This is a genomic window from Ruegeria sp. SCSIO 43209, from assembly GCF_019904295.1.
GTDB lineage: Bacteria > Pseudomonadota > Alphaproteobacteria > Rhodobacterales > Rhodobacteraceae > Ruegeria.
The window spans coordinates 461371-511666 of sequence record NZ_CP065362.1 but is presented as its reverse complement, the minus strand read 5'-3'; the positions used below and the strand labels follow the sequence as shown (position 1 = coordinate 511666).

At 55.1% G+C, this 50296-nt stretch carries 47 protein-coding genes and 1 riboswitch; of the genes, 20 read left to right on the top strand and 27 right to left on the bottom strand.

All coding sequences use genetic code 11. The features are described from left to right. Positions 1 to 234: 234 nt before the first annotated feature. The 3 genes from I5192_RS21680 (at position 235) to I5192_RS21670 (ending at position 3723) form a co-directional block, all read left to right on the top strand. On the top strand, positions 235 to 918 hold the full coding sequence (locus I5192_RS21680) for a DnaA N-terminal domain-containing protein (protein WP_170509357.1): 684 nt from the start codon (positions 235 to 237) through the stop codon (positions 916 to 918). A 104-nt stretch (positions 919 to 1022) separates the two neighbouring features. Further along, on the top strand, positions 1023 to 2804 hold the full coding sequence (locus I5192_RS21675) for an ABC transporter ATP-binding protein (protein WP_223118549.1): 1782 nt from the start codon (positions 1023 to 1025) through the stop codon (positions 2802 to 2804). Beyond that, complete coding sequence (locus I5192_RS21670) at positions 2767 to 3723, top strand: glycosyltransferase family 2 protein (protein WP_255612232.1); 957 nt, start codon at positions 2767 to 2769, stop codon at positions 3721 to 3723. The genes I5192_RS21675 and I5192_RS21670 overlap by 38 nt, the downstream gene beginning before the upstream one ends. Before the next feature lie 258 nt (positions 3724 to 3981). Here I5192_RS21670 and I5192_RS21665 read toward each other — a convergent pair whose 3' ends face one another. The 13 genes from I5192_RS21665 to I5192_RS21605 form a co-directional block, all read right to left on the bottom strand. Then, positions 3982 to 4725 (bottom strand): ABC transporter permease, encoded by a 744-nt coding sequence (locus tag I5192_RS21665; protein WP_223118548.1) that lies wholly within the window; start codon positions 4723 to 4725, stop codon positions 3982 to 3984. After that, complete coding sequence (locus I5192_RS21660; protein WP_223118547.1) at positions 4722 to 5375, bottom strand: TenA family protein; 654 nt, start codon at positions 5373 to 5375, stop codon at positions 4722 to 4724. The genes I5192_RS21665 and I5192_RS21660 overlap by 4 nt, the downstream gene beginning before the upstream one ends. Continuing rightward, positions 5372 to 6097, bottom strand: a complete 726-nt coding sequence (locus I5192_RS21655; protein WP_223118546.1) for an ABC transporter ATP-binding protein — start codon at positions 6095 to 6097, stop codon at positions 5372 to 5374. The genes I5192_RS21660 and I5192_RS21655 overlap by 4 nt, the downstream gene beginning before the upstream one ends. Further along, positions 6094 to 6765: a thiaminase II gene (tenA, locus tag I5192_RS21650; protein ID WP_223118545.1), complete on the bottom strand. Its 672-nt coding sequence runs from the start codon at positions 6763 to 6765 to the stop codon at positions 6094 to 6096. Before tenA ends, I5192_RS21655 begins: the two co-directional genes overlap by 4 nt. Then, entirely contained in the window at positions 6762 to 7670 is a 909-nt protein-coding gene (locus I5192_RS21645) for an ABC transporter substrate-binding protein (protein WP_370644481.1), read from the bottom strand. The genes tenA and I5192_RS21645 overlap by 4 nt, the downstream gene beginning before the upstream one ends. Before the next feature lie 42 nt (positions 7671 to 7712). Further along, positions 7713 to 8681: a HesA/MoeB/ThiF family protein gene (locus I5192_RS21640; protein ID WP_223118543.1), complete on the bottom strand. Its 969-nt coding sequence runs from the start codon at positions 8679 to 8681 to the stop codon at positions 7713 to 7715. After that, a complete protein-coding gene (locus tag I5192_RS21635; RefSeq protein ID WP_170407481.1) occupies positions 8678 to 9274 on the bottom strand; it encodes a thiamine phosphate synthase in 597 nt (198 codons plus the stop codon). The genes I5192_RS21640 and I5192_RS21635 overlap by 4 nt, the downstream gene beginning before the upstream one ends. Next, positions 9271 to 10041, bottom strand: coding sequence for a thiazole synthase (locus tag I5192_RS21630; RefSeq protein WP_170423085.1), 771 nt, complete (start codon positions 10039 to 10041; stop codon positions 9271 to 9273). The genes I5192_RS21635 and I5192_RS21630 overlap by 4 nt, the downstream gene beginning before the upstream one ends. Position 10042: 1 nt before the next feature. After that, the gene (thiS, locus tag I5192_RS21625; protein WP_170423083.1) at positions 10043 to 10240 is read right to left on the bottom strand and encodes a sulfur carrier protein ThiS; all 198 of its coding nucleotides are present in this window, start codon (positions 10238 to 10240) and stop codon (positions 10043 to 10045) included. Further along, positions 10237 to 11265, bottom strand: a complete 1029-nt coding sequence (locus tag I5192_RS21620) for an FAD-dependent oxidoreductase (RefSeq protein WP_223118542.1) — start codon at positions 11263 to 11265, stop codon at positions 10237 to 10239. Before I5192_RS21620 ends, thiS begins: the two co-directional genes overlap by 4 nt. Further along, on the bottom strand, positions 11262 to 12050 hold the full coding sequence (gene thiD, locus I5192_RS21615; protein WP_170647005.1) for a bifunctional hydroxymethylpyrimidine kinase/phosphomethylpyrimidine kinase: 789 nt from the start codon (positions 12048 to 12050) through the stop codon (positions 11262 to 11264). The genes I5192_RS21620 and thiD overlap by 4 nt, the downstream gene beginning before the upstream one ends. A 79-nt stretch (positions 12051 to 12129) precedes the next feature. Beyond that, a riboswitch (TPP riboswitch) is annotated at positions 12130 to 12230 on the bottom strand. 396 nt (positions 12231 to 12626) lie between these two features. Next, complete coding sequence (locus I5192_RS21610) at positions 12627 to 13322, bottom strand: FkbM family methyltransferase (RefSeq protein WP_170407497.1); 696 nt, start codon at positions 13320 to 13322, stop codon at positions 12627 to 12629. Between the two features lie 72 nt (positions 13323 to 13394). Next, positions 13395 to 14390 carry a glycosyltransferase family 2 protein gene (locus I5192_RS21605; protein ID WP_223118541.1) on the bottom strand — a complete coding sequence of 332 codons (996 nt, stop codon included), beginning with the start codon at positions 14388 to 14390 and terminating at the stop codon, positions 13395 to 13397. A 474-nt stretch (positions 14391 to 14864) separates the two neighbouring features. On the opposite strand from I5192_RS21605, the gene I5192_RS21600 reads away from it, so the two are divergent. The 3 genes from I5192_RS21600 (at position 14865) to I5192_RS21590 (ending at position 19000) form a co-directional block, all read left to right on the top strand. Further along, positions 14865 to 15737, top strand: a complete 873-nt coding sequence (locus tag I5192_RS21600; RefSeq protein ID WP_223118540.1) for a hypothetical protein — start codon at positions 14865 to 14867, stop codon at positions 15735 to 15737. A 522-nt stretch (positions 15738 to 16259) separates the two neighbouring features. Next, positions 16260 to 17390 carry a DUF563 domain-containing protein gene (locus tag I5192_RS21595; RefSeq protein ID WP_170625588.1) on the top strand — a complete coding sequence of 377 codons (1131 nt, stop codon included), beginning with the start codon at positions 16260 to 16262 and terminating at the stop codon, positions 17388 to 17390. Between the two features lie 221 nt (positions 17391 to 17611). Next, positions 17612 to 19000 carry a glycosyltransferase family 2 protein gene (locus tag I5192_RS21590; protein ID WP_255612229.1) on the top strand — a complete coding sequence of 463 codons (1389 nt, stop codon included), beginning with the start codon at positions 17612 to 17614 and terminating at the stop codon, positions 18998 to 19000. Between the two features lie 119 nt (positions 19001 to 19119). On the opposite strand, the gene I5192_RS21585 is transcribed toward I5192_RS21590, so the two are convergent. Genes I5192_RS21585 through I5192_RS21570 form a run of 4 tightly spaced genes read right to left on the bottom strand, consistent with a single transcriptional unit; the run spans position 19120 to position 23329 of the window. After that, entirely contained in the window at positions 19120 to 19902 is a 783-nt protein-coding gene (locus I5192_RS21585) for a dimethylarginine dimethylaminohydrolase family protein (protein ID WP_223118538.1), read from the bottom strand. A 3-nt stretch (positions 19903 to 19905) separates the two neighbouring features. After that, positions 19906 to 21510: a 5-guanidino-2-oxopentanoate decarboxylase gene (locus I5192_RS21580; protein WP_223118537.1), complete on the bottom strand. Its 1605-nt coding sequence runs from the start codon at positions 21508 to 21510 to the stop codon at positions 19906 to 19908. After that, on the bottom strand, positions 21507 to 22691 hold the full coding sequence (locus I5192_RS21575) for a pyridoxal phosphate-dependent aminotransferase (protein ID WP_223118536.1): 1185 nt from the start codon (positions 22689 to 22691) through the stop codon (positions 21507 to 21509). The genes I5192_RS21580 and I5192_RS21575 overlap by 4 nt, the downstream gene beginning before the upstream one ends. Further along, a complete protein-coding gene (locus I5192_RS21570) occupies positions 22688 to 23329 on the bottom strand; it encodes a TetR/AcrR family transcriptional regulator (protein WP_223118535.1) in 642 nt (213 codons plus the stop codon). Before I5192_RS21570 ends, I5192_RS21575 begins: the two co-directional genes overlap by 4 nt. Before the next feature lie 92 nt (positions 23330 to 23421). Between I5192_RS21570 and I5192_RS21565 the strand changes: the two genes are divergently transcribed. Genes I5192_RS21565 through I5192_RS21550 form a run of 4 tightly spaced genes read left to right on the top strand, consistent with a single transcriptional unit; the run spans position 23422 to position 26581 of the window. Then, a complete protein-coding gene (locus tag I5192_RS21565) occupies positions 23422 to 24219 on the top strand; it encodes an ABC transporter ATP-binding protein (RefSeq protein WP_223118534.1) in 798 nt (265 codons plus the stop codon). 41 nt (positions 24220 to 24260) lie between these two features. Then, the gene (locus I5192_RS21560; RefSeq protein WP_170394204.1) at positions 24261 to 25025 is read left to right on the top strand and encodes a transporter substrate-binding domain-containing protein; all 765 of its coding nucleotides are present in this window, start codon (positions 24261 to 24263) and stop codon (positions 25023 to 25025) included. A gap of 9 nt (positions 25026 to 25034) precedes the next feature. Then, positions 25035 to 25787 (top strand): ABC transporter permease, encoded by a 753-nt coding sequence (locus tag I5192_RS21555; RefSeq protein WP_223118533.1) that lies wholly within the window; start codon positions 25035 to 25037, stop codon positions 25785 to 25787. Continuing rightward, positions 25784 to 26581: an ABC transporter permease gene (locus tag I5192_RS21550; protein ID WP_223118532.1), complete on the top strand. Its 798-nt coding sequence runs from the start codon at positions 25784 to 25786 to the stop codon at positions 26579 to 26581. Before I5192_RS21555 ends, I5192_RS21550 begins: the two co-directional genes overlap by 4 nt. Before the next feature lie 185 nt (positions 26582 to 26766). Here the strand turns inward: I5192_RS21550 and I5192_RS21545 are convergent, their stop codons facing one another. From I5192_RS21545 to I5192_RS21525, 5 genes are all read right to left on the bottom strand, one after another. Continuing rightward, positions 26767 to 27753, bottom strand: a complete 987-nt coding sequence (locus I5192_RS21545) for a zinc-dependent alcohol dehydrogenase family protein (RefSeq protein ID WP_223118531.1) — start codon at positions 27751 to 27753, stop codon at positions 26767 to 26769. An 83-nt stretch (positions 27754 to 27836) separates the two neighbouring features. Continuing rightward, a complete protein-coding gene (locus tag I5192_RS21540) occupies positions 27837 to 28682 on the bottom strand; it encodes an enoyl-CoA hydratase/isomerase family protein (RefSeq protein ID WP_170394211.1) in 846 nt (281 codons plus the stop codon). Positions 28683 to 28773: 91 nt separating this feature from the next. Next, positions 28774 to 29562: an SDR family NAD(P)-dependent oxidoreductase gene (locus I5192_RS21535; RefSeq protein ID WP_223118530.1), complete on the bottom strand. Its 789-nt coding sequence runs from the start codon at positions 29560 to 29562 to the stop codon at positions 28774 to 28776. A 12-nt stretch (positions 29563 to 29574) separates the two neighbouring features. Then, positions 29575 to 30540, bottom strand: coding sequence for an LLM class oxidoreductase (locus tag I5192_RS21530; RefSeq protein WP_223118529.1), 966 nt, complete (start codon positions 30538 to 30540; stop codon positions 29575 to 29577). A gap of 13 nt (positions 30541 to 30553) precedes the next feature. Further along, the gene (locus I5192_RS21525; protein ID WP_223118528.1) at positions 30554 to 31330 is read right to left on the bottom strand and encodes a CmcJ/NvfI family oxidoreductase; all 777 of its coding nucleotides are present in this window, start codon (positions 31328 to 31330) and stop codon (positions 30554 to 30556) included. Between the two features lie 107 nt (positions 31331 to 31437). Between I5192_RS21525 and I5192_RS21520 the strand changes: the two genes are divergently transcribed. Next, positions 31438 to 32349 carry a LysR family transcriptional regulator gene (locus I5192_RS21520; protein ID WP_170625577.1) on the top strand — a complete coding sequence of 304 codons (912 nt, stop codon included), beginning with the start codon at positions 31438 to 31440 and terminating at the stop codon, positions 32347 to 32349. Between the two features lie 287 nt (positions 32350 to 32636). Here the strand turns inward: I5192_RS21520 and I5192_RS21515 are convergent, their stop codons facing one another. Then, a complete protein-coding gene (locus tag I5192_RS21515) occupies positions 32637 to 33521 on the bottom strand; it encodes a LysR family transcriptional regulator (protein ID WP_223118527.1) in 885 nt (294 codons plus the stop codon). Positions 33522 to 33616: 95 nt separating this feature from the next. On the opposite strand from I5192_RS21515, the gene acdA reads away from it, so the two are divergent. Together acdA and I5192_RS21505 are read left to right on the top strand one after the other, a co-directional pair. Continuing rightward, positions 33617 to 34834, top strand: a complete 1218-nt coding sequence (gene acdA, locus I5192_RS21510; RefSeq protein WP_223118526.1) for a 3-sulfinopropanoyl-CoA desulfinase — start codon at positions 33617 to 33619, stop codon at positions 34832 to 34834. Positions 34835 to 35175: 341 nt separating this feature from the next. Beyond that, positions 35176 to 35529 carry a hypothetical protein gene (locus tag I5192_RS21505; RefSeq protein ID WP_170394225.1) on the top strand — a complete coding sequence of 118 codons (354 nt, stop codon included), beginning with the start codon at positions 35176 to 35178 and terminating at the stop codon, positions 35527 to 35529. Positions 35530 to 36095: 566 nt separating this feature from the next. On the opposite strand, the gene I5192_RS21500 is transcribed toward I5192_RS21505, so the two are convergent. After that, complete coding sequence (locus tag I5192_RS21500; protein WP_223118525.1) at positions 36096 to 37793, bottom strand: hypothetical protein; 1698 nt, start codon at positions 37791 to 37793, stop codon at positions 36096 to 36098. Positions 37794 to 38086: 293 nt separating this feature from the next. On the opposite strand from I5192_RS21500, the gene I5192_RS21495 reads away from it, so the two are divergent. The 7 genes from I5192_RS21495 (at position 38087) to nadC (ending at position 46696) form a co-directional block, all read left to right on the top strand. Next, entirely contained in the window at positions 38087 to 38317 is a 231-nt protein-coding gene (locus I5192_RS21495) for a hypothetical protein (protein WP_223118524.1), read from the top strand. 13 nt (positions 38318 to 38330) lie between these two features. Next, on the top strand, positions 38331 to 39353 hold the full coding sequence (locus I5192_RS21490) for an IS110 family transposase (protein ID WP_223118424.1): 1023 nt from the start codon (positions 38331 to 38333) through the stop codon (positions 39351 to 39353). Positions 39354 to 39594: 241 nt separating this feature from the next. Continuing rightward, a complete protein-coding gene (locus tag I5192_RS21485) occupies positions 39595 to 41502 on the top strand; it encodes an alkyl/aryl-sulfatase (RefSeq protein WP_255612228.1) in 1908 nt (635 codons plus the stop codon). A gap of 864 nt (positions 41503 to 42366) precedes the next feature. Then, positions 42367 to 43248 (top strand): hypothetical protein, encoded by an 882-nt coding sequence (locus I5192_RS21480; RefSeq protein ID WP_170561666.1) that lies wholly within the window; start codon positions 42367 to 42369, stop codon positions 43246 to 43248. A 77-nt stretch (positions 43249 to 43325) separates the two neighbouring features. Beyond that, positions 43326 to 44297 (top strand): quinolinate synthase NadA, encoded by a 972-nt coding sequence (nadA, locus tag I5192_RS21475; RefSeq protein ID WP_223118522.1) that lies wholly within the window; start codon positions 43326 to 43328, stop codon positions 44295 to 44297. Beyond that, positions 44294 to 45832 carry an L-aspartate oxidase gene (locus I5192_RS21470; RefSeq protein ID WP_223118521.1) on the top strand — a complete coding sequence of 513 codons (1539 nt, stop codon included), beginning with the start codon at positions 44294 to 44296 and terminating at the stop codon, positions 45830 to 45832. Before nadA ends, I5192_RS21470 begins: the two co-directional genes overlap by 4 nt. 12 nt (positions 45833 to 45844) lie before the next feature. Beyond that, entirely contained in the window at positions 45845 to 46696 is an 852-nt protein-coding gene (gene nadC, locus I5192_RS21465) for a carboxylating nicotinate-nucleotide diphosphorylase (protein WP_223118520.1), read from the top strand. A gap of 289 nt (positions 46697 to 46985) precedes the next feature. Here the strand turns inward: nadC and I5192_RS21460 are convergent, their stop codons facing one another. From I5192_RS21460 to I5192_RS21450, 3 genes are all read right to left on the bottom strand, one after another. Next, complete coding sequence (locus I5192_RS21460; protein ID WP_170407560.1) at positions 46986 to 47645, bottom strand: sulfotransferase; 660 nt, start codon at positions 47643 to 47645, stop codon at positions 46986 to 46988. Positions 47646 to 47657: 12 nt separating this feature from the next. After that, positions 47658 to 48707, bottom strand: coding sequence for a glycosyltransferase family 2 protein (locus I5192_RS21455; RefSeq protein WP_223118674.1), 1050 nt, complete (start codon positions 48705 to 48707; stop codon positions 47658 to 47660). A gap of 223 nt (positions 48708 to 48930) precedes the next feature. Beyond that, a complete protein-coding gene (locus I5192_RS21450) occupies positions 48931 to 49878 on the bottom strand; it encodes a hypothetical protein (protein WP_223118519.1) in 948 nt (315 codons plus the stop codon). Between the last annotated feature and the right edge of the window lie 418 nt (positions 49879 to 50296).

The window sequence follows — 50296 nt, the reverse complement described above, 5'->3', positions numbered from 1 at the left end:
ACATTATTGCTCGATAAGGGGACACCCAGTATGTCCCCCATCACCATAAATTCACCTATTTCTTTTATTTTTTGATAGCGAATAGCAGCTACCAAATAGCGTGATCTCAACGAACTCTTGACAGAATCGAAGTATTGGACGCTAATCAGTGAACAATCACGAAAAGCGTTGGGAAACGGCGCGATTACGGCGGGATCAACCCGCATGAGGCAAAAAAGAGCGGTGAGGAAACGGATGCAGGTTGCGAAACCGGTCGGGCGAAATGCGCCTGCACTGAAGTACGATATCTTGTCGGCGCTCGCCGTTCACGCCTTATCAGGTGACAAGCATCGTCATCGCAGTGTTCTTCGCATCATGACATTAATTACCACGCGCTATAACTGGCGCTCCAATGAACTGTCGATTGGTCGGGAAGAGATCGCTCGGTTGTGGTCCGTGAACGAACGCACAGTTAAACGTGAGATGGCTAAGCTGCGCAGCGCAGGCTGGATTGCGGTCAAACGACCCGCCGCTCGGGGTCGGGTTGCGGTTTATGAACTCGACCTCAAGCAGATCATGCTGGACACAATGGAAACCTGGCCCGTCATCGGGACGGATTTCCAAGAACGAATGCAGCAGAAGCCAGAGCGCGATACCAATGTTGTGCCATTTCAGTCAAAGCCATCGATCCCGCCCCCACAGGGTGAAGACGTTTGGGCACAGGTTCAATCGATCCTACATGAGCGTGACCCAGAACTTTGGTCCAGTTGGTTCAAGCATCTAAACGAAGCCGAAAGGGCAGGGGGCCTGGCGACCCTGATTGCGCCATCGCGTTTTATGGCGGATTACATTGCACAGAAATGGTCGGGGAGGGTTTTGGCCGCTTATTCGCGTGTAGACCCTTCGGTTCGAACAATTCGCATTGAAGCGGCAGAATAGGGCGCGGGCTTGCTCAACTGGCAACAGGCGACTATCTAGCGGAAACTGTTTATGAGCGCGTCAGATGTGACTTAGCTCGATCCTGATCACAGTGGACATGTGCATTGCAAAAGATCAAATCAAAATTTGCGACCGTATTGAGTGATTCCGTCCTGTGGCGACTGCTCTCCGAGAATATGCGCGAGCAAGCGGTCCCTTATACGATCGCGATCATCGCGATGGTATTTGTTGCGGCAACCACTGCAGGTATCGCCTTTATCATGCGTGATGTGGTGGATTCGCTGTTTGACAGTGAAAACTCAGCCAAGATTTTCGGCGTTTCGATGGCTGTATTCTCGATCTTCCTGGTCAAAGGGATTGCGACTTACGTCCAGATTGTGGCTCTGACCCGTGCCGGTAACCGGATCGTCTCGAAACAGCAGATCAAGCTTTACGACAAACTTTTGCGGCAAGGGGTGTCATTCTTCAATTTGACCGAAAGCTCGGATCTGTTGTTGAAGGTGACACAAACCGCCCAGGCTGCGCGCACGGTGATCGAGATCATGGTGACCACTGCGGTGCGCGATATGCTTACATTGATTGGTCTTTTGGCCGTGATGTTCTACCAGCAACCGATCTTGTCTTTGTTTACGCTTATCGTCGGCCCTTTGGCAATCTTGGGTGTTCGCATGCTGCTTCGCAAAGTGCGAGAGATTGCGGATATGGAGCTGCAATCGATGGGCGCGATCATGAAGGTCATTCAAGAAACCTCGGCTGGTATACGTGTGGTCAAGTCCTTCGGATTGGAAGAGCGCATGGCCCTCGAAATGAATTCGGCGGTGAAAAGCGTTGAGAAGCGCCGCAACAAGCTTGCGCGTTTGCAAGCTGCGACGAGCCCGCTGACGGATATCCTGGCCGGGTTTGCAATTGCCTCGGTCATCGGGTTGAGCGCTGGTAAGCTGTTTGGCGCTGCAGCGTCCACTCCGGGTGAACTGATGTCGTTCGTGACCGCTGTGATGATGGCCTATGAGCCCGCGAAGCGCCTGACGAAGGTGCGGGTGAAGATGGAGCTGGGTCTGCGCCGGGTGCAGATGTTGTTCAATATGTTGGACGAGCCTGAAACTCTGCCGGAAGAGGCCAATCCCAAAAGCCTGCCTGATGGTCCGCGAGAGGTGGTGTTCGACGCCGTCACTTTCGGCTACCGTCGTCGCGATCCGATCCTGAAAGGGCTTTCGTTGACGTTCGAAGCTGGCAAGACCACCGCTCTGGTTGGTCTGTCCGGCGGCGGCAAGTCGACCATTTTGAATTTGGCCCTGCGCCTTTATGACCCGAGCAGTGGTTCGGTATCGATCGATGGTCAGGATATCAAGTACGCCTCGTTCAAATCACTGCGCCAGAACATGTCGTTCGTCGGGCAAGAGACGTTTCTGTTTTCGGCCTCAATCGCCGACAACATCCGTTTTGGCCGTGAGGGTGCCTCGCAAGACGACGTGATCGAGGCTGCCAAGGCCGCGAATGCCTATGACTTCATCATGTCGCTTGAGAAAGGCTTTGACACTCTGGTTGGTGAAAATGGTGCCTTCCTGTCCGGTGGTCAAAAACAGCGCCTTGCGATTGCGCGCGCGCTTCTGCGCGACAGCCCGATCCTGCTGCTGGACGAACCAACTAGTGCGCTGGACTCGCGGTCGGAACATCTGGTTCAGGAGGCATTGGGCCGCCTGACCGAGGGGCGCACGACAATCATTGTGGCTCACAGGCTTTCAACCATCATGCATGCGGACAAGATCGTCGTGATTGAGGCTGGTGAAGTTCTTGAGCAGGGCAGCGCCCAACAGTTGCTGAAGAAACCGGGACCATTCAAAACCCTGTATGACCATCAGTACTCGAACGCCGTCAATGCCGAATGATCCCGACGTGATCCAGCGGCCTGACATTACACCGGCGCGTTCGCCCCTGAGCGCGTCAGTGATCATCCCGACCTATCAAAGCTGGGACCAATTGCAGCTTTGTCTGGATGGGCTCGCCTCTCAGACATTGAACACAAACCAGTTCGAGATACTTGCAGTCAACAATGATCCGACCGACCCCATGCCAGACGGGTTTCGCCTGCCCGCCAACGCCCGCATCCTAAGTGAGGCAAAACCCGGCTCATACGCAGCGCGCAACCGGGGAATCGAAGAAGCCGCCTCGGAGCTACTGTTTTTCACCGACTCCGATTGTCAGCCTGACCCGCTCTATCTAGAGGCCGGGTTGAAAATAGCCGAAGACCACCCCGAGGTTAATCGCTTTGGTGGCAATGTTGTGCTGATCCCGAACGGGCAGGATTGGAAGACGACCGAACTCTATGATGTTCATTTGGGATTAGAGCAAAAAAAATGGGTGGAACGTGGGCGCGCGGTTACGGCCAATCTGATCGTTCGGCGGGAGCTTATGGATCGCATCGGTCGGTTCAACGACACGGTGTTGTCCGGCGGGGACATGGAATGGAATGATCGTGCACAATCTGCGGGCGAAGCGATTGTGTTTGCCGAAGACGCCATCGTCCGTCACCCGGCGCGCGACAGTCTTGGGGATCACATCACCAAAGCCCGTCGTATTGAGGGGGCTAGGCTGCGCCGCAATGCCAAGCGCGGCATCGTAAATTACATCCCGCCTTTGCAGAAATTGATCCCTTCCTTCAAGACGTTGAAAAACCTTCTGAGGAATCAGGATCTGTCAACCAAACAGGCTTTTGGTGTGTGGGGCGTTCACTATGTGATCCGCGTTGCAAAAATTACGGAAACCATTCGGCTTCTCTGGCTGCGGAGGCCTGACCAGCGGAAGTAGTGGCCACTGGCAATGATAAACCACTTTCAGACCATGACGCTACGCGTTCTGGTTCGGCTTAATTCAAGTTGATCCTTAAGGTAGGACTCTTGGACAAGTGACTGCGGCACACTCTGTGTTCGCCGCTCGACCAACTAGCTTTGTTTAACATGGCGCTCTGGAAATCAATGTACTCTAGCTTTGAGCTCTTTCATCACAGCTAGTGGCACGATTAAAGTCGATCTCCGCGTTCGCGTATACTTATGGTCAGTACTTTGTTCATATCTGATCACGCTGATCCAGGTACCGATTGCACAGGGCGTTGACCGTTGCGTGCAGGATGATGGTGAGTACCGCCAACACGATCAGCGCGGCGAACATCAGATCGGTTTTGGCACGGCCATTGGCCAGCAACATCAGATATCCCAGCCCACGCGACGCTCCGACCCATTCACCGATGACGGCACCGATCGGGGCATAGACGGCAGCCAGACGCAGGCCGCTGGCAAATCCGGGCAGAGCAGATGGAATACGGATGTGCAACATTACTCGGGCGGGTGACGCCCCCATGACCCGAGCCAGATCCAGCCAGTCGCGATTGCTGCGCATCAATGCATCAAAGAAAGACGAAGTAACCGGGAAATAAATGATCAGCAGCGCCATGGCGATTTTGGCCTCGAGCCCGAAGCCAAGCCACAGGGTCAGAATCGGTGCCAGGGCAAAGACGGGGATGGTCTGGGAAAACACCAAAATTGGTCGCACCAGCGCGCGTGCTAGCGGTGAGGCGGCAAGGCCGATGGCCGACAGCCCGCCCAGCACTGCGCCAAGGGCCAGCCCGATCAGCACTTCGGTCGCGGTGACCAGCCCATGCTCCAGCAGAAGGTTGCGGCTGTTCCAAATGGTTTCGGAAACCAGCGCTGGCGGGGGCAAGATAAAACGCGGCAAGCCGGTGGCCCAAACCACCAGTTGCCAAAGCGCTACTGCCATTGCGGTGGCGGCGATACCCGCACGCCAACCTGTCATCGGGCTACCGGGAAGCCTGCCCATGCGGCATCGAAAAAGGCACGCTCAAGGGCGACGGCCTTGCCGAAGGTTGCAGCGACCTCGGCCTGTGCCTGGTCCGAAAGGGTCGACCAGATCGCGTCCAATTGTCCACGTAGGTAGGCGACCACACTTTCGAACCCGTCGCCTGAGTGCAGAGTGATCCATTCCCCCAGCCAGAACGGCAGATCTTCGGCGCGGGCTTCGACCGGGCTGGCCCAATCCAGATAGACCCATTCCGCGACCACCAACACCGCCAGCATCCGCTCGTAGCGCCCGGATGTGCGGGCTTCGTCCATCAGGGCCTGAAACGCCAGAGTTTCGGGTGCGGCTTCGCTTGCCTGGGGCACGTCCAGCGCGTCTAATGCACGCAGGAAGTACGTGTTCTCTGGCCCGCAGATCTGGCCCAGAAAGCGCGCGCCCGGCACAGCATCGGCGAGGTTGGGTGCATGCGCCACTGCTGAGGCCAGCAGACGCACGAAGCCTTCCACGAAAAGGTAATCCTGCTGTAAATAGCCAGCCATTTTGCCATGATCGAGCATTCCGGTTGCCAGCGCATTGGTAAAGTCATGTGTCGTGGCCGCTGTCCAGTTGTCCTGGTTCAGCGCCCTGAGAGTTTCGCTTGTGCTCATCTGTCAGTCCTGAGTTGTTGAAGCAGCGCGGCCTGGATGCCCAGCACGCCCGGATCATCAACAGGGCGCGGGATGCTGCCCATTGGAGTTTCGACCGGGTGCAGCCCGTCGCGCGTCATGATCATGATGTTCTGCCCCAGCCGCGCCACTTCGGCCGGGTCATGGGTGATAAGCAGCACCGTACGTCCCTTCAGCAGCTGTGCGGTGAGGTCCTGCATATGCACCCGAGTCAGGGCATCAAGGGCGGAAAAAGGTTCGTCCAGCAGCACAATGGGGCGGTCTTCCATCAGGGTTCGGGCCAAGGCCACGCGCTGTCTCTGCCCACCGGAGAGCTCTCCCGGTTTCTTGTCTAGATGCGCGCCTAGCCCAACTTGCTCCAGCACGTGCTCGGCTCGATCCCGGTCAAGCGTCTCGCCGCGCAATCGTGCCCCTATTGCCACATTGTCGAGCGCTGATAGCCAAGGCAGCAACAAATCACTCTGCGCCATTAGGGCCACCCGCCCGGCCAGCGCGCCACCGTCCGAGGCCCAGATTTCACCGTCCAAAGAAACATGGTCTCCCAGTCCGGCCAGCAGCTTGAGCACTGTGGATTTGCCCACACCACTGGCCCCCAGAAGACAGGTCCACCGCCCTGCATCAAGTCGCAGATCAATGCCGTGCGCGATGGATGTGTCGCCAATCGACAGTGATCCGCGCAGATATAGGGCGGGGGCCGGGCTCATGGCTGCGATGCCATGCCCCAAAAGCCGACCTCAAGCTCGGTCGCCTTGTGGAAGCGGTCGCAAAGATTTGCCCAACGTGGGCAGTTTTGCGGGTCATCCCCGATGCGCCGCGCTACCACGCCATCGATCAGCGCGCCAACATCGCAGCAGACCTGTTGGTAATCTTCCCCGCCATAAGTGTTGATCCAATCGGCATAGGTTTCCGAGGTCTTTGTCGCCGAAAGCTCCGCCCCGATCACACCATAGCCCATGACGCAGGGGGCCAGTGTGGCCAGCAGATCAAGCATATCCCCTGAATGCCCGGCATCCAGCACATAGCGTGTATAGGCAAGATTAGCCTGACGCTCTTGCGTTGCAATAAGTTCTTCCTCGGAAATCCCAGCCTCGGCGCAGATGCCGATATGCAGGGCAAGCTCGTCATTGATCAGTGCATTCACTGTCCCCGCGGCGAGGCGCATATCCGCGACGGTCTCGGCCTTGGTCACCACCAGCGCCCAAGCGCGGGCGAAATGGATCAAAAAAACGTAGTCCTGTTTGAGATAATGCAAAAACGCCGCGCGCGGGAGGGTTCCATCACCCATGCCCCGCACGAATGCGTGGCGGGTATAGGCAGGCCAGGTTTCCCCGGCCGCCGCTCGCCACGCCTCAAATGAGGTGCCGTAGTTCATTGTGCCCCCAGATCGACCGCGATTTTCGATACTGGGCGGGTGCCCTCGACTAGGCCGCTTTTGGTCAGAAATTCCTCGAAGCGGATATAGCGGCCTTCGTCCAGCGCCTCAGGACGCAAGGCAAAGCGGGGTAGGGTGTCGACCCAAGCCTTTGCATTCAGCTCGTCGTCCAGCTCTTCCGCGTAGCTTTTGAAAACCTCCCAGCTTTCATCCGGGTTGTTGACGATGTATTGCGTGGCCAGCTCGGTGGCGCGCAGGAAGCGGCGCACCTTGTCCTTGTCCATCAGCTCGGGGTTGGCGACATAGATCAGCTCGTCATATGTCGGCACGCCTTCTTCTTCGACATAGAAGCATCGGCCTTCGACGCCTTCGATTTCCATCTGGTTCAGCTCAAAATTGCGATAGGCACCGATCACCGCATCGACCTGTCCGGACATGACCGACGGGCTGAGCGAGAAGTTGACGTTGATCATTTCGATCTCGTCCAGCGCGACACCGTGCTTGCCCAGCATGGCACTCAGCACCGCTTCTTCTACGCCGGCAACTGAGAACCCGATCTTGCCGCCCTTTAGCTGGCTGATCTCTTGAATCGGGCCGTCCTTTAGTGTCAGAAGACAGCTGAGCGGTGTCGCCACAAGTGTACCTACGCGCATCAGCGGCAGACCTTCGGCTACCTGTAGGTGCTGGTTTGGTTGGTAGCTCACGGCGATGTCACCCTGCCCAGCGGCCACCAGTTTGGGTGGGGCCGAGGGATCAGCAGGCGGCACAATCTCGACCTCAAGATTCTGGTCTGCGAAATAACCCTTTTGCTGCGCCACGATGATCGGACCGTGATCAGGGTTCACGAACCAATCCAGCAGCAGAGTCATCTTGTCTTGTGCCAGCGCCGGTGTAGCCATCAGCATCGCCGCTACGGTCAGAAAATGTTTCAATTCGGTTTCCTCGTTTCAGTTGTTGTCACCTAGGGCCAGAAGTTTGATTTCGGGCCCGTTTTTCGTGGAAATCCGCATCGCCACCTGCCAGGCCCGAAGACCGGAACGGCAGGCAAGGATGAGGCGTCTGTTGTTTTGCAAAAGGGGGTCACGCGGATCGATTTCATCGACACTGAGGCGCTGAGCCCCGGCCAGCTCCGGGCCAGTTTCATCTGCGGCGCGTAGGTCGATTACCAGATCGCCGGCCCGAAGCATCTCTTGCGCTATGAAGTCCGGCTCTGGTGCAGGATCCGGTGCGCCGTCAAAGCGAAAACCGCCAAAGCGCATGCTGGTGGCGTCATAGGTCACCAGACGCCCCATTGGCGTAAGGTCCCCGCTCAGCACCGCAACCGCGATCTGCGCTTGCAGACTGCCGATCACACCCACCGTCGGGCCAAGCACGCCATCGGCGTCGCAGGAACCCAGCCTTGCAGGCAGATCCGGGAACAGCGCGCGCAGACCCGGAGCCTTGTGGCAGAAGCCCCCAACATAGCCCTCCGAGCCCACAACGCTGGCGCTGATCAGCGGCAGATCGGCAGCAAGGCAAACATCCGAGGCCACATAGCTGGCGGCAAAACTGTCGGCGCAATCTAGCACCAGATCAACACCCTGACAAAGTTGCGGGGCATTGGCCGGATCAAAGCGGGTTTCGACCGGTTCGATCCGCACCTCATCATTCAGCGCCATCATTTCACGTGCTGCCACCTGCACTTTGGATTGCCCTATGTCGCGTTCACGGAACAGCGATTGGCGGTGCAGGTTCGACAGGCTGATCATATCATTATCAACCAAACGGATACGTCCCACACCGGCCCCGACCAGATATTGCAGCACTGGTGCGGCAAGCCCTCCTGCGCCAATCACCAGTACATGCCCGGTGCGCAGGTTTTCCTGCCCCGATGCGCCAAAGCCAGGTACAGCAATCTGGCGTGCATAGCGGCTCATGGGCAGATCCTTAGCCACTCGCGTACACGGGCTTCTGGGTCGTCCTTCAAGGTGATGTCGGTCACGGCGGACACGATGTCGGCCCCGGCGGCGAACGCACCCGGCGCGCGCTCGACCGACATGCCACCTATCGCCACAAGCGGAATAGGTCCGATCCGCGCCTTCCAGTCGGTCAGCTTTTCAACACCCTGCTGGTGCCACTTCATCTTCTTGAGGATGGTCGGATACACCGGCCCAAGCGCCACATAGTCAGGCCGCAAAGCCAGCGCACGCTTAAGCTCTGCTTCGTCATGGGTTGAGACGCCAAGTTTCAATCCAGCAGCCTGGATTGCATCAACATCAGCGGTATCCAGATCTTCCTGCCCCAGATGCACCCAGTCGCAGCCAAGCTCAATCGCCAGTTGCCAATAGTCATTGACCACCAACAGCGCGCTGTGGTCGCGGCACAAATCCCGCGCCTCCGCCAACTGCGCGCGCACCGCATCCAGGGGATGTTCCTTGATGCGCAGCTGCACCAACCGCACTCCGAGCGGCAGCATTCGGCGCAGCCATGAGATGTCATCGAATATCGGGTAGAACGACGGCAGCGTCACAGCATGGCCTTTCCGAAAACAGGTGTTGAGGGCGCGGCCATGTCGCGCGGTTCCATAGCATCGGCACCGAAGGCCAAGGCACCGGCTTCAACCGCGCGGGCAAACGCTTGGGCCATCGCCGCCGGATCACCTGCCTTAGCGACCGCCGTGTTCAGCAGCACCGCATCATAGCCGATTTCGATGGCCTGTGCCGCCTGTGATGGCAGGCCCAGCCCTGCATCAACCACAAGAGGCACCTCGGGAAAATGAGCCCGTACCGAGCGAAGGCCGTAAAGGTTGTTCAGCCCCAGTCCGGTGCCGATCGGCGCCCCCCAAGGCATCAACACACGACAGCCAGCCTCGATCAGTTTCTCACACAGCACCAAGTCTTCAGTGCAATAGGGGAAGACGTCGAACCCTTCGTCGGCGAGAATGCGCGCCGCCTCTGCAAGGCCGAACGGGTCGGGTTGCAGCGTGTCGGCATGGCCGATCACTTCCAGTTTGATCCAGTTGGTTTCAAACAACTCGCGCGCCATCTGCGCTGTGGTGACAGCTTCACGTACCGAGTGGCACCCGGCGGTGTTGGGCAACACCTCGACACCCAAATCACGGATCAGAGACCAGAAATCCTGCCCGGCCCTTTCACCACCCGCCTCGCGACGCAGCGACACCGTGGCAATGCCTGCGCCCGAACGTCGAAACGCATCGGCGAGCACTGCGGGCGACGGATACTGCGCGGTGCCCAACATCAGGCGCGACGCTATTTCCTTGCCGTAGAATTCCGGCATGTCAGCCCCCCTGCTGCGGCGAAACCAGCTCGATCCGGTCCCCATCGGAAAGCATGTGCGCCGCACGTGTTGATGCCGGAACGAACACCTCGTTCACCGCCGTGGCCAGTTTGTCATTGCCTTTGCCAAGTTCGATCAGAAGATCGGCAAGGCTGGGGCCCTTGGCCTCGGTGACCTCACCATTCACCATCAGTTTCATGTGGTTCTCCCCGGTGTTTCATACGCGCTTTTCGTGCCTTCGCAGTTCTCGTACCAAAGCGCGGGCTGCGTGCCGCAGGTCACCAGATCTGCCACCATCTCCGCCAACGCCGGAGCAAGCAGATAGCCATGCCGGAACAGCCCGTTCACCATGATGCGATCTTCGAAATGGCGGATGCGCGGCTGATTGTCCGCAAAGGCCGGGCGGGCATCGACGCCAATTTCCAGCAGCTCGGCCTCACCAAATGCCGGGTGCAGCGCATAGGCCGCATTCATTAGTTCCATCACGGATCGCAGGTTTGCGCGGGTGCGCTGCCCACTTTCGATCTGGGTTGCGCCCAACATGAATACGCCATCGCCGCGCGGTACGATGTAGAGCGGGAAACGAGGATGCAGCAGCCGCACGGGACGCGATAGCGACAGGTCCGGGCAGCGCACGATGAGCATCTCACCCTTTACCCCGCGCAAATCGCTCAGCCGATCCTGCGCGGCCAGACCACGGCAGTCGATGACCTGACCCAGCGTTTCGCTTGTGGTCAGAAACTCAACGCCCGAGGCCACCAGCTGCGCATGCAACCCGGTCAACATCGGGCGGGGATTGAGATGCGCTTCACTCGCGATGAACAACGCCTTGCCGAATTGCTCGGCCAGATGTGGCTCATGGAGGGCGATGCCCTCACGGTCCAGCCATTCCACACCTTCGGTGCGCCGTGCAAATGTCACCAGCTCGCTCTGATCCCGACCCAAAGCGACAACCATGGTACCGTTCCGGATCACATCCTGGCCGAACTGCGCCCCCTGCTTTTGCCACCAATCCGCTGCTTTGCGCCCGTGTTCCACAACGGGCTGTTCGGCGACTGCGCCCTCGCATTCCGGTGCCAACATGCCCCCGGCCCACCAGCTGCAGGAATGCGTATTCACGGGACCTGCCGGGTCGATCATCCGTACGGAAACACCGCGTGACACCAGCTCGGCTGCAACGCAAAGCCCGGCAACCCCGGCACCCAGTATGGTGACAGCGCTCATGCCCACATCTCGTGAAAATGATGTACCGGGCCATGGCCTTGTCCGATCTCCAACCCGTCGGCACGTTTTATTGCAGCGTGCAGCCAGCCATGCGCCCGCCGCACCGCAGTCTCAAGATCCATGCCCCGCGCAAGGCAGCCCGCAATTGCTGCGGAATAACTGCAGCCAGTACCATGCGTGTTGCGGGTCGCGATCCGCGGTGCCCCCAGCGTGACAACGAACCCTGACTTTGCCAGCACATCAAGGCACTCAATGCCATCGGCATGGCCGCCCTTGATTAGAACCGCCTTAGGACCTAGCGCTAGCAACGGCGCAACCAGTCCGGCACTGTCGCCCTTATGGGTTTGTCCCAGCAGCTTATCCGCCTCGGGCAGGTTCGGTGTCAGCAGGTCAGCGCGCGGCAGAAGATACCGCTTCAGCGCGGCAATCGCTTGATCTTCAAGCAGGGCGACCCCGGATTTCGCCACCATGACGGGGTCTAGGACGACAGGTCCGGAAAAACCTTCCGTTGCACGGGCCACTGTTTCAACCAATGATGGCGTGCCCAGCATTCCGATCTTGATGGCGTCTATGCGGATGTCGTCTAGGACCGCCTTGATCTGAGCCGCGACCACATTGTCGGGTACCGGATGTACTGCGGTCACGTCACAGGTATTCTGCGCGGTTATCGCGGTGACCACGCTGCAACCGAACACGCCCATTGCGCCGAATGATTTGAGATCCGCCTGAATTCCCGCGCCGCCCCCACTGTCGGAACCGGCAATCGTCAATGCAGTCGCAACCATGGCACATCCTTCGTTGTCATGGTCAGGATGTGCGTGGAAAGACCCAGAGCCTGCGAAGTGACACGAGTTGTGACACGGGGCGCCCGGTATGCCTGTTTCCTCCGCCGGTCCTAACCGGGTCAGGTTCAATGGGTTTGCATGTCTGCATCTCAGCCCCGAGGGGCACCCCAACAGATGGTTACCGATTATTGATGAGATCAGGTCTCGTCAACAGTTTTGTTGCACACCGTATGATGGGTGCGGCTTCGCTTTGAGCTTTGCAGTTAACTCGGGGTGTCGCCGGTGTCGCAAAATGGTGGTGTTTCCAGATGCTATGACCGGAAAACGGCACAATAAGACAGGGACATACAGCGCCGACATCGTGGTCGTTGACCCAGCCCCGCGATCCGAGATTGAAGGCAGAAACAGTTCTTTGAGGTCCTGTCACAAGTTCCCGTCCGCAGATGCACATAGTTGCAACGAATAAATTGCTATGGGCAAATTCAGGTCACAAGTCGGCTAAACGTTTCATTTCAGGGCGCTCAACTGCCTTGGCCAATTCGCACAGTTCGAAAATGCTCGTCTCAATGACGCGGTTCAGCCAAGATCTCGTGTGCAGGTCCAAACAACCCTCCAGGACAAATCGTCCAGCCGTAGAAAACCCGCGTTCGAAAGAATCCTTTTACAGGCCCGGACACCTTTGTGCCCATAAATGAGGCGATGGAATTCAATAACAATGGCTCGAATGCCCGACAGGTCCGCATTCCTCAAGAAATCCAGTTCCGCCCCCTCAATATCCATCACAAGAACCGTCGGAGCGAACTCTCGTTTCACCGCTTCGAAGTCCGCTTTAGCTACGCGCACTGATGTTGTTGATTCACCTTCATTATCAAAAACTGAAGACCCTAGATATGAAGCGTCAATATGAAACGGAATAGAGTCGGGATCCTTTGGATTGGCGCTTAGTATCGCATTCCGGACTTCGATCCGGTCTGAAAGCCCATTTAGGGCATGTAAACGACGGATGTGTGGAATTAGATTTGGATTGGCTTCAAAACTGAGAATAGCCTCTGGTTTGTTCTCGAGCGCGACAACACCACTCACGATACCCAGCCCGGCGCCCATTTCCAGAATACGATCCTCAGGTTGAACGACGCTCAAAGCGCCATCCATTTCCCAGCTTTCATAATTGTCCTGCTCGATCAGATTTATAATCGTTTCGTCCAGAAATGGCGATGAAGGTATCTTCAATCCACGGTACTGGATCGCAACATCAGGGTTCGTTTCGGTCATTCTTGCTCCATTCCAAGGATGAGCGGTCGGTAGAGCATGTTTTGCATAAGGTCAGACTATTTGCATCAAACATCATGTCGGTAATCTCGCATAGAGGTCCGACATATTCATCTTCAGAACATCGTTGAACCACTCAACCGACAAGTCAAACTCGTGGTCAGGATAATAGGAATCCAAACCCCGGAAAGGGCGGACCTGCACATCATCGAGAAGACCATGACCCCTTAGTCTTTCTTCGGTGTCCTTGTCGTATTTTCGGATAATGTCATGAAGCTCTTGAACAGCATTCAAAGAAGATGAATTTTTCAGGAATTGGACCTGTTCATAGCGGAAATCGTTGCTGCCCTTAGGTGATTCATATGTTCCCATATCATGATATCTCAGCAATTTGAGCATCCAGTGAATTTCGGTCAGTCCGTCAAAGTGACAAATGACCGATTGTTGAGAAACATGTCGCTTGATGTTGCCTCTCCACCGCTGTGGCGCATGAACACCTAACTTGATGTTCTTCCCCGTTCGGGTGGCGCTTTTTCCGAAACGATGCGCACAAAATCCTCTGTCGCTGTATTTGAGTCGTTCTTCTCCGAATAAGCTTCGGGCGACATAGCCGCGGGTGTGCTTAGGCTTCAGCATAAGACCACCAAAAAGTCCGGGTGTGGTGTCCTCGGTTGAAAACACACGCTCGCCATTAGGAATTGAAATCGTATCAACATCCGAGGGCAGGTCAGCAAGCTCTTGTGCAAAATCATCGGCTTGCAGATACTCGTCCGCATCGAGGAAAAGCATCCAATCGACTTTTGCTTCTCGATAGGCTTTTGTCGCTATCAGCCTTTGGCGTCTGAAACTGTTTTCTGGATAAGCACAGTCCCAGTTTCTTCGAAAAAACGTGTCATCCATCACTTCAACGCGACAGTTCGGTATCTGAGCCAGAAGTTGCCGCGCTTTCGGATCATTACCATCCAGAAAGATAAAGATCTCTTGCGCGCCGAGTGACGCATAATAGGAAGCAAATATAGCCACCAGCTCTGGCGGCTCTTTGACCATGGTAACGACACCCCAGGTGGCCATCTTCAAAGGAGTCCTGTGTTTGGGAAGAGCCAAATTCGCTGATTGCACGTCTTTAGAGTCACCGGCTTCCTCTATTGCCCAGTAAGTCTGGATTTGTGGCAACCTTGATCGGTGAATTTTCCGCCTTAAGCAAGAGCATCCTGAGGTCTTATTGGACGATCCGATTTAAGACAGTTTGGGTGATCTTGCGACCTTTGTCGGGGAGGACTGAGAAAACTGGACCAAAGTTGAGGTAACCAAACAATTACCGCTTATTGCGAGCCCCTAAAGTTTGATCGTTACCGCTCGTTCTTTTTCGCGAAACACAAAGGTGCGAGAATTCTGACTAACGGACCTGCGCTACAGACAGTTCATATTGGACGGTTGGGTCACTATCACAATTGCGCTTGTATCGGGATCATTAAACCAGTGGATCGAATACCGGAGCCATGCTAATGCGGAGCAAGCGAAAAATATAACGGGCATTGATCCAGCATGGAAATTTCTCCAGTAATTTCATCGTTTTGGCATGGATCCAGTCTGACTTTTTTCGAGCAACTCTGCCTCAAAAGCTTTGTGGATCACGGCCATAAGGTCAAGTTGTACTCTTTGAATGAAATCACGAATACGCCACCGGGCGTTGAAAATGCGGATGCACGTATTTTCTTACCTGACCACCTGAAAATATGGCGAAACGAAAAGCGAAACAGCGCTTATGCCCCGTTGTCGGATTTTTTCAGGATCAACATGCTTCGGGAATCCGACGAAATCTGGATGGATTGCGATATGTTGTGTATGCAGCCGATCCCCGACATTCCGTATATTTTCGCAAAAGAGAAACGCTATTATAACAATGCGGCTCTCCGGCTGCCGCACAGTTCTCCAACATTGCAGGGTATGCATGACTTTATGAACGGGTCTGAGATCGTGATCCCCAATGACTGGCCGTGGAAAAAAAATATTGATGTTTCCATCGGCAAGTCCAATGAAGACGGCTCTTTCTCGGTACCGTTGGAAAACCTGTCGCAGCTGCCATTTTATACGTTCGGGCCTCAGGCTATCTCTTATTTTTTGGGCAAAAACGGTGAAGTTAAACACGCCCTGCCACCCGAGTCATTCTATTCCCAAGAACCTACGGCCATGCGCTTGAATTATTTCCGGCCGCGGTTTTCCCGCATATCGCTCGATGAAAACGCGTTGGGGGTTCATCACATTGGCGGCTCAAGCATGCGCAAGAAATACAATATGGATGGTGGGTTTCCTTTGCCGCATCCCAACAGCCAGGTCGCCAAGCTATGCAAGAAACATGACATCGATCCCTCTAAGGCGATGCCACAGGATGTGCTGAAGTCTGTTGACCAAGATTAAAGTGTCTGGGCAAGTCAAAAGCGCCAGTCTGTGTCCAAGTTTCGGACGATCGCAATCAATAACACTAGGGTTCATCTGCTAACATCGTAGTGCCAAGTTGTATGGCGGACGGTTTCCCAACCGGCCATTGCATTGAGTACAACGGACAACAACTTGGCAATCAAAGTAATGGCGGTCGCTGCAGGCAAGGATGATAAACTGCGACACTGTCAACATATTCGATTGTCTTCCTACGGATAGAGCCTTTACTTTTTCTGGCGTAGAAATTTCACTACGATTACTTGCAGCGGCGCAGGTACGGCCATATCAGAATACTGGGGTGAATAAGGCCGAATGTTATGAAGCCCGAACACAGATCTTGGATTAATCTGGGGTCCAGTTTATGGGATAGGCGAATGTCAAAGAAGCTGGCTACAGATCACAAGGATATTCGCCGATCATCTATCCCGGCCTTTAACACCAGAAGACCGACTAAAAGCATGTCTTTGTCGACCCGGTCGCTCTGACCGGGTGTGAACAAAGATGTCTACGCTTAACGATAATGATCTGAACCAACCTCCTCAGCCTGATCAAGGATGGTCACGTGAACTTGTTGCACTTGAGCGGGCTATTGTGGTTCCGCCCGCAGTCTCCGATACGGTGCAGGAAGCCGGTGTTCTGACTGAAGACCGGGAATATTGCGCGCATGGGGCGCTTTGGCGGGGAAAGCGTGCCATGACCACCCAACCGGTATCGCCAACAGACCCTTTGCCGCAATTGTCGGGTCGCTGGCTTTATGCCGGGCTGTTATGGGTACACTTTGGTCATTTCCTTGCTGAAAGCACCGCACGTCTTTGGCCGCTGCCGGCAATCGCGAAGGATATTGATGGGGTCCTCTTTACCCCCAAGCGACCCGCCAATGGGGGTGAAACACGCCCTATGCAGCATAATTTTTTTGCGCTTCTGGGTATTGATCTGCCAATCAAAGTGGTGACCGAGCCAACTCAGGTAGAACATCTGCAGGTGCCCGGTCAGGGGTTTGGGCTGGGCCCGATTGTGGCGGGAACGCCTGAATATCGTGCCTTGATCCATCAAAATTTTGGCGCCGACGTTCCCCCTGATGGGCCGGAGCGGCTTTATATCTCGCGCGCGGGTCTTGGAATACGGCGGGGTGGCGTTATCGGAGAAGAGTTTCTCGAAGAGAATTTGCGCCAGAACGGTTACGAGATTTTCTATCCGGAACAACACCCGATGGAAAAGCAGATCGCGCGTTACAAAGCCGCCCGTCAGATCGTTGCACTAGACGGGTCGGCACTGCATCTTTTTGCTCTGGTAGGCCGTCCAGATCAGCAGGTTGCAATGATCCCGCGCCGCACTTCTTCGGTGCATCACAATATCTCGGCTCAGCTAGCGGCCTTTTGCGGGCAAGAGCCTTTAGTCGCCAATGCCATTCGCACTGATTGGGTATTGGCTTCGCGCGGTCGCCCCAACCGCCATTCACTTGGAGAGCTTGACATGTCCAGATTGCATAAAATGCTTGCCGATGCAGGATTTGTCTCACCTGATCTGGCCTGGGAAGAAATGTTCTGGCGGCAGCGGCGGCGAACCATCCGAAAACTGGAAAAAGCCCTTGGCGACCAGCTGGTTCCCATCCATCAAGAGCCCGCTGACTAATGCAGCTAATCCTGGATATACGCGACACAGCTCGGGATCAGGCGCACCAAGCCAATGGGGTTGCGTCTGTTTTGAGTATCGATAATGCGGATTTGCAGCAGCAACTGGTTACGTTTGCGCAGATTACACGGCGAAGACGTGCAAAGGCCGAGCCGCCCGATTTTTTGCCCGCACTCGCCAGTGCGATTGCTAATGAGCGACCGCGGTTCATGCTTTTGGCCATGCCAGGGCTAGCAGAAAACCTCACCACGGAAGTCTCTGTTGGTCGAGTCCACGAAGTTTTGGGGCAATTGGCGGCCGACATCCTGATTTTGACTGATCTTGATTCAGGATCTGATCGCGCCAGAATTTGGGCCACACAATTTGGTGCCGATGCGATAGTTAACCGGATTGAATGGCCAGATGATCTGACTGCGCAGCCTCCTGCATTCTCTACCCTGGCCTCCTCTGCAAAAGAAGAATCCACTCCAAAAGAAGTGCTGCCATTTGCCCGTCGCTTCTTGCCGCGCAATGACCTGACAAGTTTTGACGAAAGTCGACCCATGGGTGACACGGTGCCGGTGGACCTCAGGCCGCCAGAGGGTACCAGCGGCACGGTGCTGATCGGTTGCATGAAAAACGAAGGCCCTTTCCTATTGGAATGGATTGCATACCACCAATCGATCGGTGTGCATCACTTTGTTATCTATACCAATGGCTGCGAGGATGGCACGGATCTGATGCTGGATGCGCTGGCCAAAACCGGTCTGGTCACGCATGTCGACAACAACAAATGGAAGGGCAATTCCCCGCAACAGTGGGCTCTGAACCAGTCTGCAAAGCTCAAGGTGGTCAAACGTGCCGATTGGGTTATCCATATTGATGTGGATGAGTTTATCAACATCCGCTTTGGTAACGGGACACTGCCGGAACTTTATAAGCGCCTGCCCGAGGGGGTCAGCAATATTGCCATGACCTGGCGGCAATTTGGGTCGGCCGGGATAAAGACCTACGAGGACAGGCCGGTCATTGCGCAATTTGACCGATGCGCTCCGTCATATCTGCCCAAACCGCATACCGCTTGGGGCTTCAAGACCGCCACCAGGAATATTCGTGCCTATCGTAAACTAAGCTGTCACCGGCCAAATAAGCTGAAAGAAGCAAAAGCCGAACAGGTGCTATGGGTCAATGGATCGGGTCAGGATATCACGCACAAAGTGGCAAAGAATGGCTGGAGGTCCGATATCAAGACCATCGGCTATGAGCTGGTCCAGCTAAACCACTACGCACTAAGATCTGCGCAGTCTTTCTTGGTCAAGCGCCAGCGTGGACGGGCCCTGCATGTGGATCGCACTGTCGGGCGCAACTATTGGATACGGATGGATTGGAACCAGTATCAGGACGTCACTATCCAACGCAACCTGGCCAGATTGTCAGTGGCGATGGAAGCGTTGCTAGCCATTCCCCAGATTGCGCAGCTACACGAAAAAGCTGTTGCCTGGCACCAAGCTAAGATTGAGTTTTTGATGGATGAGCCCGAGTTTCGCGACCTTTATGACGAGATCACCGGCATCGAACTTGAGGATTTGCAACGGATCCGCGCCATCATAGATGCGGATATGCATAGCTGACTTGTCGTGCCGCGATGAACCGATTCTTAGAACGGCCCGGCTGTCGCAGATAGCGTGCGGCTTGATATTCATTCGCCAACTAAAAGACCGCCGATGACCAAAAGTTGGCGAATAACCCTTCAAAGTCTTAGCGAGAGACATGACATGCCGCCATCCAGCTTGGCGCAATCGGTGTTGTCAATTTCTACGATCTCAAACCCTTCACGATCCAACATGTCTGCTGTGCGCGAGAAGCCTGCGGCCATCAGCACCAGATTGTTGAAGCGGATCGCGTTGGCAGCAGCTTCTTCCCCATCAGCAACATGAAGCACTCGGTAGCCCTCAAAGCAGCCTGATGCATCAAGTCTTCGGGTAGACAGGATTGTTTCGGCATCCATCAGTGAACAATCTGTCTTAAAGTGCAATACGCCTTCCGGTGTAAACACTTCGCGCAGTTTGTGGCCCCACGCGGAGGTGATTTTAGACAGCTCGGCGACACCTTCAGCGTCAGTGCGGTCTGATCTGCCCACCAAAATTTCGCGACCGGTTACAAGAATATCTCCGCCCTCGATATGGCCGGGGCCGTTGATTTCCAGAACCGTCTCGTAGCAAGCGCGAAGATTTGGCGCCATTTCTGCCACCTCACCCATCCGCGATGGTGCGCCTGGCCGCATCAGCACAGCGCCTTGCGGCAGGCAAAGGGCCGTATCCTCGACAAACTGCGCGTCGGGGAACGCGTCGAGGGGATCAAGTTCGATTACTTCAGCCCCGGTGCTTTTCAGTGCAGCCACGTAATCCTTATGTGCCGCCATCATCCCTTCGAAATCGGGGTTTCCAATATCCTTTGCACGCAAACCGCCGGCAATGGTCGCAGCCGGGCGGCGGGTGATTGCGCGGGAGAACTCAAAGGTCGGGTCTGACATGTTTCAATCTTTCTGAGGTTCACATTTCGGAGCGATGACTTCGATCATTGCAGGCCCATCTAAAGCGACAGTTTCGCGCAACGCCTGCGCGACAGCCTGTGGTTCGGCCGGAACCTTGGTGAATGGAATGCCAAAAGACTTGGCTGATGCAGAAAAATTCGGGGGCGAAGGATCACAACCTATGACGGTCACACCCACATCCCGCATCGACGCGGCAATTTCCTGGTATCCATGATTGTTCCAGATCACGAAGGTGACCGGCAGGTTTTCATCTGCTGCGGCCATGATTTCAGGCAATGAAAACTGTGCACCTCCATCGCCGACAATGCAGATCGCCCTTGCAGTCGGATCGGCGATCGACGCGCCGATGGCAGCGGGTATCCCGTAGCCGAGCGCGCCATATCCCGTTGCAGCGTTGAACCAACCCCCGGCCCGGTCGTGGTCATAGAAAAGATTGCCGGCATAAATTGGTTGGGTAGAGTCTCCGACCATCAATGCATTCGGAACTTCTGAGCGAATGGCATTCAGGATTTCGACCTGATGGCGATAGTCCGGACCAATTTCCTCCCAGGCGGCGCGGCGTGTTTTGCTGGCGCGTTCGGCACCGTCGTCTTGCTTTGCCTCATTGGACAATGCCCCAAACAGCGCCGGTACAACCAAATTAACGTCACCTTGAATGGTTAGCGCTGCCTCATGTCGCGCCAGTTGATGGCTGCAGCGATCCACCCGGATCAGGCCTGACCTTCCTGCTATTTGCTCGGTGGCGTACATGTCATAGTCGGTTGGCCCCAATTCGGTTCCCAAAGCCAGAACGCAATCAGCGCTTTCTATCAGCTCGCGTACTGCTTTGAGGCTCGGGCTGGCAGGAACGGTCAGTGGATGTCCGTGCATCAGGCCCCGTGCGTTGACGGTTTGCACGACGGGGGCATCGAGGGTTTCAGCCAATGTCTGTAAATCGGTTTCCGCTTTTTTTGCGCCACCGCCCGCCAGAATGACAACTCGATTTGCTTGAGCCAGTTGCCTTGCCGCTTGTGAGATTAAATCTGGATTGGCCGGGGGTGCTGGATCGAGCGTCTCGACTGGTGTTTTTTGATATTTTTCTGCTGCTACATCCAACGGGACCTCTATATGCACCGGCCCTGGGCGACCGTTGGTAAGGTCGTGAAAAACACGGTCCAAGACCGGGTCCAGAGCGTTGGAGTCGGGAACTTGTTCTGACACCAACGCAACTGTTCTGGCCAGCCCCAGTTGGTCTGGCAATTCATGCAGATGTCCCAAGCCCTTGCCAAGTGAAGCGGTTTTATTGACACCAGAGACCACCAACATCGGAATTGAATCAGCGCGCGCCTGCGCCATCGGTGTCAAGGTGTTGGTCAATCCGGGGCCGGTGATCACAAAGGTCACACCCGGTTTCCCCGAAACACGCGCGTAGCCATCAGCCATGAAACCAGCACCCTGTTCATGCCTGGGCGTGATATGACGAATGCCCGAAGCCGCAAGACCGCGGTAAAGTTCTACCGTGTGAACGCCCGGAATTCCAAAGACGCAGGTCACATCTCTTTGGCGAAGCTTGGCAACCAAAGCTTCACCGATTGTCATTCCGCTCATGCAACCTCGCGTGATTTGCTGTTGGCGTGATCAATGATGCGAGAAACCGCTGTGGCAAAATCGGCGTCACTAATCGTCAGCGCGACCCGGACCCAGTCTTTCAGGCCGTCGCCAAAGGCGGACCCTGGCATGACAGCCACCCCGGCCTGTAACAGATCCCACGCATAAGCTTCACCATCAAACCCGGTGGCAGAAACGTTGATGAGGGCGAACATTCCCGCCTCTGGGCGATGAACCGTCAGATCCGTTTCTGCTTCAAGACGATCAGCCAGCAGGGTGGCGTGGCCAGAGAAGCGAGCGGCCATGCCGGGGGCAACCTCGGACCCGCCGCGGATTGCCTTTTCGGTCATGTCCGCGATGAAGGGCTGATTGCCAAAGAGCATTGTTTCGGAATACGGCAGCAGCGCTTCACAAAACGCTGCTGGTCCGACACACCAACCGCTACGAAACCCTGGGGCAGCATGTGATTTCGAGATGGATGATACACCTATGACCCGATCCGCCAGTTTCGGGTCTGCCAATGGTGAAGCAAATTCGGCCTCGTCAAAGATCAGTTCTTCATAGACCTCGTCCGAGATGATCCATAAATCGTGCGCCATGGCGAGCTGCCCGATTTCGGCAATTTCCGTGGTAGTCAGAATTGCACCTGTCGGGTTGTGTGGCGTTGTCAGAAGAATGGCGCGGCTGCGTGGAGTGATGCGTGCAGCAATATCTTCAGCTTGCATGCGAAACCCGTGCTCTGGCCGAAGCGGCACAGGCACCATATCCGCCCCGGATGCACGCACGACTCCTTCGTATGTCGCGTACATCGGATCACCAACCAAAACTTCGTCTCCGGCCTCTGCAATCCCGGACATCACTGCGAAAAGGGCGGTTTGCGTCCCGGGAAAGCACAAAAAGTTCTCGGGTCCGAAGGGCCGCCCACGAGAGGCTGAATAGCGAGCAGCAAGCGCGTCAAGCAGTCCGGCTTCACCGCGCCCGTTGGAATACCCTGTCCGTTGTGCCCGCAAGGAGGTTACGGTGGCTTCTACCAATGCGGCTGGCACGGGCACATCCGGTTCTCCAATCGTCATTTCGACGATATCCGCTCCGGCTTTGATAAGGTCACGTGCTTTCAGGTGTACACCCCATTTGGCACCACCCAACCCCGCTAAACGCTCAGTCACAGATGTTGTCTTCATGGCTGCTCCGCCTCTTTGTTTAATGGTATCCTCAGGATGGCGCTCACGGAGTCCAAGCCGATCCGCGCCAGTTGCCCTTCGGAAAACGCGTCCGGAAGCGCACCGCCTTCCAGCCAAAGGCCGTCGATTACCGCGTTGCAAGCAATGGCCAGTTGCGTTGCCTCCGTTGCAGTAACTGAACGTCCGGTTTCCAGCAATGCGGCGACGATCAGCTCCTCGAGGTGACCCCGGAAATAGTTATAGGTCTGCTGGTGAATGCGCTGCATTTTTGAATCATGTTGCACCTTGTTAAGAAAGCTGGCCCACAACGCCACGGCGCTTGGATCAACGATTGGTGGTCGTAGCGACGCGTCAACGAAGTTGGTCAACTGAGATACCGCGCTTCCCATTCCTGACGAAGCTGCTGTCTGATCGGTTAGCGTATTCATGTGGTGCTCATACGCCGCCTGAACCAACTCTTCTTTTGAAGAGAAATAATGACGGATCAACCCTTGGGTCACGTTCGCGCGGGCTGCAATCTCACGCACCGTGGCACCGCGGACGCCCATCTCGGCGATCAGGTCCAAAGTCGCCAATATCAGCGCCTCGCGCCGAAACTCAGCAGACTCACGTTTAAATTTGCGGCTGTCGTCCTGCACGTCAGTGTCATCCATGGCATGGAGTTATTATACACTTGCATAATTGCGAGATTCGAGGCTTACTGCAAGCTGAAATCAGAAGATTGTTGGATATGGACACAGCCGAAGCAGCATCACCCACACCCGAAGCCACTGCGTCCATTGAGGCGATAAAGATTGAGGACCTGCACAAATCCTTTGGTGCGCTAGAGGTCCTGAAGGGTGTTTCCCTGACTGCCAACAAGGGGGACGTTGTCGCAATCATCGGGGGGTCAGGCTCGGGCAAATCCACCATGCTACGCTGTATCAACTTCTTGGAAACGCCGAGCTCGGGAAAAATCACCATAGGCGGTGAATTGGTTGAAATGCACGCCGATGGTAACCCCGCGAACCGCCGCCAGATCGAGCGTATCCGAACGCGGCTGGCAATGGTTTTTCAGCAGTTCAATCTGTGGACGCATCGCACGCTTCTGGAGAACGTGATCGAAGTGCCGATACATGTCCTAAAGGTGCCAAAGGCAGAGGCTATCTCGCGGGCGCACGACCTGTTGAAAAGGGTAGGGCTTGGTGACAAGGCCGACACCTTTCCGGCCTATCTATCTGGCGGTCAGCAACAACGCGCCGCCATTGCCCGTGCGCTTGCCGTAGATCCTTCGGTGATGCTTTTCGATGAGCCCACATCGGCGCTGGACCCCGAGTTGGTCGGCGAAGTTTTGAACGTGATCCGTGATCTCGCTGGTGAAGGACGCACCATGCTGCTCGTCACCCATGAAATGAAATTTGCGCGCGAAGTTGCCAGCCACGTTGTCTATCTTTTCGAAGGCCGCATTGAAGAGCAGGGTCCACCTGCCGAGGTCTTCGGTAATCCAAAATCAGAGCGGTTGAGGCAGTTCCTCAGCTCGGTCGCCTGATTCAGTCAAAACAAACTAATGAACCAAAAGGGAGTAACAAAATGAACCTTAAGAAACTGCTTGCGTCCGGAGTTGCCGCCGCCATCCTTTCAGTTGGTGTCGCCAGTGCCGAAGAGGTCAAGATCGGTATCGCGGCTGAACCTTATCCACCATTCGCTTCGCTTGACAGCTCAGGCAACTGGGTTGGATGGGAGATCGATGTTATCAATGCTGTCTGTGCCGCTGCCGAACTGGACTGTGTTATAACGCCTGTAGCCTGGGATGGTATCATCCCATCGCTGACCGGGCAGCAAATCGACGCCATCATGGCCTCAATGTCGATCACCGAGGAGCGGCTGAAAACCATTGATTTCAGCGATCCTTACTACAACACACCCGCTGTAATCGTTGCGGACAAATCGATGGATATCGAAGCGACACCCGAGTCGCTGGCGGGTAAAGTTGTCGGCATCCAGGCTTCGACCATCCACCAGGCCTATGCGCAGGAATATTTCAAGGATGCTGAACTGCGGGTTTATCAGACACAGGATGAGGCCAATCAGGACCTGTTCGCAGGCCGTATTGATGCAACTCAAGCAGACAGCATCGCAATGGCCGACTTTGTAAACTCGGATGCGGGCGCCTGCTGCGAAATCAAAGGCGCCGTTGCTGATGATCCCGCTATTCTGGGACGCGGCGTTGGGGCTGGCGTGCGCAAAGGGCAAGATGACCTGCGTGAGGCGCTGAACAAAGGCATCGCCGCAATTCTTGCCGATGGCACGCACGAGAAGATCACATCGAACTATTTCTCGGCCAGCATTTACTAAGCCGCTGCCGTGAACGGACTGTTGGATTCACTTGGATTGGCGCAGAGCGCAGAGCTTTTGTCGCTCTCGCCGCCGGGATGGGGGGCCAATCTGCTGCGCGGATTGTCCCACTCATTGCAGATCGCTTTCGGCGCTTATGCCCTCGGTCTCGTGATCGGATTGTTCGGAGCTTATGGCAAACTCTATGGCGGGAAGGTCACGCGCGATCTTCTCGCCATCTACACGACGGTGATCCGGGCTGTGCCCGAGCTGGTCCTGATCCTGATCCTGTATTACGTGGGATCTGACATCATAAACAAAATCTCCGCCGCAATGGGCGGGGGTCGGGTTGAGGTCAGTGGTGTTGGCGCAGGCATATGGGTGCTGGGTGTGGTCCAGGGCGCTTACGCGACCGAGATTTTGCGCGGCGCTATTCAGGCGGTTCCGCCCGGTCAGATCGAAGCGGCCAAGTCCTACGGTATGCCCGCCTTAATGACCATGCGCCGCGTGACAATCCCGGCCATGATGAGCTTCGCCGTGCCAGGTCTTGCCAACCTGTGGTTGATTGCAACCAAAGATACCGCGTTGCTCGCTGTTGTGGGATTTAATGAACTGACACTGGAAACCCGCCAGGCTGCAAGCAGCACACGCGCCTATTTTACTTTCTTTCTGGCAGCGGGTTTTCTTTATCTCATGGTAACGCTGTGTTCGGGCGGCATCTTCGCTCGGATTGAGAAATGGGCGCGTCGCGGCCAACCCTCCCTTAAAGGAGGGGGCAGATGATTGATTTCAGATCGTTGATGCAACCACATCGCATTGTGATGATGCTGATATTCGCTGGAATCGTTGTCTGGTGCGCCGTCTCTCTTCAGTGGGACTGGATCCCGAATTATGCGCCGCTCGCCCTTCAGGGCATTTGGACGACAATCTGGCTGTTGGTGGTCACCGTAGTTTTGGGTTTCCTACTCGCCGTTCCTCTTGGATTGGCACAGGCGGTAGGGCCTTGGTATCTTGCCGCCCCGGCCAAGGCATTTTGCACTATCATCCGCGGCACACCGCTGCTGCTGCAACTCTGGTTATTGTATTATGGGCTTGGGTCTTTGTTTCCGCAGTTCCCCTGGATACGCTCTTCCGAGTTGTGGCCCTATTTGCGGCAGGCCTGGCCTTATGCAGTGCTGGCGCTGACGTTGTCCTATGCCGGCTACGAAGGAGAGGTGATGCGCGGTGCCTTCAAAGGGGTCGCCAAGGGTCAGCTTGAGGCAGCCAAGGCATTTGGCATGCCACGTTTCACCATGTTTCGCCGTATCTGGTTGCCGCAAGCTATCCGCAACGTCCTGCCGACATTGGGCGGTGAAACCATATTGCAACTCAAAGCAACTCCATTGGTTGCGACCATCACTGTCGTCGACATTTACGCAGTGTCTTCACGTGTGCGCTCCGACACTTTCATTATTTACGAGCCACTCATCCTTTTGGCCGTTTTTTATATTTTCGTTGCGGGCGTGATTGCATTTGGCTTCCACTGGCTGGAAGTAAAGGTTCTTGGGACTGGAAACCGCAATGGCGGTATCAGTTAGTATTGCCAGCAGCGGATGGGGATCCATGTGCTGAAAGTCGGCTCCGACAAATGCTTCGAGCTCAAAGCACTCTGTGCTGCAACTTGCGTTCAGGTTAGCTGAGTTCTGATGGCTGACATCAATATCGGGCCATACTGGAATGGTGCGCAATTATATCTCTGCGCACCAATCCCGGCCGGTTCCGTTCACAGCTCTACAACAACTTTTCCGACCGCCGCTCCGTTTGTCAGGTGCTCATAGGCTGCATCGACATTGGTCCACCCAAACCTCTGTTCGTCAACAATTGGTTTGAGTTGGCCCGCGTCCGCCATTTCCGCCAGAGTTTTCAGGATGTCACCATGGGATTGACGCCCGACATCATGCATCATCGGGATCAGCATGAAGACGACGTGCAGAGACAGACCTTTGAAATGCACAGGTGTCAGATCAATCTCGACCATCGCGACGGTTGAGGCGACTTGGCCATTGAGCTTGGCCGCTTCGAACGAGTTCGTCATGTTAGGCCCACCCACGCTATCAAACACCACATCGAAGCCCACGCCATCAGTGTGTTCGGCCACGTAGTCCTCGACCTTTTGGGTTGTGAAATCCAACGGGCGCGCACCGAGACCCTCGATGAGGGCTAACTGATCCGCTCCGCGACCTGTTGCCGACACGGTTGCGCCAAGGTGGCGCGCAACTTGAACGGCAACATGACCAACGCCACCGGCACCGCCTTGAACCAGAACGGTCTGCCCTTCGCCGACACCGGCGCGCGTCAATCCTTCGTAGGCGGTGATGCCTACGAGAGGCAGCGCCGCGGCTTCTCGCATGCTCAGCGTCTTGGGTTTGTGTGCAATCAGGCGGGCATCCGCATTGATGTACTCGGCTAGCGAACCAGGGAGGTCCATCATACCACCGGCGCAGCCATACACCTCATCGCCTATGGAAAAACCTGTAACACCTTCGCCAACGGCTGTGATTGTGCCAGCAAAATCCATGCCAAGGACCGCGGGCAAATTGGGGGACAGAGGTAGATCCGCGCCCATGCTTCGGATCATTGTATCGACGGTATTGACGCTGGTCGCGGCCACTTTGACGACTACATGCCCAGACGTTGCGACCGGTTCGGGCATTTCTACAAGCTCGAACGGAGCATCGGGTCCGTAGTCGTTCAGAACCATTGCTTTCATTGGGATATTCCTTTTTTTGACGAAGTGTCAGGCGCGGCTTTGAACAGCGCACGCCTGACGTGATCATTGTGTTGGAGGACGGATCAGTTGATATCCTGAACCTGCATAACCAGATCGCCCCACTTGCGCTGGTTTTCGATGTCGTGTTCCAGACCCTGTTCATCCGCGATGGTGAACCGTTTGACCGCCGGGGTTTTGCTTGTGGCCTGATACAGCCAATAGGCTTCGGCCTTCAGCGCTTCATCAATTGGTTTGTCAATGGATTCATAGACCATCTGCTTGCAGGCATTGATCGACTCTGCCGGGAATTTTGCGATCCGCTCGGCGAGCGCTGTCACATACGGGCCAATCTCATCTGGCTCCAAAGCCTTGTTTATGGTGCCCAGACGTTCTGCATCATCCGCATCGTAGTCTTGTGCGCTCAGGATGATCTCAAGCGCTTTTCCAAGGCCGGTTTGACGTGCCATGCGCGAAGCACCGCCGCCGCAAGGCAGGATGCCCATTCCAACTTCCATCTGCATGAACTTGTACTTACCCCGCGCCGCAAATCGCATGTCGAGCGCCAACGCCAACTCGTGTCCGCCACCACGTGCGAACCCTTCCAGCTTTGCGATGGTGGCTTGTGGCACCTTGCTGATCCGCTCGCAGACCGATTGAAGGTCCAAAAGCTGTGCGTCCTCGCGGGATACGGCCTCAGTCGACATATCCTTGAGCAGCTCGGTATCGTAGTGGCAGACCCAGATTTCCGGGTTGGCGGATTGAAAGATCACGACCTTGGTTTCGCGGTCTCGCTCTAGCCGCATGGCCAGACTGTTGAGGTCGGCCAGCATTTCCTGGCCTTGCACGTTTACGGTGCCAAAGTTGAATGTGACTGTTGCGATGCCGTTTTCAACAGCAACGTCAAAGGTTTGAAAGTTCTCATATTTCATCAGACAGTCCTTTCTTGGGCCTCGACGCGGCACGCGCGAGGGGTAAGGGAGGTTAAAGTTGGAAGCGCGTCTGGATTTAGTGCAGCGCGGGTCAGTTGGTCTGGTTAATCAAACCTCTGATCGAGTTCATGACGTCGGCAACATGTGCTTTGTCTAGTGCTGCGGCATGTGGATTCGCGAAGGCACCGCTGTCATTGTCAAAATAGGCACCTGACGCATCAGCGAACCGATCACCCAATGCTGCGTCAATCAGGATATCAGCGCCGATGTTCATATCGTTCCCGGCTAGGCCGAATCCTTCTTTCACCATCTTTGAGGCCAACAGCGATCCCGGATTTACCGCGACCATGACGGGTGCATCGGGCAGAGATTTGGCCCATTCCCGGGTCCAGATGGTGATCGCCAGCTTGCTTTGCGCATAAGCCTCCATATCAGCCAGCGGAACACTGCCCTCCAGTGCATTTATATTCACCGGGGCCTGCGCTGCCGATGACAGGTTCACGACGCGCCCGTCGGCGGGAATGATGGGCATCAGCAATTCTGTGAGCAAATAGGGTGCGAGTGTGTTGACGACAAAGCGGATGTCCTGCCCATTCGCAAGCACAGTTTGCGGAGCTTTCAGCACACCTGCATTGTTGATTAACACGTCCAGTTTGTCATGTTTGGCCTTTACGCTTTCAGCCAGTTCTCGCACTGCGGACAGATCGCTCAAATCAGCGGTATAAGTTTCGACATAGCCGCCGACGTCGGTGGCAGCGCTGTCCAATTTGGAGGTACTGCGTCCATGCAGAAGTACTTTGTGTCCATCGGCGGCCAGCTTCTTTGCCGTGAGCAAACCAATGCCGTCGGTTGAACCTGTAATGAGTATAGTCTTGGTCATTGATCTGATCCTTTAGGAAAAGTCGGGCAGTACGGTATCTGCCAAGTGTTCGAGGGTCGTATCGATGGGCGCTTGATTGAACCGTAGGTTCAGTGCAACGTGATTGACCCCAAGCGTTTCTATTTCACGTAGATAGCTACGCAGGAAATCGGTGCCAGACTGAAACCCAAGATGGATCGGGCGCGGTGGTGCGGCGTGATCGGCAACGACATCGATATACAGGGATTGCATGACAGGCTTGTCTGGCTGGCCCGCTTCCTTCCCGCGCCTCCGATAGTCCGCAATAACCTGCCTTTGAGCAGTCGCATTGCGCGGATAGGTCATCCAACCATCGCCGTTCTGCGCCACCCAATCGGGGGATTGCTGGCTACCACCCGTAATAATCATCGGCAGGCGGGTCCCATGCGGCTTTGGCAGCAGGTCAATCCCGCCAGACAGCGTACCCTGCGCACTTTCACGCTCGGGATAGTCCAATCCAACGGCGCGGATGTAGTCAAAGCTGTCGCGGAAACGTGCCCCGCGGTCATCATAGCTCTGGTTCATAGCCGGATACTCCTCAGGCCGGTCCCCGGAGGCTACACCCAAGAGCAACCGTCCGCCCGAGAGCACATCCGCGCTCGCCGCCGCCTTGGCTACATGAGCGGGGTGACGCAATGGCAGGATCACGCTCGCCGTTCCAAGGGCAATTCGGTCCGTCACCGCAGCAAGCGCACCCAGATAGACAAATGGATCGAAAATCTGTCCTGCATCACCAAAGCTTGGAACGTTAAATGGCACGTCGCGCAGCCAAAGTGATGCAAACCCGAGGTTCTCCGCTTTCCGAGCCGCTTCCAGATGATCCCGAAGCGTCGGCTCTGCACCGACTGCATATGCTTCGAGCGGCAACACAAGGCCAACGCTTAGCCGTCCCGGTCGAAATACCCGGTTATAGGCCACGTTGATTTGGGCAAAATCAGCAGGCTGCATTTTATCCAACATGTCCGGCTCTCCTTTAATAGCGCACCAAGGTGCGGCTCTCGATGCTTTTGCGAATGGTGTTGACGTTTGAATCTTCGACCATATCAAGCGCACTATGCGCGATCGACGGAGCACCTCGATTGTCATAGATGTTGAAGATCGCGACCTCATCCGGCGTCATCTTCGACTGATAAATCCACTCATGCCTGGGGTTTCCTACCAGCCCCATTATTTGCCCATTGCGGTCGGGATAGATCAGGTCCAGCAAAATCCAATCAGACGGTTCAACTGATGACGGGCGAACAAAGCCCAGGGGTGCTGAGTTGATAGGATGATCCACAGGGCGCCACACATTAACAAAAGCATAGTGACCGCGCGCCCACTCGGCTGCGGCCTCGGCACCCAAAAGATCGACAAGCCGCTGTTCGGCTCCGTCCTTGCTATAGTCACTGTGGACGTTGCGCGCGGGTTTGCGCGTCGCTCCTGGGTCATCCATCCGAATCGTGTGATCAAAAACCACAACCTCGCGCGCACCTAACTTGTTCGAGAGCATTGCCGTTAGTTCCGCATCGTATGTCGGTTTCCAGACCTCGCCGGTAAAATCTTGTACCTGCGTTTCCAGCAGCGCGAACTCAACAGCATCAGACGCAAATGTAACTGTGTTGCTCGTGGTGCGGGCATCTGTCAATGCAACAGCCGTGCTGGCCAGTTCGGGCGAAATCAAATTACCAGCAATCCCGCCTGCATCTAATTCAAAGGCTTGCCGCCAGGGCTTGTGAACGTGGTAGTTGACTGTGGCTGTTCGCGTCATCTGCGTCTCCTTCCCATGCCGAGTTGCATCCATGAAGGGGATTTAACGCTAATCTATTTGCGTATAAACTGCCCATTCATGGATTGATAATTCGGGTTTGCGATATAATGGGGCTTGATACAGACGCGCTGAGATTGTTTGTAGCGGCGGCAGAAAGGCTGAACATCAGTGCGGCGGGGCGCGCTTTGGGCATGGCTCCAGCTGTCTCGAGCGCAAAGCTTGCCAAGTTGGAGCAAAGCCTGGGTTCCGAACTGTTACATCGCACAACGCGCAAGGTGTCGCTGTCTGTTGAAGGTGCCGATTTCCTGCCCTTCGCCCGAGAGATTATTGCGCAGGAAGAGGCAGCACTTACGGCGTTGGGCAAACAAACAGCGACCATCCGCGGTACATTGCGCTTCGCTGCGCCCAGCACCTTTGCTCAGCTCTACATTGCTCCAATCCTGCCGAAATTTCTTCAACAGCACCCCGATCTGACGCTCGATTTGCGCCTGTCGGATATGCAGTTCGATCTTATCGAGGGGAGTTACGATCTTGCACTAAGAAATGCGCCGCTTGTCGACACCAGTCTGAAAGGCCGAAAATTGGCTGATGACCGACGCATACTGTGCGCCGCGCCGCACTATCTTGACACATACGGCACACCCAAAACACCTGCCGATCTGAAAAGCCACCACCTGATCGCTTTCCAAAATCGCCACTTGCGCACGCTAACGGGAAAGGCAGGTGAGAAAGCCACATTTGATCCAGCGATGGCCAAGGGTCAATTGATCATCGACGACGGCCAAAGCCAGGTCTGCGCCACTCTGGCCGGCGCCGGAATATCCCTGAACGCACTGTGGAGCGTGTATGATCACCTGAAATCGGGCCGGTTGATGCAAATTCTGCCAGATTTTGAGGCTACGGAAGACAATGTACTATGGCTTATCTATCCCAAGTCCAACGTATTATCCCCCAAAGTTCGGGTATTCATGGATTTTCTGATCGCAGAGATTGGCTCAAATCCACCTTGGGAAACATGATCCCAATATTGGTCAAGCGCGCCTTAAGACATCACGGCGCCAGTTTGGAGAAATGCACGAGGCGGACACGCCTATTACAATTGCAATAGCCTGATCTGTTCCGCGATTTATGAGTTCCCGTGAACGCGGCCATCGCTCCCGTAGCGAGTGGCTAGTTAGACAGGCTGCATCGCAGCATCTAAACGGTTTATCCAAGGCCGGTTCCGGTCGTTCTTGCGTGAACCCAAAAGAGGGTTTCAAGACCTTAGTCGATCCAGCCGAAGCCGCGAGTGCAGGAAAGGTGTTTCTTATTCGCCCGCAGCGACGGCCTCGCCTGTCGAGAATAGCGCGGCAAGCATCGCCTCACTTCCAGCCAGCGCGCCCTTGCGCACGGTCGCAAGAACAAGTTTCCGAGCCGACGATTGTGGGAGACAAATACTTTTGACGTCGTCAGACCGGTACCGCAAAACATCGGGGACAGGCAGAAGCGTAAATCCCAGGCCTGCCGAAACACATTCCATAATCGCTTCAAGGTTATCAAGGACAATGGTTTCGGAACCCTTCGGTCTTTTGTGCTTAAGCATCTCTCCAGCAATGAGTTTTCCAATCCCGGTGTCGGGCATAAAATGAAAGAAGGGCTGCGCATTCAATAAACCCGCGAGGCCATCTTTCAGCAATTTCTTATGGGCTGCAAAGGCAAAGGGTTCCTCTCGAAGCACCTTGTCCGCAAGCGTGTCAGGAACACCTTCTGCATCTGTAAGAAGGGCGGCATCAAGCTGACCGCTTACAACCTTTTCTTGTAGAACCTTGGACAGGCCGGTTTCGAATGAGAAGGTCGCTTGCGGTGCTTGACGTTTTGCGTTGTTCAGGAAGTTCGGCAGCAAGCGAACGGCAGCAGTTGTGACAAATCCTATTCGGAAATGCCCGACAAGCGTGTTCGTCGGGCGACAGATTTTGAGAAGGCTGTCTTCGTGCTGCAGGAGCGGGATCGATGCCTCGACGACGCTCCGGCCGATTGGCGTAAGTCGCGGTGGTCGTACGGTGCGGTCAAAGAGGTCAACGCCAAGCTCCGCCTCAAGCGCCTTCATCTGCATTGAAAGTGCAGACAATGTCATGTTTTGCTGCTCGGCCGCTTTCGCAAAGGAGCCGACATTCGAGACCCGTATGAGGGTTCTGAGAGAACGTGTCTGCATAAGTTAAGGTATATTGGATTAGATATCCAATTTTATTCGATTGTGTTGTATTACTGCAAGCGTATTCTGTTAAGAAACAGAGACGAGGGACACGCATGCCGCATCCGCTTGTGAACGTTGCGAAAGAACTGGCCCCAGAATTTGAGAAACGTGCCGCAGATTGGGACAGATCGCGCAGGTATTGCTGGCAGAATGTTGGCGAATTGGCCGATGCTGGCATCATGGGTATGACCATTGCAAAGAAATATGGTGGGCAGGGCGCGAGTTTTTTGGACGTCACCATGGTGGTCGAAGAGATCGCAAAAGCCTGCACCCTGACCGCCCGCATCGTTGTCGAGGGCAACATGGGTGGCATCAGTGCGGTCATGGGGTACGGCAATGACGAGCAGAAGGCTTTTTGTGCTCAGCATGTCCTGGCAGGAGATAAGCCTGCGATCTGCATAACCGAACCTGACTCGGGAAGTGCCGCGACCGATATGCAGACTACCGCGCGGAAACAGGGTCGCACATACATCCTCAACGGGTCCAAGCATTGGATCACTGGTGGAGGGGTCTCGAAGCTGTACCTGATCTTTGCCCGCGTGCTCGATGAGGCAGGCGCCGATCAGGGGATTGGCGGTTTCATTCTGTTTGCCGATCCGATGTCAGGAGATACGCCCAAGGGGTTCACCGTGGTGGGTCGCGAATACACGATGGGCCTTTGCGGTATGCCCGAAGCAGAATTGCGGTTCGAAAATGTCGAGATCAACGAGAAATGGCTGGTCAAACCGCCTTCAGGATTGAAGCGTGGCTTTGCCGACCTGATGAACGCTTACAATTCGCAACGCGTCGGTGCGGGAGCAGTTGCTATGGGTGTTGCGGCAGGGGCACTTGAACATGCAAAACGCTACCTCGTTCAACGTGAACAGTTCGGGCGCCCGCTTGCAGAATTCCAGGGGCTTCAATGGATGCTGGCCGATATGGACACGAAAGTTCATGCAGCTAGGCTGCTGCTCCATGAAGCGGCACGATCGCGTGGCCCAAACGGCAGTCAGTATCCCGATATGACCATGGCCGCCCGCGCCAAGCTTTTTGCGTCCGAGATGGCTATTAAGGTGGTCAGCGATGCGCTGCAGATGTTCGGCGCGCGCGGCTACAGCGATCGTGAACCTCTGGAGCGGATGTATCGCGATGTGCGCATGTTCACTATCGGCGGCGGGACCGCACAGATTCTCCGGACCCAAATCGCCGGAAATATTCTAGGCATTAAAACACCACAGACGCGGGACGGATATTCGCGCCTTGCCGACATGGAGCGTTACGCGGCTGAATAGAAGACCCTATAAAAATTGAAAAAGGACTTTCGGGCCGCCGACTTTCTTGTGCCGCAGCCCTACGCGTCTGCGTGCCGTCACGCCTTCGGCATGCTGGGCCGACGGTTTTTTCGCGTTAATCTAGTTGCCTAGTTAGCCAACTTAGCTGCGCAAGAAAGGCGCTGTATTCATGCGCCAGAGAAGTTTGCGACCGAGCCAGCGAAACAAATGCAATTTTACGCTGCGTAAAATGGCGGGGCTATTTTTCGACAATCGTAAACTTCCTAAATGAGATCTGCCTAGGCAGGCAAGTTTAGCGCGTACGCCAAGCAATTACTTCGATTCCCGAAAGGAAAGCTGCGATGAAAAAGTTCATTTTTGTTGCTCTCATCAGTCTTACCGCATGCACTCAGTACCCGATGCAGAAGCCACTGATGGTTGACGGAACCAGGAATGCGACCTTCTACACAGATGAGGCTGAATGCCGATTGATGGCCGCGAGTTTCAATCCTGGGCAGCGTAAAATGGATGCTACGTTCGGCGCTATTGATGGCGCGGTTACTGGTTGGGTTGTTGGCGAGAAGGAAGATGTCATCGGAGGTGCGATCGCAGGTGGCATAGTCGGATCTGTGCGCGGCCAGTACAATGACGAAATGGCGCGGCGTCATGTGCTTGTGAACTGCATGCAGGTGCGTGGTCACGGTGTGGTGGGCTAGTAATGGCTGCAGATTACTCAGTGGTTTATCGAACGGGGCCTTGGCCGTGACTCAGAAAAGGGTCCGAACAGAATTCGTAATTTGGGGTAAATTCTGACCAGAGAAGGAGTGCTCTAATGCCGAATAAACGTTTCAGTTGTAACAGTTAAAGAAACCGGCCTGATTGGGTGGGTGAACAGTGTCGCGCAGATCTTCCAAAGACGCGTTTCGATTGCCTTGCATGTTGGCGCATCGAATTGACATATCCCACCCAGAAGCGCGCTTCTTTCAGGCTACAGGTGATCAACTTCCGCATGTTTAGCACCGATGAGCAAAGTGTTTTGCAATGCCGAAACTACGTAAAAGGCCGTCCCAAAAAAAACGCCAACTCTGACAAACCATTCCAGACATGGACTGGCAAAGACCGTTGGCCCGCTTGCGTGAAAGCTAGAAAATCGAACGACGATCTGATGATATAAAGTCAGCCATCTGACGTGGTTTACTTATTGCTGCGTACAAGGGTGGTGCGATTCCAGATAACTGTGAAACCCACCGATGAATAGGTGTGCGGAAACTGGATAAGCCGGTCAAGAATCTGACAAACCAGCCTTCTGGAGGCTGGCCAACAGGTTCTCCTTAAAAGTGGCGTCAAGTTGCCAAATGGCAAGTATATCCGATGCAACAGATGAAAAATCTGGGCGTAGAACCAACAAGCTGCGTAGACCCGCCTGGGCCTGTTCCCCATTTCCCAGTTTGCTGTGTAGCGCGGCCTGCCATAGATGGGTCCAGAAGAAACCTGGCATATCGATTTGTTCCAATTGTGCCAGCGCCGCTTCATAGTCGCCCCGGTCGAACTCGTAAAAAACCCGCGGAAACAGATACCACTGAGGATGCACAGGGTTCAGAGCGATTGCCCGGTCTACAATAGCAAGTCCTTTGTCCCATTCGCCACTGAACGCCAGACGCATCCCGTAATGGGCCAGAATGTCGGTGTCATTCGGATTCAGGTCAATCGCCCGTTGCCCGGCCTCTCGGAACCCGGCAAAATCACCGAGCACGAACCGCATATTGGCCATCATCAGATGTCCCGCCGCCAGATTTGGGTCGATCTCGACCGCCCGGCGTGCTGCGGCATCGGCTGCGGCCAGAATCTGTTCGCGATTTCCGCCCAGCCCAAAACGTATCTGTTGCAGATACAGGTTCGACAGCACCGCCCAGGCCTCGGCATAATCCGGAGCCTTCTCAAGCGCGTTCAGGATGCAGGATTTGATTTCGGCATGGCGATCCAGATTGATGGTTACCTGATAGCTGTAATAACCAAGCACACAGTCATAAGCATCGCGATTGTTGGGTGGAATTCTATCGGCATCTCGCATCGCGCCAAGCGTCAGTAGCCCGTATTTCCCGGCCAGTTTACCCATTACATCTCGGATAATGCTGTCCTGTACCGCATAAATTTCCTCGGAGGTATTGCTGACCTCATAGCTTTGCGACCAGATATATCTTCGGTCTTTCAGATCAATGAGGCGTGCGGACAGGCGCAAGGTGTCGCCCCTGTCCATCACATTGCCTTCCAGCGCGAAATCGGCGTTGAATTCTGTACGCAAGCTCGTCGTATCAATCTCAGTTTCACCAGAATGCAGTGTGCTGCCAAGGGGCAAGACCCAGATGTCCCGGAACCGGATCAACTCGGTCGTCAACTGCCGGGTAAGACCATCGGCGAGGTACTCGGGGCCCTCTCCCAGAGTTTCAAAGGGCAGTACAGCCACGACGGGCCCTTTGGGCAAGCTGTGATTTGCCTGTTCCTCAGGCGTCCCTGAACGGGTCAATCCCCAGATTAGCCCAAACAATGCCAGGCCAACGGCGACAGCCAGTCCAATCCCAGCGCGTCGTCGTCCGCTGAACCCGGCATTTGGCCGGGCATCAGCAGGTGCCTGATCAGGGCTGGGCAGTGAAGATTTTTCGAACCGCGGCGCGTATCCTCCTTTGGGCATGGTGAGACGTATCGGATCGCCCCGACCGGGCCCGGCATAGTAGGTGTCAATCTCCTGCCTTAGTCGCCGCGCCTCAAGTCGGACAATCGGATCGACCTGCTGGTCGAAGCTTTCGTCGCGGTCAAAGACCGACATGGCAATCGACACGCCTTTGATCTGATCTGAACGACCGGCCAGATATTCCTCGATGATATAGTTCAGAAATGCGCGGCGTTTGGGGCTGGCGGTGAAATCCGGATGATCCAGGATACGTTGCATCTGTACCCGAATTTCGCGCTCGGTAGTATCCACTTCAATATCCCTCTGCCTCGGGAAAACCAAGGAAAACCATTATGTTGGCCTCGTTGATACATGTGTTTTTCGACAGGTGGCAACATGTTTGCACTTCTCGGGAAAAATTCTGCGGATAAGAGGGCCGCACTGCTGGTCGTACAGGCAGGCACCCGGCTTCCAAAAGATCGCGCATCTCGGCACTTCTGGACGTCAATGCACCGGCGGGACGAATTTCAACCTCGTGGTTCGTCCCGTCAGACCTCCTGCGCTGCGATCTCTTTTGAAGCGTTCATGATAGGAACCGATTATATATGCCCCGTCGAACCACCTTACTCTTGACCGTCACCCTTTTGACGCTGACCTCAGGCCTTGCCGTCGCGCAGGATGATAGTCCTCAGCACTTTGACCCGAAGGGCAAGCTGCCCTCGGATTACACGATCGAATTCCAGCAAACCCAACGCAATAACCTGATGGGGTGGATGGCTCCTGCTTCAACCGGCGTCGCAATGCGCCATAGTGCAGGTGTCAAAATCTGCTTATGAGAGGAGCCACCCCATGCAAGTTACCACAATCGGCGTTGATCTCGCCAAGAACGTTTTTCAAGTTCACGGAATCTCCGCAACCGAGGAAGTTGTTTTCAACAAACCGTTGCGGCGGACGCAGTTTCTGCCGTTCTTTGCCAAGTTGGAGCCCTGCCTAATTGGCATGGAATCCTGCAGCAGTGCACACCATTGGGCGCGCGAACTCGCGGCATTGGGCCATGATGTGCGATTGATCCCGCCGATGTACGTGAAGCCATACGTCAAACGCGGGAAGTCAGACGCCATTGATGCCGAGGCGATCTGCGAGGCTGTGACCCGTCCGACCATGCGCTTTGTTGCGATCAAGACAGTCGAGCAGCAATCATTGCTGTCCCTACATCGGGCGCGTGATCTTCTGGTGCGCCAGAGAACGCAACTCATCAACAATCTGCGTGGTCTGGTTGCCGAGTTTGGTATTTTTATCCCACGAGGGTTCGCCAGGGTAATTGGGTTTGCTGAAGACATAACTCTGGGTGAGGTTCTTGACCTACCTGACATTGCCAACGAAGTGATCCACAATCTGTGCGAGCAGCTCATGGCATTGCACAAGCGGATCCGCTGGTACGAAGAGCGCCTCAAGCAGGTGGCCAAAGAAGATGAACGCGTACGCCTATTGCGTACGATCCCTGGTGTTGGCGCTGTGACGGCCTCCGCGATCATTGCCAGCATCGGTGACGGGCACCAGTTCCGCAATGGTCGAGAGTTCGCAGCCTGGCTTGGTCTGACGCCCGCGAACAAATCCAGCGGCGGCAAGGAGAAGCTGGGACGGATCACCAAGATGGGCGACCAGTATCTGCGATCGTTGTTAGTTGTCGGCATGACATCATTGGTCCGACAAACTAGGTCACACCCCGAACGCGCCAGCAAGTGGCTGACATCACTACTCGAACGCAAACCCGCCCGCGTTGCGACCGTCGCCATGGCCAACAAAACAGCCCGGATCGTCTGGGCGGTGCTCACCCGCAACGAACCTTACAGCCCACGCGCTGTAGTCTGAGACGAAAGGAACATCGAGTTAGCAAGACCCGCGAGATGATGGTGCATAAGTCAGCCGCCAAAACCAGGACACCCCGCCGAATGGCCCGGGCGTTACAGCCCGCTAACCTGTAAGGGACCTGGTTTGCGGAACCCATCAAGGCCAGCGGTCAAAACCGCGCAAACAGGCCGGACACATGACTGCTTCTGACAAACGCACAAATCAGATCAAAAATGTCTTGCTATGCAGGAGCCATCCACACATGCCGTTCGATGACGAGCGTGACTTTGAAGAAAGCCGCAAGGGGCTAATTGCGGTTCCAGAATACCGCCAGATCAAAACCGAGGATGGCACCGTCGCCTGGGACATCGGCAGCTATGACTATCTGCTCGAGGGCAAAGAGTTCGACTCGATCCACCCGTCGTTGCAGCGTCAGGCGATCCTGAACATGAATTTCGGCCTGTACGAGATTCTCGACGACAGCATCTATCAGGTGCGTGGCTTCGATCTGTCCAACATCACTTTTATTCGTGGCGATACCGGCTGGATCATCTTTGACCCGCTGGCCTCCAAGGAAACTGCCGCAGCAGCGCTGAAGCTGCTGAACGACACCGTGGGCGAACTGCCGGTCAAGGCGGTTGTCTATTCGCATTCCCACGCCGACCATTATGGCGGTGTGCGCGGAGTGATCACCGATGAGGACGTGGCCAACGGTGTGGAGGTGATCGCGCCCGAAGGTTTCATGGAACATGCGGTTTCCGAAAACGTCTATGCGGGCAACGTGATGAACCGCCGTCTGTTTTTCCAATACGGCGTATTGCTGCCGCGCAGCCCGTTCGGCCATGTGGATCAGTCCATCGGCAAGAACATCTCGGCTGGCACCACGGGCCTGATCGAACCGACCCGCTATGTCTCGGACGCGTATGAAGAGATCATCGTAGACGGCGTGCGTATGATCTTCCAAAATACACCGGGTACTGAAGCACCTGCTGAGATGAATACTTATTTCCCCGACCTCAAGGCATTCTGGGCGGCGGAAAACATCACTGGCACAATTCACAACATCTATACCTTGCGTGGCGCACTGGTGCGCGATGCGCTGAGCTGGTCCAAGCATGTCAATGACGCGCTGTACAAGTTTGGGCAGGATGCCGAGTTGATGTTCGCCTCTCACTCTTGGCCCCGTTACGGAAATGAGCGCATTCAAGAAGTGATGCGTGCGCAGCGTGACACTTACGCCAATCTTAACAACGGGGTGCTGAATCTGGCCAACAAGGGCGTGACCATCAATCAGATTCACAACGTCTATGACGTGCCGGAAAGCCTGCAGCAGCAATGGGCCGCGCGCAGCTATCATGGCTCGGTCGAGCATAACAGCCGGGCGGTGATAAACCGTTATCTGGGCTACTGGGATGCCAACCCCACCACGCTCACACCTCTGTCGCCAGAAGACAGCGCGCCGCTGTTTGTCGAGATGATGGGCGGCGCCGAGCCAATCCTGTCGAAAGGGCAGGAATTGGTGGACACCGGTAAATATCTTGAAGCGACCGAGATTCTAAACAAACTGGTCTACGCCGAACCACAGAACCAGGCCGCCAAGGACCTGTTGGCCGACGCGTTCGAGCAGATCGGGTATCAGAAGGAAAGCCCTTCGGTCCGCAACTCGTTCCTTGGTGCGGCGTTCGAACTGCGCAACGGTATTCCGCAGGGCGCTACTATCGAGACCACCGGTCCCGATACGATCAAGGCCATGCAGACCACGATGTGGCTCGACTTTCTGGCCATTCGTGTCAATAGCGCCAAAGCCGCCGATATGGAGTTCACCATCAACCTGTCGATCCCCGACCGGGACGAGAACATCGTTGTCGAGATGAGCAATGCCACTCTGACTCATATCGTCGATCAGGTGGCGGAAGACGCCGATCTTTCGATCAGTCTGAGCCGCACGGACTTGGAAAAGGTCATGACCGGTGAGCGCAGATTGACCGAGATGCTCGCTGATGGCACCGCGCAGTCTGAGGGCAACGCCGAGATCGTAGCGCAACTGGCTTCGACCCTGGATCAATTCGATTTGGGTTTCGAGTTGATGCCCGGCACCGGTGCGCAGGATTTGACACCACCCGCCAATGATTTTGCCCAGCCCGGGTTAGCAAACTCGAGTGGCGGCTGAGGCGGGACCGTCCGATTGAAAGCTGGCTCAGGGTTTTGCTGCCCTGGGCCTCTCTCTTTCTGACTATTGGACCGGGAGAAGTTTTCGACCAGTAGTGCTGGTATCGGAGCAGCAGAATGCCCCGCCCGAACGACTGCTGGATTGTTACCGCCGTGCGCGGACACTCTCATCCGTGGTGTCAATGCGGGATCAGAATCTTCAGCCTAAGAAAGTCAAAGCGCATGACGCAAAAATCAAACTGGGTTGTTCTGAAACTTGCAATTTGTGAACATCAGCCAAGATATCAAACTACCTAGAGGTCCCGATCCGTAGATTTCAATTCACTCCTGGACCCCGTCCCGTACAACGATTCAAAGAACTGGCCGCTTAGCGCCGCGGGTCGGATGGGTATCTTCGAGTTGGAGGAAGCTTCACAACCCAACTGTCGAGTGTGACGTGGTCAGACTTTAGCTGCGACATGCTATGATCGCTTCCAAATTTCGATAAGACACTGTGTGTCGCAAATCGAAGTATTTAGTGTAATCAATAATGTCTTTGCGGAAACGGCAGCCTCTAGAAGATCATATGTAAGACCGGTTCGAGAACTACTTTAGCGAAACGAACACCTCAACGGGCTGTTTGGTCAGCCCGAACCCATATCTTGCGACACTTCTCAAGTCGTGAGACGAAACTGTATTTCAGGTTCATTGGACCGAAAGTAGTAACCTGATGTTAGAACAGTGGGACGATTAACTGGGCCAGAAATGCTTGTTCTCTGAAGAAGCACCCGTCACACCGTATTTTTCTTCAAGCCAAGGTACTAAATTTGGGTTAGAACGCACATTCTAACCAACGCTTCGCGACATTCTACAAACAGGAAATTCCTTGCCAAGTGGACTAGCCCCTGCCGAACTGATCGCTATCCTAATCGCCGTGACTGATGATCAGCCGCGTGTCATGACCTTGCGTGGCGGTAACGCGCTACCTTCGGGACCGTTCGAATCTTCACACCGCAGCTTGCAAAGCGGCTTGCGGGCCTGGATTGAGGCGCAGACCGGCCATCCGGTGGGATATCTTGAACAGCTTTACACCTTTGCAGACAAGGATCGCGATCCACGCTCGGGTTATGCCGACAACTCTCAGCGTATCTCGATCAGCTATCTCGGTCTGGTGCGGGAGCAGGATACTACTGGTGCTGGACGTCCGGCATGGCGTAGCTGGTATCAATACTTCCCATGGGAGGATCATCGCGATCGCAGCCCCGAAGAACTACCACAAATTATCAAACGTATCTCAGCTTGGGCAGGGAGTGATCCGCTAAAACTGCAGCGTGTGGACTATCTGTTTGGTCTGAATGGGAAGACCTGGAACGAAGAGCTGGTTTTGCAACGTTATGAGCTTATGTACGAAGCAGGGCTTGTTGACACTCCTGAATTCGGTCGTCACATGGAAGCGGACAACCGTCGCATTCTCGCCACCGGCATATCTCGCTTGCGGGCCAAGATAAAATACTCTCCGGTTGTGTTCGAGCTCATGCCCGAAAGCTTCACCTTGCTGCAGTTACAGCGCACAGTTGAAGCGCTGTCTGGTCTACACCTGCACAAACCCAATTTTCGCCGCCAGATTGATCAGCAGGAATTGATTGAAGATACCGGCGAAATGTCCAGCGGCACCGGTGGTCGTCCGGCACGCCTGTTCCGATATCGGCCGGCCATTCTAGAGGCTCGCATGCTGTCGGGCGTCAGATTACCTCTCTCCCGGTCCTGAACCTCGCTTGACATAATCTCGAATCGAGAATAAGCATGACCTCAATATACTCGATTCGAGTATAAATGGAGAAGCCAATGAAAGATTTTCGCCTTCCAGACCTCTACGACCGGGTAAAGCAGATCATCCCGCAACCCGAATGGATGCTGTTTGAAGATGATCTGGAAGCCATCCTTGATCTCAAGCGTGAGAGGAATGCGGTCATCCTCGCCCACAATTACCAAACGCCGGAGATCTTCCATGGAGTTGCCGATATCGTGGGCGACAGCCTTGCGCTTGCGCGAGAAGCTGTCGAGGTTAATGCCGATGTAATTGTGTTGGCTGGTGTGCATTTTATGGCGGAAACTGCCAAGCTGCTGAATCCGGATAAGACAGTGCTGATCCCAGATTTGGGGGCGGGGTGTTCACTGGCGGATTCCATCACACCCGAGGATATTGCGCTTTTGCGCGAAGCCCATCCCGACGTTCCGGTGATCACATATGTAAACACTTCGGCAGCGGTGAAGGCGGCATCGGATATCTGCTGCACGTCGGGCAACGCAGTAAAGGTGGTGGAATCCCTCGGGGTGTCGCGCGTGTTGATGATCCCGGACGAGTATCTCGCCAAGAACGTCGCCAAAGAGACCGATGTCGAATTGATCGCATGGCATGGACATTGCGAGGTGCACGAACTGTTTACTCCAGCCGATATACGTGAAATGCGCGAAGCGTGGCCGGGTGTTACGGTGCTGGCCCATCCTGAGTGCCCGCCCGAAGTGGTTGCCGAAGCAGATTTTTCTGGCTCTACCGCAGTCATGTCGGATTTCGTCGGCGACAAAAAACCGACGCGGGTTTGCCTGCTGACCGAATGCTCGATGAGCGACAACGTGGCGCTGAACCATCCTGAGGTGGAATTCGTGCGCCCCTGTAACCTGTGTCCACATATGAAGCGCATTAGTCTGCGCAACATTCGCGACGCATTGGAACTGGGCCATCACGAAGTCACCGTCGATCCGGCCATCGCCGAAGATGCGCGCCGCGCGGTAGAACGGATGCTGGCAGTGAAATGATCTGGCTCGAAGGGCTTCATGGTCGAACTGCCATCATCGGTGGCGGCATCGCCGGGCTGACGGCAGCGCTGGAACTAGCTCCACAACCCGTAGTACTAATCACCCGTGCAGGGCTGGGCCAGGAATGTTCCAGCGCTTGGGCTCAAGGAGGGATTGCCGCCGAACTAGGCACGGATGGTGATCCTGCGCAACACTTGGCCGATACTTTGCGGGCGGGCGACGGGCTGTGCGACGAAACCCTGGCGTCGGCCATTCTCTGCGAAGCGCAAAAGGCGATCACTGGTTTAGAGAAACATGGCGTTCGTTTCGATAGAACCGCCGACGGCACATATGCCTTGGGGCGCGAGGCCGCGCATTCCCGCCGCCGCATACTGCATGCAGGCGGCGACCGCACCGGAGCCGAAATCACATCGGCCCTTGCGAGTGCCGTGTTGCAATGCCAGTCGATCACTTGCTTGACCGGAGTCGAAGCCCGACGGGTGTTGACGCTAGACGGACACGTCACAGGCGTTCATCTGCAAAAAGATGCCCAAGCAGAGGTATTGCGCACATCTCAGGTCGTTATGGCGACAGGCGGTTGCGGCGGTCTGTTTGGTGTCAGCACCAACCCTTCAGGTAATTTCGGCCAGGGTGTCATGATGGCCGCCCGCGCCGGGGCAGCGTTGCGCGATATGGAATTTGTCCAGTTTCATCCCACAGCGCTGGATGCCAAGCAGACACCACTGGCATTGGTCAGTGAAGCCGTCCGGGGCGAAGGCGCAATTCTGATTGACCAAACCGGCAAGCGCTTCATGTCGCATATTCCGGGGGCTGAACTGGCCCCGCGTGACGTGGTGGCTCGTGCCGTGCATCAGGTCATATTGGAAGGTGGGCGAGTGTTTCTTGATGCTCGTGCCGCGCTTGGTGCCGAATTTGTCCAGCGGTTCCCTGGCATCCATGCATTGTGCGCAGCAACCGGAATTGATCCGGCGCGCGATCCCATACCGATACTTCCGGCTGCGCATTACCACATGGGCGGTATCGCCGTTGATGAGTATGGAAGAAGCACTCTGTCAGGCCTTTGGGCCATAGGTGAATGCGCGGCCACTGGCCTGCATGGTGCCAATCGCCTTGCTAGCAATTCACTGCTAGAGGCGGTGGTGATGGGATGCCGCGCCGCAAATGATGTTGCCAAGGCAGAAATGAGAAACCTGTCATTTGTTCCTACAGTTACCGCTCTGCCTCGTTCTGACCCTAGCTCTGTCCGGCCTTTGGCTACAAAATTTCTGGGTTTGATCCGCGACGAGGTGGGATTGCGTCAAGTCATTTCAAAGTTGTCTCCGTTGGTCGAAACCGCTGCCTGCGCTTCTGACCCGGCACTAGTCGCGCTTTCGATCGCGGTCTTTGCCGATCTGCGCCGAGAATCGCGTGGCGGACATTACCGAAGTGACTTCCCTAATCCTGAGGCGAACGCGCAATCTCTTTTGATGACTCTGACCGAAGTACTTGCTCATGCGAGTTTGACCAGTCAGGAACCCTTTTTGAGGACTGCTTGAGAAATGACTATCATGCCCCTAGCCCCGTTGCCCCGAACGATGCTGGAGCCGGTGATCCGCCGCGCACTTGATGAAGATTTGGGCCTCGCCGGAGATGTCACCTCTTCGGCTGTTATTCCTTCGGATCATGTTTCCGAAGTTGTGGCTTGCGCGCGTCAATCCGGATGTATTTCCGGTCTGGATTGTGCTGAATTGGCTTGTGAGCTGATAGATCCGGCGATCAAAGTAATCCGTCATGTCGAGGATGGTGGGACAGTCGCGCCCGGCACAGTGATCGCTACCTTCAAAGGGCCGTCGCGCAGTCTGCTGATTGCCGAACGTACGGCGCTCAACTTCTTGGGTCATCTATCGGGTATTGCAAGTGTGACTGCCGATATGGTTCGCCGCGTCGAAGGCACGCGTGCTGCCATCGTCTGTACCCGAAAAACAACGCCCGGTTTGCGGGCTTTAGAGAAATACGCTGTGCGATCAGGCGGCGGCATGAACCATCGCTACTCCCTAAGTGACGCGGTGCTGATCAAGGACAACCACATCGCCATAGCCGGGGGTGTCCGCCCGGCCTTGACGCGGGCCAAAGAGACAGTCGGTCATATGGTCAAGATCGAGATCGAGGTCGACACGCTGGAGCAGCTGGCCGAAGTTCTGAAAATCGGTGTTGATGCGGTGCTACTGGATAACATGGATCCAAGAACCTTAAGCGAAGCTATAGGCATGATTGATGGTCAAGCCATTGCCGAAGCTTCAGGCGGGATAACCCCAGATAATGTGCGGGCTGTGGCGAACACCGGTGTTAATTTGATTTCTATGGGCTGGATCACCCACAGTGCACACTGCCTCGATATTGGTCTGGATTTTGTGCTCTAACAGCACCAAGAGTAAACCAACAGTTACGACGCTCATTGCCCAAATTGTCGAAATCAACGGCCTTTCCAAAAGATTGCCAACGGCAAGAGCATCGCGCGCACCATAGGAATCAAGGCAATCAAAAGGTGCGCGGCGGCGCAGCCTGCCTGTTCAATCTTGTCACTCCGTTAGCCAGCTAAGCTGGGCAAGTTTTAAGTCGCATTCATTCGTCAGAGAGTTGGCGACCGAACCTTTCGTTCTCGCCCACACTCGATTTCTTATGCTGCTTAAATAAGTAGGCCATGACATCTCAATTCGGAGAAACCGCATCGTCGGCGTCATTGCCTCCGGACGTTTTACCCTCATGGCCGAAGAAAGTCGGATCAGTCTCAAAATCAGGCGCAAGGAACTCGGACATCTGGTCAGGGCTGTCTGTTTCTATATTATATATCAATAATTTATCCGGTTGGTCCTTAAAAAATTCGGGCACCTCCTGATGATGCCGGTCCCATTCTTCTGACCAATGATCAATTACCTGATCAACCGACTCGAAATTCATACCCTTACGATAACGCTCGGCATAAAACCCATTGCCATGGTTTCGGCGACTTGCGATCCACCTGTCTTTGTCTCGAGTGTTCAATATGAAATAGGAATTGGGATAATATGCCGCGAGTTGACGAAAATAACGGCAACCTTCAATCACGCGCGAGCCGCTTACCATCTGCATGTCGGTGTAGCCGACCCAACGGTCAATGCCATTGAGCGGCGCATAGCCATACTTAAGATTGTTAGCGAGCGCGCGGGCCAGATTGCCACGCTTGAAGTGAACCGTCGGAATGCCGTTGTTATCTAGAAAGGCGGAAATCGACCTTGTGCCGCACTTGTTGAAACCGACCTGAAATATCCGCCGCGTACGGCCTGCACGAGTAGACAGATATTCAGGATGGGTTTTTGATGATTGCGGCACGAAGGAAGGCTCCTACTCGGACTCTGCGGCGGCTTTCTGGTTCGCGCGCATGGCAACTGAAATAAGCTGACGGGCCGTATGCTCCGTCAGAGGTGTGGATTGGCCAGCCATCATCAGGCGAGCAAAAAACGCGCGTTCAGGTTCTGACTCCAAAAGTTCCTTAAATCGCTTGTGCCGCCATTCGCAGGCCTTGTCATGTAGCTTCTTCAGTGTGGCATCTGATTTTAGCTCGGTAACCCGAGCAGCCCGTGCCGATTGGTAGCGGGAAATAGAGACGTCCTGATCGCTGTTAAAGTTGTAATCGACCCAATAATCCATGCCGATTTTCTCTTTGAAATGCACCCCACGTCCACGCGCACGTTTGAGCAGAAAGGAGTCCATCGCGCCCAAAGCATAATGGTTAAGCTGAACCCTCATGGTCGTATCTTGGGTATAGTTGGAAAATACCCGCTGGCGGCGATAATCGCCGCCAAGCAAACGGCCTGATCCATCATACCAGCACGCCTCATCCACGCGGGTCTGATCAGGCGAAATTGGCCGATGAATGCCTGGTTTACGGTAAATCCCGTTGTTGCGATAAAGCGTTTTGAACATCGAGGCGCGCCACGGCCAAAGGATGGGTTTGGGGGCGCACGAAGTGAACTGTTGGGTCACCGGCGCATCTTCAAAATAAACGATCCCTGCATTTCCGAATAGCCGCCAGGTGAGCGTGATCGCATCCGCCTCGGGGAGGCTATGGATGAGCGCGTTTAATGAGCCGTCGCCAATATGGATATTTACAAACTCATCAATATCGAGCGCCAGTATCCAGTCTGCTTCTTTCAATAGAGGATGTTTGGCGGCTTGTTTCATAGCCTGCCACTGTACGCTCTTATCGGGCTTGGCTTCATGGCTGACATGAGTGATTTGCCCCATCTCTTCGAGTCGGTGCAACATCAGATCGGTGCCATCCGCGCAATCATTCGAGAAGATCAGAAAATCAGTGAAACCAACCATCTGATGATGGGCGAGCCATTCCAACAGGAACGCGCCTTCATCTTTGACCGTCAGGATCGCTAGCATTCGTGTCATTCTATTCCTTTGATCCGACGCTTCAGTCTGGTGATCCGCCAGACCGCATGTCATGTGGTGCTCATTGAGAATAACGGTTTTGCAGATGTTCTGAACTGCGAATTTCGCGTAGGAACGAAAAAAGTACGGCGCGACATCATGTTGCCAACTTGGGCGATTTCCAACTCAAGGTTAGGTGGATCTAAAAGGCTGAGAGTGTACCGAATAGATGCACTTATTGTTCAATTAGCCGTCTTAGCCCGACAGCTCCGTTTGAAAGTGCAGATCGGCGGTAAGACTTCAGCGCTGCCTGCAGATCGCTGAGTTCTGCATCACTCGCCTCTGAAATGCGGGTCAGGCTTGCCTCCAACCCATTGTCAGCAATCAGCATTGGTGGTCGGTAACAGGCCTCTGACCAGCGGTCCATGACGATCGGCACACAGAATCCACCCGATGAGGACAGGGCAGATGTGATCTTGATCCGTTGATATTGTTCATAGTCAAATGGCATGAGCGGATGTATCACCTGAGCGCCTGCCAGTGCGTCAAAATACGCGGCATGCCCGACCTGCCCGCTGTTGTCCAAAGGCACGCACGTAAAACGCGCGTCAAGCTTTCGGTCCTGGATCTCACTTTCAACCTTGGCGCGATCTCCGCCTCCTGACGGCAGGATGAAATGCAGATTCTGAAAGGCGTCCGGTCGATTGCCAAGAAGATTCAGCAGGCCAGGGTAATCACGTGTCCGCATGTTAACGTTGCCGGGGATCACGACCTGACGCGGCTGGCCCAATTTTGGTTCCGGATCATCGATCCAATAAAACGGCTCCAACGTCGCGATCCTGTCCATATGGGCTTTGCCCACCCGGCTGATCCATTCAGCCGTGACATGTGCACTCAGGCTGATGTAGCGCGCATTTGGCATCTGAAGCGTCTCGCGCAGGGGTGCCATCTGGCTGAACTGATCCAGATTATGCAGGACCATGATCAATGGCTTCTTCACTCCACGCGCCCAGCTTGCCGCTTTTGGACGACTCAAAGAGGCCATGAGGACGAAGTCATGTTCGGCCGCTTCAATTGCAGCCATAGTAGACTTGATATGTTTTGGTGCATCCGCAGCCCGGTAATCCGGCGTGCTTAAAGGCACATACTCAACATCAAATTCCAATCCCGGGACCAAGGCCATGATATCTCCGCGCAGCTTTAAGATCCGGCGATGCAGAAAGATTCGTGGTCGGTACCCGTTGGCATTACAGGCGGCCACCAAGCTGGGGATGACTTCTTCATGGCGCGGTTCAAATTGTACAATTGCACAGCGCTTCATAGTTTCTTCCTGTTGCCTGGGTTGCCTCGGGCCCTCGTTTTCGGTTTGACCCTTTGGAAGTTGTCTATCGATAGCTACACTTGCCGTCTACATCCAACGCCGAACAGGCCGGATCTCAGACCAGTTTGTTTGAGCGGAGGTATCCGGTGTGATGGTATTTCCCAGCGTTGCGGTTTCGTTCACTATTCCGATAAAAAGCGGGTTTTAGCAGATCATCACAATCTGGGTCTGTAACTCCGCGGGTCTCGCGTAGATGACTGGCGTGTGATTTGGGGAATAA

Bases quoted from the DNA above. Each gene is read 5' to 3' on its own strand.
- I5192_RS21680 (WP_170509357.1), top strand. From the start codon at position 235: ATGCAGGTTGCGAAACCGGTCGGGCGAAATGCGCCTGCACTGAAGTAC.
- I5192_RS21670 (WP_255612232.1), top strand. From the start codon at position 2,767: ATGACCATCAGTACTCGAACGCCGTCAATGCCGAATGATCCCGACGTG.
- I5192_RS21665 (WP_223118548.1), bottom strand. From the start codon at position 4,725: ATGACAGGTTGGCGTGCGGGTATCGCCGCCACCGCAATGGCAGTAGCG.
- I5192_RS21660 (WP_223118547.1), bottom strand. From the start codon at position 5,375: ATGAGCACAAGCGAAACTCTCAGGGCGCTGAACCAGGACAACTGGACA.
- I5192_RS21655 (WP_223118546.1), bottom strand. From the start codon at position 6,097: ATGAGCCCGGCCCCCGCCCTATATCTGCGCGGATCACTGTCGATTGGC.
- tenA (WP_223118545.1), bottom strand. From the start codon at position 6,765: ATGAACTACGGCACCTCATTTGAGGCGTGGCGAGCGGCGGCCGGGGAA.
- I5192_RS21645 (WP_370644481.1), bottom strand. From the start codon at position 7,670: ATGCTGATGGCTACACCGGCGCTGGCACAAGACAAGATGACTCTGCTG.
- I5192_RS21640 (WP_223118543.1), bottom strand. From the start codon at position 8,681: ATGAGCCGCTATGCACGCCAGATTGCTGTACCTGGCTTTGGCGCATCG.
- I5192_RS21630 (WP_170423085.1), bottom strand. From the start codon at position 10,041: ATGCCGGAATTCTACGGCAAGGAAATAGCGTCGCGCCTGATGTTGGGC.
- thiS (WP_170423083.1), bottom strand. From the start codon at position 10,240: ATGAAACTGATGGTGAATGGTGAGGTCACCGAGGCCAAGGGCCCCAGC.
- I5192_RS21620 (WP_223118542.1), bottom strand. From the start codon at position 11,265: ATGAGCGCTGTCACCATACTGGGTGCCGGGGTTGCCGGGCTTTGCGTT.
- thiD (WP_170647005.1), bottom strand. From the start codon at position 12,050: ATGGTTGCGACTGCATTGACGATTGCCGGTTCCGACAGTGGGGGCGGC.
- I5192_RS21610 (WP_170407497.1), bottom strand. From the start codon at position 13,322: ATGACCGAAACGAACCCTGATGTTGCGATCCAGTACCGTGGATTGAAG.
- I5192_RS21605 (WP_223118541.1), bottom strand. From the start codon at position 14,390: ATGGCCACCTGGGGTGTCGTTACCATGGTCAAAGAGCCGCCAGAGCTG.
- I5192_RS21600 (WP_223118540.1), top strand. From the start codon at position 14,865: ATGGAAATTTCTCCAGTAATTTCATCGTTTTGGCATGGATCCAGTCTG.
- I5192_RS21595 (WP_170625588.1), top strand. From the start codon at position 16,260: ATGTCTACGCTTAACGATAATGATCTGAACCAACCTCCTCAGCCTGAT.
- I5192_RS21590 (WP_255612229.1), top strand. From the start codon at position 17,612: ATGCCAGGGCTAGCAGAAAACCTCACCACGGAAGTCTCTGTTGGTCGA.
- I5192_RS21585 (WP_223118538.1), bottom strand. From the start codon at position 19,902: ATGTCAGACCCGACCTTTGAGTTCTCCCGCGCAATCACCCGCCGCCCG.
- I5192_RS21580 (WP_223118537.1), bottom strand. From the start codon at position 21,510: ATGAGCGGAATGACAATCGGTGAAGCTTTGGTTGCCAAGCTTCGCCAA.
- I5192_RS21575 (WP_223118536.1), bottom strand. From the start codon at position 22,691: ATGAAGACAACATCTGTGACTGAGCGTTTAGCGGGGTTGGGTGGTGCC.
- I5192_RS21565 (WP_223118534.1), top strand. From the start codon at position 23,422: ATGGACACAGCCGAAGCAGCATCACCCACACCCGAAGCCACTGCGTCC.
- I5192_RS21560 (WP_170394204.1), top strand. From the start codon at position 24,261: ATGAACCTTAAGAAACTGCTTGCGTCCGGAGTTGCCGCCGCCATCCTT.
- I5192_RS21550 (WP_223118532.1), top strand. From the start codon at position 25,784: ATGATTGATTTCAGATCGTTGATGCAACCACATCGCATTGTGATGATG.
- I5192_RS21545 (WP_223118531.1), bottom strand. From the start codon at position 27,753: ATGAAAGCAATGGTTCTGAACGACTACGGACCCGATGCTCCGTTCGAG.
- I5192_RS21540 (WP_170394211.1), bottom strand. From the start codon at position 28,682: ATGAAATATGAGAACTTTCAAACCTTTGACGTTGCTGTTGAAAACGGC.
- I5192_RS21535 (WP_223118530.1), bottom strand. From the start codon at position 29,562: ATGACCAAGACTATACTCATTACAGGTTCAACCGACGGCATTGGTTTG.
- I5192_RS21530 (WP_223118529.1), bottom strand. From the start codon at position 30,540: ATGTTGGATAAAATGCAGCCTGCTGATTTTGCCCAAATCAACGTGGCC.
- I5192_RS21525 (WP_223118528.1), bottom strand. From the start codon at position 31,330: ATGACGCGAACAGCCACAGTCAACTACCACGTTCACAAGCCCTGGCGG.
- I5192_RS21520 (WP_170625577.1), top strand. From the start codon at position 31,438: ATGGGGCTTGATACAGACGCGCTGAGATTGTTTGTAGCGGCGGCAGAA.
- I5192_RS21515 (WP_223118527.1), bottom strand. From the start codon at position 33,521: ATGCAGACACGTTCTCTCAGAACCCTCATACGGGTCTCGAATGTCGGC.
- acdA (WP_223118526.1), top strand. From the start codon at position 33,617: ATGCCGCATCCGCTTGTGAACGTTGCGAAAGAACTGGCCCCAGAATTT.
- I5192_RS21505 (WP_170394225.1), top strand. From the start codon at position 35,176: ATGAAAAAGTTCATTTTTGTTGCTCTCATCAGTCTTACCGCATGCACT.
- I5192_RS21495 (WP_223118524.1), top strand. From the start codon at position 38,087: ATGCCCCGTCGAACCACCTTACTCTTGACCGTCACCCTTTTGACGCTG.
- I5192_RS21490 (WP_223118424.1), top strand. From the start codon at position 38,331: ATGCAAGTTACCACAATCGGCGTTGATCTCGCCAAGAACGTTTTTCAA.
- I5192_RS21485 (WP_255612228.1), top strand. From the start codon at position 39,595: ATGCCGTTCGATGACGAGCGTGACTTTGAAGAAAGCCGCAAGGGGCTA.
- nadA (WP_223118522.1), top strand. From the start codon at position 43,326: ATGAAAGATTTTCGCCTTCCAGACCTCTACGACCGGGTAAAGCAGATC.
- I5192_RS21470 (WP_223118521.1), top strand. From the start codon at position 44,294: ATGATCTGGCTCGAAGGGCTTCATGGTCGAACTGCCATCATCGGTGGC.
- nadC (WP_223118520.1), top strand. From the start codon at position 45,845: ATGCCCCTAGCCCCGTTGCCCCGAACGATGCTGGAGCCGGTGATCCGC.
- I5192_RS21455 (WP_223118674.1), bottom strand. From the start codon at position 48,707: ATGCTAGCGATCCTGACGGTCAAAGATGAAGGCGCGTTCCTGTTGGAA.
- I5192_RS21450 (WP_223118519.1), bottom strand. From the start codon at position 49,878: ATGGCCTTGGTCCCGGGATTGGAATTTGATGTTGAGTATGTGCCTTTA.